Source organism: Pseudomonas sp. B21-017, from assembly GCF_024749245.1.
Taxonomy (GTDB): Bacteria; Pseudomonadota; Gammaproteobacteria; order Pseudomonadales; family Pseudomonadaceae; genus Aquipseudomonas.
On the sequence record NZ_CP087194.1, the window covers coordinates 5,125,897 to 5,181,821 of the forward strand.

55 protein-coding genes and 1 pseudogene (2 of these 56 only partly in view) are annotated in these 55,925 nt (G+C 60.1%); 27 read left to right on the forward strand and 29 right to left on the reverse strand.

Annotated features, from left to right (window positions below; genetic code table 11):
* The 11 genes from pcaD to LOY28_RS23210 all read right to left on the reverse strand — a co-directional run.
* Positions 1-282: the beginning of a 3-oxoadipate enol-lactonase gene (pcaD, locus tag LOY28_RS23160; protein WP_258612605.1), read on the reverse strand. The gene continues 525 nt to the left of window position 1, outside the view; 282 of the gene's 807 nt are visible here — the first part of the coding sequence; its start codon is at positions 280-282; its stop codon lies beyond the left edge, outside the window.
* 11 nt (positions 283-293) lie between these two features.
* Entirely contained in the window at positions 294-1,658 is a 1,365-nt protein-coding gene (locus tag LOY28_RS23165) for a 3-carboxy-cis,cis-muconate cycloisomerase (RefSeq protein WP_258612606.1), read from the reverse strand.
* Between the two features lie 46 nt (positions 1,659-1,704).
* Positions 1,705-3,000, reverse strand: coding sequence for an MFS family transporter (locus LOY28_RS23170; protein WP_018926872.1), 1,296 nt, complete (start codon positions 2,998-3,000; stop codon positions 1,705-1,707).
* A 239-nt stretch (positions 3,001-3,239) separates the two neighbouring features.
* Positions 3,240-3,806 carry a protocatechuate 3,4-dioxygenase subunit alpha gene (pcaG, locus tag LOY28_RS23175; protein WP_018926873.1) on the reverse strand — a complete coding sequence of 189 codons (567 nt, stop codon included), beginning with the start codon at positions 3,804-3,806 and terminating at the stop codon, positions 3,240-3,242.
* A 1-nt stretch (position 3,807) separates the two neighbouring features.
* Positions 3,808-4,512, reverse strand: coding sequence for a protocatechuate 3,4-dioxygenase subunit beta (gene pcaH / locus LOY28_RS23180; RefSeq protein ID WP_258612607.1), 705 nt, complete (start codon positions 4,510-4,512; stop codon positions 3,808-3,810).
* Positions 4,513-4,549: 37 nt separating this feature from the next.
* The gene (gene pcaF, locus LOY28_RS23185; RefSeq protein ID WP_258614501.1) at positions 4,550-5,755 is read right to left on the reverse strand and encodes a 3-oxoadipyl-CoA thiolase; all 1,206 of its coding nucleotides are present in this window, start codon (positions 5,753-5,755) and stop codon (positions 4,550-4,552) included.
* Positions 5,752-6,531, reverse strand: a complete 780-nt coding sequence (locus tag LOY28_RS23190; RefSeq protein WP_018926876.1) for a CoA-transferase subunit beta — start codon at positions 6,529-6,531, stop codon at positions 5,752-5,754. Before LOY28_RS23190 ends, pcaF begins: the two co-directional genes overlap by 4 nt.
* Positions 6,531-7,388, reverse strand: coding sequence for a CoA transferase subunit A (locus LOY28_RS23195; RefSeq protein WP_018926877.1), 858 nt, complete (start codon positions 7,386-7,388; stop codon positions 6,531-6,533). Before LOY28_RS23195 ends, LOY28_RS23190 begins: the two co-directional genes overlap by 1 nt.
* Positions 7,389-7,608: 220 nt before the next feature.
* A complete protein-coding gene (locus LOY28_RS23200; protein ID WP_018926878.1) occupies positions 7,609-8,955 on the reverse strand; it encodes an MFS transporter in 1,347 nt (448 codons plus the stop codon).
* Between the two features lie 288 nt (positions 8,956-9,243).
* Positions 9,244-10,086: a pca regulon transcriptional regulator PcaR gene (pcaR, locus tag LOY28_RS23205; protein ID WP_007935836.1), complete on the reverse strand. Its 843-nt coding sequence runs from the start codon at positions 10,084-10,086 to the stop codon at positions 9,244-9,246.
* Positions 10,087-10,347: 261 nt separating this feature from the next.
* Positions 10,348-10,533 carry a hypothetical protein gene (locus LOY28_RS23210; protein WP_138866217.1) on the reverse strand — a complete coding sequence of 62 codons (186 nt, stop codon included), beginning with the start codon at positions 10,531-10,533 and terminating at the stop codon, positions 10,348-10,350.
* A 210-nt stretch (positions 10,534-10,743) separates the two neighbouring features.
* On the opposite strand from LOY28_RS23210, the gene LOY28_RS23215 reads away from it, so the two are divergent.
* Positions 10,744-10,944, forward strand: coding sequence for a hypothetical protein (locus LOY28_RS23215; RefSeq protein WP_018926880.1), 201 nt, complete (start codon positions 10,744-10,746; stop codon positions 10,942-10,944).
* A 377-nt stretch (positions 10,945-11,321) separates the two neighbouring features.
* Positions 11,322-12,797 (forward strand): inorganic phosphate transporter, encoded by a 1,476-nt coding sequence (locus tag LOY28_RS23220; protein WP_018926881.1) that lies wholly within the window; start codon positions 11,322-11,324, stop codon positions 12,795-12,797.
* 192 nt (positions 12,798-12,989) lie between these two features.
* On the opposite strand, the gene ccoM is transcribed toward LOY28_RS23220, so the two are convergent.
* From ccoM to LOY28_RS23230, 3 genes are all read right to left on the reverse strand, one after another.
* Entirely contained in the window at positions 12,990-13,106 is a 117-nt protein-coding gene (gene ccoM / locus LOY28_RS29940; protein ID WP_018926882.1) for a cytochrome c oxidase subunit CcoM, read from the reverse strand.
* Positions 13,107-13,250: 144 nt separating this feature from the next.
* A complete protein-coding gene (locus tag LOY28_RS23225) occupies positions 13,251-13,412 on the reverse strand; it encodes a hypothetical protein (protein WP_007935839.1) in 162 nt (53 codons plus the stop codon).
* A 104-nt stretch (positions 13,413-13,516) separates the two neighbouring features.
* On the reverse strand, positions 13,517-13,858 hold the full coding sequence (locus LOY28_RS23230) for an aspartate-semialdehyde dehydrogenase (protein WP_258612608.1): 342 nt from the start codon (positions 13,856-13,858) through the stop codon (positions 13,517-13,519).
* Positions 13,859-14,087: 229 nt separating this feature from the next.
* On the opposite strand from LOY28_RS23230, the gene rapA reads away from it, so the two are divergent.
* Complete coding sequence (gene rapA, locus LOY28_RS23235; protein WP_018926884.1) at positions 14,088-16,934, forward strand: RNA polymerase-associated protein RapA; 2,847 nt, start codon at positions 14,088-14,090, stop codon at positions 16,932-16,934.
* A 112-nt stretch (positions 16,935-17,046) separates the two neighbouring features.
* On the opposite strand, the gene LOY28_RS23240 is transcribed toward rapA, so the two are convergent.
* Complete coding sequence (locus tag LOY28_RS23240; RefSeq protein ID WP_258614502.1) at positions 17,047-18,414, reverse strand: MFS transporter; 1,368 nt, start codon at positions 18,412-18,414, stop codon at positions 17,047-17,049.
* Positions 18,415-18,676: 262 nt separating this feature from the next.
* Here LOY28_RS23240 and LOY28_RS23245 point away from each other — a divergent pair, with 262 nt between their 5' ends.
* Together LOY28_RS23245 and LOY28_RS23250 are read left to right on the forward strand one after the other, a co-directional pair.
* Positions 18,677-19,042, forward strand: a complete 366-nt coding sequence (locus LOY28_RS23245) for a YkgJ family cysteine cluster protein (protein ID WP_018926887.1) — start codon at positions 18,677-18,679, stop codon at positions 19,040-19,042.
* Between the two features lie 148 nt (positions 19,043-19,190).
* Positions 19,191-21,467 (forward strand): bifunctional diguanylate cyclase/phosphodiesterase, encoded by a 2,277-nt coding sequence (locus LOY28_RS23250; RefSeq protein ID WP_258612609.1) that lies wholly within the window; start codon positions 19,191-19,193, stop codon positions 21,465-21,467.
* Here the strand turns inward: LOY28_RS23250 and LOY28_RS23255 are convergent.
* Complete coding sequence (locus LOY28_RS23255) at positions 21,358-22,254, reverse strand: NAD(P)-dependent oxidoreductase (protein ID WP_168206183.1); 897 nt, start codon at positions 22,252-22,254, stop codon at positions 21,358-21,360. The genes LOY28_RS23250 and LOY28_RS23255 overlap by 110 nt on opposite strands.
* Positions 22,255-22,451: 197 nt before the next feature.
* Here LOY28_RS23255 and LOY28_RS23260 point away from each other — a divergent pair, with 197 nt between their 5' ends.
* Positions 22,452-24,650, forward strand: a complete 2,199-nt coding sequence (locus LOY28_RS23260) for a hypothetical protein (protein WP_018926890.1) — start codon at positions 22,452-22,454, stop codon at positions 24,648-24,650.
* A 314-nt stretch (positions 24,651-24,964) separates the two neighbouring features.
* On the opposite strand, the gene LOY28_RS23265 is transcribed toward LOY28_RS23260, so the two are convergent.
* Entirely contained in the window at positions 24,965-25,270 is a 306-nt protein-coding gene (locus tag LOY28_RS23265) for a DUF2288 domain-containing protein (protein ID WP_026286481.1), read from the reverse strand.
* 350 nt (positions 25,271-25,620) lie between these two features.
* Between LOY28_RS23265 and LOY28_RS23270 the strand changes: the two genes are divergently transcribed.
* From LOY28_RS23270 to LOY28_RS23320, 11 genes are all read left to right on the forward strand, one after another.
* Complete coding sequence (locus tag LOY28_RS23270; protein ID WP_019580926.1) at positions 25,621-26,748, forward strand: branched-chain amino acid ABC transporter substrate-binding protein; 1,128 nt, start codon at positions 25,621-25,623, stop codon at positions 26,746-26,748.
* 227 nt (positions 26,749-26,975) lie between these two features.
* Positions 26,976-27,899: a high-affinity branched-chain amino acid ABC transporter permease LivH gene (livH, locus tag LOY28_RS23275; protein WP_018926893.1), complete on the forward strand. Its 924-nt coding sequence runs from the start codon at positions 26,976-26,978 to the stop codon at positions 27,897-27,899.
* The gene (locus tag LOY28_RS23280) at positions 27,896-29,152 is read left to right on the forward strand and encodes a high-affinity branched-chain amino acid ABC transporter permease LivM (protein WP_018926894.1); all 1,257 of its coding nucleotides are present in this window, start codon (positions 27,896-27,898) and stop codon (positions 29,150-29,152) included. Before livH ends, LOY28_RS23280 begins: the two co-directional genes overlap by 4 nt.
* Positions 29,149-29,916, forward strand: coding sequence for a high-affinity branched-chain amino acid ABC transporter ATP-binding protein LivG (gene livG, locus LOY28_RS23285; protein WP_018926895.1), 768 nt, complete (start codon positions 29,149-29,151; stop codon positions 29,914-29,916). Before LOY28_RS23280 ends, livG begins: the two co-directional genes overlap by 4 nt.
* Entirely contained in the window at positions 29,917-30,618 is a 702-nt protein-coding gene (locus tag LOY28_RS23290) for an ABC transporter ATP-binding protein (RefSeq protein ID WP_018926896.1), read from the forward strand. It abuts the gene before it with no gap.
* A 214-nt stretch (positions 30,619-30,832) separates the two neighbouring features.
* Entirely contained in the window at positions 30,833-31,237 is a 405-nt protein-coding gene (locus LOY28_RS23295; RefSeq protein WP_019647893.1) for an antitoxin Xre-like helix-turn-helix domain-containing protein, read from the forward strand.
* On the forward strand, positions 31,231-31,923 hold the full coding sequence (locus LOY28_RS23300) for an RES family NAD+ phosphorylase (protein WP_026345678.1): 693 nt from the start codon (positions 31,231-31,233) through the stop codon (positions 31,921-31,923). The genes LOY28_RS23295 and LOY28_RS23300 overlap by 7 nt, the downstream gene beginning before the upstream one ends.
* Before the next feature lie 216 nt (positions 31,924-32,139).
* Entirely contained in the window at positions 32,140-32,445 is a 306-nt protein-coding gene (locus LOY28_RS23305; RefSeq protein ID WP_018926899.1) for a DUF2282 domain-containing protein, read from the forward strand.
* Between the two features lie 26 nt (positions 32,446-32,471).
* The gene (locus tag LOY28_RS23310; protein ID WP_258612610.1) at positions 32,472-33,326 is read left to right on the forward strand and encodes a DUF692 domain-containing protein; all 855 of its coding nucleotides are present in this window, start codon (positions 32,472-32,474) and stop codon (positions 33,324-33,326) included.
* Positions 33,323-34,084, forward strand: coding sequence for a DUF2063 domain-containing protein (locus LOY28_RS23315; protein ID WP_258612611.1), 762 nt, complete (start codon positions 33,323-33,325; stop codon positions 34,082-34,084). The genes LOY28_RS23310 and LOY28_RS23315 overlap by 4 nt, the downstream gene beginning before the upstream one ends.
* Positions 34,081-34,560: a DoxX family protein gene (locus tag LOY28_RS23320; RefSeq protein ID WP_018926902.1), complete on the forward strand. Its 480-nt coding sequence runs from the start codon at positions 34,081-34,083 to the stop codon at positions 34,558-34,560. The genes LOY28_RS23315 and LOY28_RS23320 overlap by 4 nt, the downstream gene beginning before the upstream one ends.
* 41 nt (positions 34,561-34,601) lie before the next feature.
* Here LOY28_RS23320 and LOY28_RS23325 read toward each other — a convergent pair whose 3' ends face one another.
* Positions 34,602-35,516, reverse strand: a complete 915-nt coding sequence (locus LOY28_RS23325) for a LysR family transcriptional regulator (protein WP_258612612.1) — start codon at positions 35,514-35,516, stop codon at positions 34,602-34,604.
* Positions 35,517-35,622: 106 nt separating this feature from the next.
* Between LOY28_RS23325 and LOY28_RS23330 the strand changes: the two genes are divergently transcribed.
* The 3 genes from LOY28_RS23330 to LOY28_RS23340 all read left to right on the forward strand — a co-directional run bounded on the left by LOY28_RS23330 (position 35,623) and on the right by LOY28_RS23340 (position 38,690).
* Complete coding sequence (locus tag LOY28_RS23330; RefSeq protein WP_064619918.1) at positions 35,623-36,222, forward strand: short chain dehydrogenase; 600 nt, start codon at positions 35,623-35,625, stop codon at positions 36,220-36,222.
* A gap of 93 nt (positions 36,223-36,315) precedes the next feature.
* A complete protein-coding gene (locus LOY28_RS23335; RefSeq protein ID WP_018926905.1) occupies positions 36,316-36,981 on the forward strand; it encodes a COG3650 family protein in 666 nt (221 codons plus the stop codon).
* 95 nt (positions 36,982-37,076) lie between these two features.
* Complete coding sequence (locus LOY28_RS23340) at positions 37,077-38,690, forward strand: NAD(P)/FAD-dependent oxidoreductase (protein ID WP_018926906.1); 1,614 nt, start codon at positions 37,077-37,079, stop codon at positions 38,688-38,690.
* Between the two features lie 45 nt (positions 38,691-38,735).
* Here the strand turns inward: LOY28_RS23340 and LOY28_RS23345 are convergent, their stop codons facing one another.
* Positions 38,736-39,833: a PLP-dependent cysteine synthase family protein gene (locus tag LOY28_RS23345; protein ID WP_173861174.1), complete on the reverse strand. Its 1,098-nt coding sequence runs from the start codon at positions 39,831-39,833 to the stop codon at positions 38,736-38,738.
* A gap of 247 nt (positions 39,834-40,080) precedes the next feature.
* Here LOY28_RS23345 and nhaA point away from each other — a divergent pair, with 247 nt between their 5' ends.
* The 3 genes and pseudogenes from nhaA (at position 40,081) to LOY28_RS23360 (ending at position 42,876) form a co-directional block, all read left to right on the forward strand.
* Positions 40,081-41,268, forward strand: a complete 1,188-nt coding sequence (gene nhaA / locus LOY28_RS23350; protein ID WP_064619923.1) for a Na+/H+ antiporter NhaA — start codon at positions 40,081-40,083, stop codon at positions 41,266-41,268.
* Between the two features lie 121 nt (positions 41,269-41,389).
* Positions 41,390-42,614: pseudogene (locus LOY28_RS23355) on the forward strand (colicin E3/pyocin S6 family cytotoxin).
* Positions 42,615-42,621: 7 nt separating this feature from the next.
* Positions 42,622-42,876, forward strand: coding sequence for a cloacin immunity family protein (locus LOY28_RS23360; protein ID WP_258612613.1), 255 nt, complete (start codon positions 42,622-42,624; stop codon positions 42,874-42,876).
* 66 nt (positions 42,877-42,942) lie between these two features.
* Here LOY28_RS23360 and LOY28_RS23365 read toward each other — a convergent pair whose 3' ends face one another.
* The gene (locus LOY28_RS23365) at positions 42,943-43,407 is read right to left on the reverse strand and encodes a glycine zipper 2TM domain-containing protein (protein WP_018926911.1); all 465 of its coding nucleotides are present in this window, start codon (positions 43,405-43,407) and stop codon (positions 42,943-42,945) included.
* A 168-nt stretch (positions 43,408-43,575) separates the two neighbouring features.
* Here LOY28_RS23365 and LOY28_RS23370 point away from each other — a divergent pair, with 168 nt between their 5' ends.
* Positions 43,576-43,812: a hypothetical protein gene (locus tag LOY28_RS23370; RefSeq protein WP_258612614.1), complete on the forward strand. Its 237-nt coding sequence runs from the start codon at positions 43,576-43,578 to the stop codon at positions 43,810-43,812.
* A 5-nt stretch (positions 43,813-43,817) separates the two neighbouring features.
* Here the strand turns inward: LOY28_RS23370 and pdxH are convergent, their stop codons facing one another.
* The 5 genes from pdxH to dinG form a co-directional block, all read right to left on the reverse strand.
* A complete protein-coding gene (gene pdxH / locus LOY28_RS23375) occupies positions 43,818-44,465 on the reverse strand; it encodes a pyridoxamine 5'-phosphate oxidase (RefSeq protein ID WP_018926913.1) in 648 nt (215 codons plus the stop codon).
* 24 nt (positions 44,466-44,489) lie between these two features.
* Positions 44,490-45,482 carry an OmpA family protein gene (locus LOY28_RS23380; RefSeq protein ID WP_086944788.1) on the reverse strand — a complete coding sequence of 331 codons (993 nt, stop codon included), beginning with the start codon at positions 45,480-45,482 and terminating at the stop codon, positions 44,490-44,492.
* A gap of 113 nt (positions 45,483-45,595) precedes the next feature.
* Entirely contained in the window at positions 45,596-46,741 is a 1,146-nt protein-coding gene (locus tag LOY28_RS23385) for a serine hydrolase domain-containing protein (RefSeq protein ID WP_258612615.1), read from the reverse strand.
* 264 nt (positions 46,742-47,005) lie between these two features.
* Entirely contained in the window at positions 47,006-49,510 is a 2,505-nt protein-coding gene (locus tag LOY28_RS23390) for a beta-galactosidase (protein ID WP_258612616.1), read from the reverse strand.
* A gap of 96 nt (positions 49,511-49,606) precedes the next feature.
* Positions 49,607-51,751: an ATP-dependent DNA helicase DinG gene (gene dinG / locus LOY28_RS23395; protein ID WP_007935913.1), complete on the reverse strand. Its 2,145-nt coding sequence runs from the start codon at positions 51,749-51,751 to the stop codon at positions 49,607-49,609.
* A 99-nt stretch (positions 51,752-51,850) separates the two neighbouring features.
* On the opposite strand from dinG, the gene LOY28_RS23400 reads away from it, so the two are divergent.
* A complete protein-coding gene (locus LOY28_RS23400) occupies positions 51,851-52,315 on the forward strand; it encodes a CopD family protein (RefSeq protein ID WP_018926917.1) in 465 nt (154 codons plus the stop codon).
* Positions 52,316-52,478: 163 nt separating this feature from the next.
* On the opposite strand, the gene LOY28_RS23405 is transcribed toward LOY28_RS23400, so the two are convergent.
* The 4 genes from LOY28_RS23405 to LOY28_RS23420 form a co-directional block, all read right to left on the reverse strand.
* The gene (locus tag LOY28_RS23405) at positions 52,479-53,237 is read right to left on the reverse strand and encodes a collagen-like protein (RefSeq protein ID WP_064619944.1); all 759 of its coding nucleotides are present in this window, start codon (positions 53,235-53,237) and stop codon (positions 52,479-52,481) included.
* A complete protein-coding gene (locus LOY28_RS23410; RefSeq protein WP_018926919.1) occupies positions 53,230-53,508 on the reverse strand; it encodes a DUF1145 domain-containing protein in 279 nt (92 codons plus the stop codon). The genes LOY28_RS23405 and LOY28_RS23410 overlap by 8 nt, the downstream gene beginning before the upstream one ends.
* Positions 53,509-53,670: 162 nt before the next feature.
* Positions 53,671-54,384, reverse strand: coding sequence for an OmpA family protein (locus LOY28_RS23415; protein ID WP_028939242.1), 714 nt, complete (start codon positions 54,382-54,384; stop codon positions 53,671-53,673).
* 90 nt (positions 54,385-54,474) lie between these two features.
* Positions 54,475-55,170, reverse strand: a complete 696-nt coding sequence (locus LOY28_RS23420; protein ID WP_026286483.1) for an OmpA family protein — start codon at positions 55,168-55,170, stop codon at positions 54,475-54,477.
* Between the two features lie 179 nt (positions 55,171-55,349).
* Here LOY28_RS23420 and LOY28_RS23425 point away from each other — a divergent pair, with 179 nt between their 5' ends.
* Together LOY28_RS23425 and LOY28_RS23430 are read left to right on the forward strand one after the other, a co-directional pair.
* Entirely contained in the window at positions 55,350-55,847 is a 498-nt protein-coding gene (locus LOY28_RS23425) for a DUF6231 family protein (RefSeq protein WP_018926922.1), read from the forward strand.
* 4 nt (positions 55,848-55,851) lie between these two features.
* Positions 55,852-55,925 carry the 5' portion of a YchJ family protein gene (locus tag LOY28_RS23430; protein WP_018926923.1) on the forward strand. The gene runs 403 nt beyond the window's last position, so only the first 74 of its 477 coding nucleotides appear in the window; the start codon lies at positions 55,852-55,854; its stop codon lies beyond the right edge, outside the window.

Genomic DNA, 55,925 nt, shown 5'->3' on the forward strand with positions numbered 1-55,925 from the left:
CGCGCGCTCGATGTGCAAGGCATCCAGCAGCGCCAGCACGTCGCGGCCCAGTTGCTCGATGCTGTACGGCCCTGGCGTCACCAATGACTTGCCGTGACCACGGGTGTCAAAACGCAGCACCCGAAAATGCTCGGTGAACGCCGGGATCTGCGCGTCCCACATGTGCAGGTCGGTGCCCAGTGAGTTGGACAGCACCAGTACCGGCGCATCCACCGGTCCATCGAGTTGCGGCCCTTGAATTTGGTAGTGCAGTTCGCCATCGGCGAGTTGTACGAATGCCACAGCAGTCTCCTTCAGGCAGTCAACGCAAAATGTTCAGCCACCGCTCGCTCGACCCAGGTATGGGCCTGACCGAGGTAATGGGCGGGGTCCAGCAGATGATCGAGTTCAGCGTCCGACAACTCGGCGGTCACTTGCGGCTCATCGCCGAGTACCGCGCGCAGATGACGTTGCTCGGCCACAGCACGCTTGCAGCATTGCTCCAGCAGATGATGCGCGGTGTCGCGACCGACCCGTTGCGCCAGGACGATGCTCACGGCTTCGGCGAGCACCAGGCCCTGGGTCAGGTCGAGGTTGCGGGTCATGCGCATCGCGTCCACTTCCAGTCCGTCGGCCACCAACAGTGCTTGTTGCAGGCTGCCCGACACCAAGCAGCAGATCTCCGGCAGGGTTTCCCATTCGGCATGCCACAGGCCCAGGCTGCGCTCGTGTTCCTGGGGCATCGTGCTAAACAAGGTCGAGAGCAAACCCGGCACCCGCGTCGCCGCACCGATCAGCACCGCCGCGCCCACCGGGTTGCGTTTGTGCGGCATGGTCGAGGAACCGCCCTTGCCCGGCGCCGACGGTTCGAACACTTCCCCGGCTTCGGTCTGCATCAACAGGCTAACGTCGCGACCGAGTTTGCCGAGGCTGCCGGCGATCAAGCCAAGCACCGCGCCGAACTCCACCAGACGATCACGCTGGGTGTGCCAGGGTTGTTCCGGCAAGGTCAGTTGCAGTTCCGCGGCCAAGACTTCGGCAATCGGCATCGCCTGATCGCCAAGGGCTGCGAGGGTGCCGGAGGCGCCACCGAATTGCAGCACCAGCAGGCGCGGCTTGAGTTCCAGCAGACGCTGGCGGCTGCGGGTTACCGCGCCCAGCCAACCGGCGATCTTCATGCCAAGGGTGACCGGTGTCGCGTGTTGCAACCAGGTGCGCCCGGCCAGCGGCGTGGCGACGTATCGCTTGGCCTGGGTCGCAAGGGTTTCCCCCAGCTGCGCCAGATCAGCTTCGATCAGTTGCAGCGCACGGCGCAATTGCAACACCAGGCCCGTGTCCATCACGTCCTGGCTGGTCGCGCCCAGATGCACGTAGCGCTCGGCTTCGGCATCGCTTTTGGCGATCTGCTTGCCCAGGGCCTTGACCAAAGGGATCGCCGAATTGCCCGCCGTGGCAATCGCCTCGCCGAGGGCGGCGAAGTCATAATGCTCAGCCCGGCAGGCCCCTTCGATAGACACGACAGCCGCTTGCGGAATCAGGCCAACCCGCGCTTCGGCCCGGGCCAATGCGGCTTCGAAATCCAGCATGGCCTGAACCCGGCCCTGATCGCAGAACACCTCACGCATGTCGCGTGCGGTGAAGTAGGCATCGAACAATTGATTGCCCGGTCGCTGATTCATAAACAGTCCTTACAGGCGAGGGCCTGTGAGGCCCCCCGCGGAAAGATCAAAGGTCGTTTTCCAAATACTTCGGCTGTTTCGGCAGTCGCAGGCTGAACAGGAACGCCACCGCCATCATCACCGTCACGTACCAGTAGAACGAGTTTTCCATGCCCCCGGCTTTAAGGCTCAGCGCTACATATTCCGCCGAACCGCCGAAGATCGCATTGGCCACCGCATACGCCAGGCCGACGCCCAAGGCGCGCACCTCGGGCGGGAACATTTCGGCTTTCACCAGACCGCTGATCGAGGTGTAGAAACTGACGATCGCCAGCGCCACGGTAATCAGCACAAACGCCAGGAACGGACTGCTGACACTTTTCAGGCTCAACAGGATCGGTACGGTGAACAACGTCCCGAGGGCGCCGAACCAGAGCATCGAATTGCGCCGGCCAATCTTGTCGGCGAGCATGCCGAACAGCGGCTGCATGCACATATAAAGGAACAGTGCACCGGTCATGATGTAGCTGGCGGTCTTGGCGTGCATGCCAGCGGTGTTCACCAAGTACTTCTGCATGTACGTGGTGAAGGTGTAGAAAATCAGCGAACCGCCGGCGGTGTAACCCAGCACAGTGATGAAGGCTGCCTTGTGATCGCGGAACAGCGCACCAATGCTGCCGGCATCCTTGCTTTCGCGCATTTCCTTACTGCTGGTTTCCTTGAGCGCACGACGCAGGAACAATGAAATCAACGCAGCCACTGCACCGACCACGAACGGAATCCGCCAGCCGTAGGCACGCAACTCATCCTCATTGAGGAACTGCTGCAGGATCACCACCAGCGACACCGCCAGCAACTGTCCGCCAATCAGCGTCACGTACTGGAACGACGCGAAGAACCCGCGCTGGCCCTTGAGGGCGACTTCGCTCATGTAAGTCGCGGTGGTGCCGTATTCGCCGCCCACCGACAAGCCCTGCAGCAAGCGCGCGAACAGCAACAGTATCGGCGCCCAGACACCGATACTGTTGTAGGTCGGCAGGCAAGCGATGAGCAGCGAGCCGAAGCACATCATCAGAATCGAGATCAGCATCGAATTCTTGCGCCCGTGCTTGTCCGCCAGCCGGCCGAAAATCCAGCCGCCGATGGGGCGCATCAGAAACCCGGCGGCAAACACGCCCGCGGTATTGACCAACTGCACCGTGGGGTTATCGGACGGGAAAAAGGCCGGAGCAAAGTAGATCGCACAGAAGGCGTAGACGTAGAAGTCGAACCACTCGACCAGATTGCCGGACGAGGCGCCGACAATCGCAAAGATTCTTTTGCTGCGTTCTTCACCGGTGTAGACAGCTGTGGAGGTTGTCATTGTTTTTTCACTCTGTGGGGACCGTGAGAGTCTAGACATATTTCGCAATAGTCCCGTTCCGCAGATGCATGACCTGAGAGCAATGCAATCTCTGTGGCGAGGAAGCTTGCTCCCGCTCGGCTGCGAAGCAGTCGTAAAACCGGTTGGCGCGGTTTGCCTGATACATCATGTCAGCCGGGTTTGGGCTTGCTTCGCAAACCAGCGGGAGCAAGCTCCCTCGCCACAAGAGCAACGATCACTCAATAATCGAAGAATACGGTCTCCGCATCCGTCCCCTGCAGAATCACATTCCACTGATAAACACCCGCAGCATCCTGCTTCGCCAACAAGGTGCCACGACGTTCGGCTGGCACGCATTCGAGCAGTGGGTCCGCCACGTTGGCTGGCTCACCATCGAAGTAAATCCGCGTCAGCAAGTGCTTCACCAACCCGCGAGCAAACACCAGCACCACCAGGTGCGGCGCCTGGGTCGTGCCCTTCAGGCCTTCCACAGTGCCCGGCTTGATCGTGGTAAAACGAAAGCGCCCTTGCGCATCCACCGGCACCCGACCAAACCCTTCGAAGTTCGGGTCCAGAGGTTTGTCCTGATCGTCTTCGGGGTGGTCGTACTTGCCAGCGGCGTTGGCTTGCCAGACTTCGAGCATGGCGTCGTTGACGAAGTCGCCATTGCCGTCGACGACTTGCCCGGTGATCGCCACACGCTCGCCGAGGGTCTGTTCAACGGTCAAGTCTTCACGGTTCAGCCAGGTCAGGCCGATGTGGTAGTACGGTCCGACGGTGTGGGACGTGGTCGCGTTCAGCGTCATCTTATTTCTCCATCGGCGTGGCGTCGCGGCCGCGCAAAACGATGTCCCAACGATAAGCGAGGGCATAGGAAGGGATGGTTTTTTCCAGATCGAAACTGGCGATCAGACGCTCTTTGGCGCTGGTATCGGGCACGCAGTTGTAGATCGGGTCGTAGGCCAGCAACGGGTCACCCGGGAAATACATCTGGGTCACCAGGCGCGTCAGAATGCTCGGTCCGAACAGGGAGAAATGGACGTGCGCCGGACGCCAGGCATTGTGGTGGTTACCCCACGGGTAGGCGCCAGGCTTGATGGTCTGGAACTGGTACCAGCCATCGGCGTCAGTCACGGTGCGGCCGGTACCGGTGAAGTTCGGGTCCATCGGTGCGTCGTGCAGATCGCGGGCATGGTTGTAACGACCGGCGGCGTTGGCCTGCCAGATCTCCACCAGAATGCCCGGCACCGGCAGACCGTCTTCATCCAGCACACGGCCGTGGATGATGATCCGTTCACCCAATGGCTCGCCCGAGTGCTGGGCGGTCAGGTCGTTGTCCTGCTCCTGAATACGCTCGGCGCCGATGGTCGGGCCGGTGATTTCCGACAGCGAATGAGGCAAAAACACCAACGGCTTGGACGGCGAGCGAAGGTTGGTGGATTGATAAGGAGGGTGCAGGTATTCCGGCTGAGTGCCCGCCTGCGGGCGACGGTAACCTGGTTTGTCAGTCATTGCGCGTTCCTCAAACCTTATTAGTCGCTTCTGTGCGTCAGACCCGTTCGATCGCCAGGGCCAGGCCCTGACCGACACCGACACACATGGTCGCCAAGCCTTTCTTGCCGCCCGTCTTTTCCAGTTGATGCAGTGCAGTCAGTACCAGACGCGCACCGCTCATGCCCAGCGGATGGCCCAAGGCAATGGCGCCACCGTTCGGGTTGACCTGGGCCGCGTCATCCGCCAATCCGAGTTCACGCAGCACCGCCAGACCCTGGCTGGCGAAGGCTTCGTTGAGTTCGATCACGTCGAAATCGTTGACCGCCAAGCCCAGGCGCTCAGTCAATTTACGCACCGCCGGCACCGGGCCGATACCCATCACCCGTGGTGCGACGCCGGCGCTGGCCATGCCGAGCACTTTGGCGCGGGCGGTCAGGCCGTGTTTTTTCACGGCTTCGGCCGAAGCCAGGATCAGCGCTGCAGCACCGTCGTTCACACCGGAGGCATTGCCGGCGGTGATGGTTTTGTCGGGGCCGTTGACCGGTTTGAGTTTGGCCAGGGTTTCGAGTGTAGTGTCGGCACGAGGATGTTCGTCCTGGCTGACCACTGTTTCACCCTTCTTGTGGGCAATGCGCACTTCAACGATTTCTTCGGCGAAAAATCCTGCGGCTTGCGCGACGGCTGTCCGTTGCTGACTGCGCAGTGCGAAAGCGTCCTGATCCTCGCGGGAAACCTGGTAATCGTCGGCCACGTTATCGGCGGTTTGCGGCATTGCATCGACGCCGTACTGGGCTTTCATCAGCGGGTTAATGAATCGCCAGCCGATGGTGGTGTCTTCCAGCTTCATGTTGCGCGAAAACGCCGCGTCCGCCTTGCCCATCACGAATGGCGCGCGGGACATCGATTCGACGCCACCGGCAATCGCCAGCTCCATCTCACCGCTGGCGATGGCCCGAAACGCAGTGCCGATAGCGTCCATGCCCGAAGCGCAGAGGCGATTGAGGGTGACGCCAGGAATGGTTTCCGGCAGCCCCGCCAGCAGCAACGCCATGCGAGCCACGTTGCGGTTGTCTTCGCCGGCCTGGTTGGCGCAACCGAGGAACACCTCGTCCACCGCGTTCCAGTCCACCGACGGGTTGCGCGCCATCAGCGCCTTGATCGGCACGGCGGCCAGGTCATCGGCGCGAACCGCCGACAGGCCACCGCCGAAACGGCCGATGGGGGTACGAATCGCGTCACAGATATAAACGTCGCGCATCAGGCTTCTCCGGGTGCTTGGCCGTGGGCCGCCGCAGTGCGGGCTTCCAGATCACGCAGCGCGGTCAACTCGACTTCGGTTGGCTCGGCAGTGTTTTCAACGGCGTCGGCAAAACGAATCGGCCAACCGGTGGCCGCGATCACTTGCTCGCGGGTCACCCCTGGGTGCAGCGCGGTGACCACGAATTCATGGGTGCCGGCTTCGGGCTCCATGATGCACAGGTCGGTAATAATGCCGACAGGACCGGCGCCTGGCAGGCCGAGACGTTTGCGCGAATCACCGCCCTCGCCATGACCAACCGAGGTAATGAAGTCGAGCTTGTCGACAAAGGAGCGCGCCGACTGCTTGAGGATGATCAACACGCTCTTGGCGGAACCGGCGATCTCCGGCGCGCCACCTGCACCCGGCAGGCGAACTTTTGGCTGATGGTAGTCGCCGACTACCGTGGTGTTGATGTTGCCGAAGCGATCGACTTGCGCGGCGCCGAGGAAGCCGACGTCAATGCGCCCGCCCTGCAGCCAGTAGCGAAAAATCTCGCCGGTCGGGACGACGGTGTCGGCGGTTTCCGCCAGCTCGCCGTCACCGATCGACAATGGCAGTACGCTTGGCTTGGCACCGATCGGACCCGATTCGTAGATCAGGACTACATCGGGCGAGGACGTCAGTCGCGCCAGGTTGGCGGCTTTCGACGGCAGGCCGATACCAACGAAGCACACCGAACCGTTTTTCAGGCGGCGGGCGGCGGCGACGGTCATCATTTCATTGGTGGTGTAAGTCATTACTTGGCCTCCGAAGCAGCGGCCAGCTTGGCCTGGAACTCGCTGAAGTCAGCGCAGCCGTGGATGTACTCGTTGATCCACGCGGTGAAGGTTTCACGGTCGCGGGCAATCGGGTCCCAGGCCTGGTAGAAGCGGTTGTCACGCTCGGTGTAACCGTGGGCGTAGGACGGATGCGCGCCGCCCGGTACGTGGCAGACCGCGCTCAGAGCCCAGGTCGGCAGCACGCAAGCGTTCATCGGTGCATTGAGGTCATCGACGATTTCTTCGACGGTGACGATGCAACGCTTGGCCGCCAGCGCCGCTTCTTTTTGCACCCCGAGAATGCCCCAGAGCAGCACGTTGCCTTGGCGGTCGGCTTTCTGCGCGTGAATCACGGTGATGTCCGGGCGCACCGACGGCACCGCCGCCAGCACTTCGCCGGTGAACGGGCACGTGACGGTCTTGATCAGCGGGTTGACCTTCGGCAGGTCGGAACCGGCGTAGGCTCGCAGCACCGCGAACGGTAAGCCCGAAGCGCCCGCGACGTAGGCATTGGCCAGGTCGGCGTGGCTGTGCTCTTCGATTTCCAGCGCATGCGGCCACTGCCGCTCGACTGCGTCGCGCAGACGGTGCAGCGAACCGACGCCAGGGTTGCCGCCCCAGGAGAAAATCAGTTTGCGAGCACAACCGGCACCGATCAACTGGTCGTAGATCAGGTCAGGCGTCATCCGCACCAGGGTCAGGTCTTTCTTGCCCTGGCGAATGATTTCGTGACCGGCCGCCGTAGGAATCAGGTGAGTGAAGCCTTCGAGCGCGACGGTATCGCCGTCGTTGACGAACTGCTTCACCGCGTCATGCAGCGAAAGGATTTCAGCCATGGGGCAGGCTCCCGTTTTGTTATGAACCGACAGTGTGGGAAAAAGGCGCCGATGCGCAGCGCCGGAATGACTGAAGATTAAGCCCCTGGAACAACCCAAACAATCCGATAATCGACTGAGTGTTCGTTTATCGAACAGATTGTTACCTCACTACCGATCCCAAAAAAGCATTTCAGATCGTTCCCACGCTCGGCGTGGGAACGATCACTCTCAAGCCGGATCAGGTCGCATCCGCATGGCTGACCATGCCCTTGATCACCACCGCCGTGGTCGCCAACGCGGCCGGAATCACCAGAGCCGTCAACACCTGCTCGAAGTTCCAGCCCAGGCCCAGCAACGTCGCGCCCATCCACGCCCCGAGGATCGCGCCGAAGCGGCCAATCCCAAGCATCCACGACACACCGGTCGCCCGCCCTTGCGTCGGGTAAAAACGCGCCGCCAGCGACGGCATTGCCGATTGCGCGCCGTTGACACACATCCCGGCCACCAGCACCAGGGTCGCCAGCACGGCGATGTTGCCCAGGCTCTGCCCTACCGCGTAGGCAAACACCCCGGCCAATAGGTAGAAAGTGCCGATGACCTTGTGCGGATTGAACCGGTCCATCGCCCAACCCACGCCCACTGCGCTCAACACCCCACCCAGCTGGAACAGCGCACCAATGAATGCGGCCTGCTCCATGCTCGCGCCGCTGTCACGCATCAGCGTCGGCAACCAACTGGTCAGCAGATAAACAATCACCAGCCCCATGAAGTACGTCAGCCACAGCAACAATGTGCCGGTGCTGTAAGTGCCGGAGAAGATCACCGCGAACACATTGCGTGCCTTCACGGTTTTCTGTTCCGGCACGCTGAAGCTCGAAGCCTGGGCCACCAGCGCTGGGTCGATCGGTGCCAGGGCTTTGCGCACTTTGTCGGTACCGCGATTGCGCACCACCAGATAGCGCGCCGATTCAGGCAACCACAACAGCAAAACGACGGTGAGTATCAGCGGCAGAATCCCGCCGATCATCAACAGGCTGTGCCAGCCGAAGGCCGGGATCAGTTTGGCCGAGATGAAACCGCCCCCGGCCATGCCGAGGTTGAAGCCGCAGAACATGCTGGTCACCAGCAGGGACTTCTTGCGTTCCGGGGTGTATTCGGACAGCAGCGTGGTCGCGTTCGGCATGCCGGCGCCCAGGCCCAGGCCGGTGAGGAAACGCAGCACCAGCAGTTGATCGACATTGGTACTGTAAGCCGATGCCAGGCTGAACGCACCGAACAACAACACCGCGCCTACCAGTACGACTTTTCGCCCGAAGCGGTCAGCCAACGGCCCGGAACCCAAGGCGCCAAAGACCATGCCGATCAGTGCCGCACTCATCACCGGGCCGAGGCTGGCGCGATCGATGCCCCAGTCCTGGGACAATGCCGGCGCGATAAACCCCATGGCCGCGGTGTCGAGGCCATCGAGGAAGACAATCAGGAAACACAGGATCACCACCCGCCATTGGTAGCGCGAAATGGGTTGAGCGTTGATGAAGGACTGCACGTCGAGGCAGTTCCCTACAGCAGACTGAGGCTGGTTCATTATTTTTATTCCACGCAAAGAACGCAGTCGAACAAGTGCCAGCCGAGGCTGACGCTGTCACAAGAAAAGAAGGTCGGGATCAGGCGATCCGGTTTCGGCAGCTAAGCCGGTGGGAACAGCGACAGTGGGGAAACGTGCACATGACGATGCCTCTTCTCATTATTATTGGGTCGTCGTCCGGTAACCGGCCGAGGGCCAGCAGCGCCGGATGACGCTGCCGCGACATTAATGATCCGAGAGAAACAGCGTCAATTCGATAAACGCGACTCTGTGCGTTTATCGAACAGCTTAGGCGAACAGCTGCGCACTCAAGTCGCGGCTGGCACTCAACAGACCTGGCAGGAAACGTTGCTCCAGCTCGCTGCGGCTGACCCGGCCGGCATGGGTGCTGACGTTCAGCGCCGCCACTACCTGGCCAGAAGCGTCATACACCGGCACGGCAATCGAGCGCAGGCCTTGCTCCAGTTCCTGATCGACGATGCACCAGCCTTGTCGCCGTACTTCTTGAAGGCATTCGAGCAAGGCTTCGGGGGTATGCAGGGTGCGACTGGTCTTGGCTTGCAAGTCTGCATGGTCGAGGTATTCGCGCAGCGACGTGTCGTCCAGCGCGGCGAGCAGAATCCGGCCCATGGAGGTGCAATAGGCCGGCAAGCGCCCACCCACCGAGAGGTCGACGGAAATCAGCCGCTGGGTAGTCGCCGAGCGCGCAATGTACAAAATGTCATCGCCCTCCAGCGTGGCCATGTTGCAGGCCTCGTGCAGTTGCTCGCTCATGCGGTCCAGGTACGGCTGGGCAGACACCGCCAGTGGAGTCGACGACAGATAGGCATGGCCCAGGGTCAAGACTTTGGGCAGCAGCGAATAGGTGCGCCCGTCGGTGGTGGCGTAGCCGAGCTTGATCAGCGTATGCAGGCAACGTCGCACAGCGGCGCGGGGAATTTCCGTGCGGTGGCTGATCTGTGCAATGGTCAGGTGCCGCTTGCGCTCCTGGAACGCTTGCACCACCGCCAGGCCACGGGCCAGGGAAGTCATGAAATCCGGGTCACCGGTCAGGGCCTGGATTCGCTTGGCGGGCGAGGCGACGATCGGCGGCGCCACTGAAGCGAAGGAATTGCGCATTTGATCGTTCATATCAGGTTCCCCACACGGATCAGCGACTATTACAAGCGGCCCCGGTCTGACACACAAGCCAGCGGCTGCCAGGATTGGGCGATTATCGAACCACAGACCGATAATCGCAATCGTGCTGCGTGCATTCAGCCATCCTGCTTTCACTCACCCACAATACGGTTGTTATTTTCGGTCACTGGTTTAAAGGAGAACGATGTAATAATTTGTCCGGCTTAATGGCGCCAGAAAGTCACCACTGCAACTGGCATCAGTCCACCGTAGTTACCGGCAAGTTGCGAGCAACAAAACAATCACACATGAGGAACTACTTTTAACTGCCAAGAGATAGTGTTCTTCGAATCGACCGCTATAATGCATTTCAGAGGCGACCGGTTTTTTTGTACCGATTCCGCCCGCCGGCAGCGCGATATCCATCGCCGCTGTCCGCAGCAAGCGCTTGACGCTCATTTAATATGTTCCGCCAACGCGCTCGCTGAAACAGGAGACTGATGCTGCGTCAGCTGTTTTTCTCTGGTGCCGTGGCCGCCTGCAACATTGAAGTATTGATTGTGCCGTGGGAACGATGTCGTATCAGGCATTGCCCTTTCGACGAGCATGGTCAATAGATCGATGCAGCGCGTTTCACCAGAATTAATCTCAACTCAATTAGGTAGCACTGTGACGAAAGACGAACTGCGCGCGGAACTTGAGCGCCAGGAACAACGTTACAAGGAAGTTTACGGCGGGGAAATCACCACCTACGCCGCTCAGCCCGAACCCGAACGCAAACCCTGGCGTAAACGCGCCACCGTTCAGGATCAGGCCTTCACCCAGGAATTGCAGAAGATGGAAAAGGAACTCAAAGCCGAAGAGCCATGACCGCCTCGACTTGAATCCTTTCAAGAGCCTGCGTCTGCACCCGTTAAAAGCGGGTTGTATCGATGGTGCTTTTCGCGCCCGCTACAAGCGGGCAGCGGCTTCCTCATCCATTCGATGAGGCAAACGGCTCTTGCCTGACCTTCTTCTCAGATATTTCACACAAGCGTTCAAGCCTCTCGTCCCAACGAGAGAAACCCTTGTGGCAGCTGCCTTTCCAAGCGAATTCAATGACTTGTAGGCCCCTGAAAAACCCTGGGATTCAGGGGATTGCCACCCACTAATTCATTGAAGAATGTAACCGATGAGCAGCAAGTGCATCGATTATCAGTCTTTTCTGGCATAATCGCGCCCCCTTACGAACGGGTCAGAAAACCTTCATGATCGATTTATTCAGCGGACTGGATGCTTGGGTGCTTGTGAGCCTCTTGCTCGCCCTGGCCTTTGTCCTCGCCTTCGAGTTCATCAACGGCTTTCATGACACCGCAAACGCGGTGGCCACTGTTATCTACACCAAAGCCATGCCGCCTCATCTGGCGGTGTTCTTTTCCGGTGTGTTCAACTTCCTCGGCGTGCTGCTGGGCGGTGTGGGAGTGGCGTATGCCATCGTCCATCTGCTGCCGGTAGAACTGTTGATCAATGTGAACACCGGTCACGGGCTGGCCATGGTGTTCTCGTTACTCGCCGCGGCCATCACCTGGAACCTGGGCACCTGGTACTTCGGTATCCCGGCCTCCAGTTCCCATACGCTAATCGGTTCGATCCTCGGTGTCGGCCTGGCCAATGCCCTGATCAACGACATTCCGTTGGCCGACGGCGTGAACTGGCAGAAAGCGATCGACATCGGCGCGTCACTGGTGTTCTCGCCGATGGCCGGCTTCCTCGTTGCCGCCCTGGTGCTGATCGGCCTTAAATGGTGGCGTCCGCTGTCCAAGATGCACAAGACACCGGAACAGCGCCGCAAGATCGACGACAAGAAACACCCGCCGTTCTGGAACCGTCTGGTACTGGTGATTTCGGCCATGGCGGTCAGCTTCGTGCACGGCTCGAACGATGGCCAGAAAGGTATCGGCCTGATCATGCTGGTGCTGATCGGTATCGTCCCGGCGCAGTTCGTACTCGACCTGGGCAGCACCACCTACCAGATCGAACGGACGCGCGATGCGACCCTGCACCTGAGCCAGTTCTACAAGCGCAATGCCGATACGCTGGGTGAATTCCTGGCCCTGGGCAAAAGCGTGGAAGGTGATCTGCCGGAGAAATTCCGTTGCAACCCGCAACAGACCGAACCGACCATCGCCGCCCTGCTCGACACCCTCAAGGGTGTAGCTGACTACCACTCGCTGCCGGCGGAAAGCCGCATCGAAGTGCGTCGTTACCTGCTCTGCCTGGACGACACGGCGAAGAAAGTCAGCAAGCTGCCTGGCCTAGCTGCCCGTGAAAAGGCTGACCTGGACAAACTGCGCAAGGACCTGACCACCACCACTGAATACGCCCCGTTCTGGGTGATTCTGGCGGTCGCACTGGCCCTCGGCCTGGGTACCATGGTCGGCTGGAAGCGCGTGGTACTGACCATCGGCGAGAAAATCGGCAAGCAAGGCATGACCTATGCCCAAGGCATGTCGGCGCAGATCACCACCGCGAGCATGATCGGCCTGGCCAACATCTTCAGCCTGCCCGTCTCCACTACCCACGTCCTGTCCTCAGGCGTGGCCGGCACCATGGTCGCGAACAAAAGCGGCCTGCAAGGCGGTACTGTCAGAACCATCCTGCTGGCCTGGGTCCTGACCCTGCCAGCCACCGTAGCCCTGTCGGCCGGCCTGTTCTGGCTGGCCTCCAAGGCACTGGGTAGCTGATACACCGCTACTGAAAAAGGCGCGTTCCGTGAGGTTCGCGCCTTTTTTATTGCCCGCATTTCGGTATTAGATCGTTCCCACGCTCTGCGTGGGAATGCAGCCCGGGACGCTCCGCGTCCCTTTCGATCGCACAAAAAAAAGGGCGACCGAAGTCGCCCAAAATGCCTTGCGTGCTCATTGCTCCAGAAAGAACTACGGTTTTCTCCGCTTATGCGAATCCTTCCAGATAAAAAATCCAAACCCTGCAAAAAACAGAACCATGAGGCCGACTGTCAGCACTCCGGCGATCACCACGTTATCGAAAAACATGACTGGCCTCCTGGACTTGCCCTGTTGCGATGGGGCTAAGTTAACCAATCGGGCAGGAGAGAAAATTGACCGGGATCAATGCCGCCCGAGACTGGGCGTAAAGGAAGGGAAATAACTGACCTGCATCAACGGATGCAGGGTGTTTCAACGCTTTTTCGGTTTGTTCTTCGGCTTTTTCTTCGCTTTACCCAACGGCATGGCCTGCTCAAATGCCTGGCGCACTTCGTTCAGGCGCTTTTCATTTAGGTCATGAACCCGTTTGGCACGTTCAGAATTGAGGTCGATCAGCTTGTCATCTTGGCTCATGGCGTTCAGTGCATCGCTTGGAAATGAATTCAGCTGCCGGCTAAAGGCGACAGGATTGCGCCAATAATGCGGTCTGGCGCGGGCGCTGACCAGTCTCCGACACTTCAGATCTCGATATCGACCCACAACCCCTGACGTGGCTGATTCTCCATCAACGGCACCACCGGCACGGTATTGTCGGCATTGAGCTCATTACCGGGGATCGCCAAATGCTCTTCAGGATCCTCATCGGCCTCGCGACGGCGCCGCTCCCGTTCCTGTTGCCGACGCTGCTCCTCGCGCAGCTGCAGGCCCGCCTCTTCCGGGTCGCGGTTTTGCAGGTCGATGGTGCTTTCATTGGAGCTTTCCTGCACCGACACCACGGGGGGAATATCCGGGCGCTGGCGGATCGGATCCTGCTGTGAAGTGATCGGCACGGCGCTCAAGGGGAGCATCGGTGGCAGCATATTTTTGGTCTCCTGTCAGCAGGCTGTCGGCTGCGGGGATGGCGACTTGAGCCATCGGTCGAAAACTTGTGACCCAACGCACAGACAGGAGCTGCCGAAGGCTGCGATCTTTTCAGGACATGAAGATCAAAAGATCGCAACCTTCGGTAGCTCCTATTGAGTAATCCTTTGGCCCTGAAGGCTCATTCCGTTAAGATAGCCCGCTTTTTCAAGGTGGGAGTCAGGCAGCATGGCGCAGCAGTATCAACCGGGGCAACGCTGGATCAGTGACAGCGAAGCCGAGCTGGGTTTAGGCACCGTTCTGGCACAGGACGGCCGCTTGTTGACCGTGCTCTACCCGGCCACTGGCGACACTCGCCAGTATGCGCTACGGAATGCGCCCCTCACCCGCGTGCGGTTTTCGCCGGGTGACTCGATTACTCACTTCGAGGGCTGGAAACTGACCGTACAGGAAGTCGACGACATTGACGGCCTGCTGGTCTACCACGGCCTCAATGGGCAGAACGAAGTGGTCACCCTGCCGGAAACCCAACTGTCGAACTTCATTCAGTTCCGACTGGCGAGCGACCGTCTGTTCGCCGGCCAGATCGACCCGCTGGCCTGGTTCTCCCTGCGTTATCACACCCTGGAACACACCAGCCGCCAGTTGCAATCGTCGCTCTGGGGCCTGGGCGGTGTGCGCGCGCAACCGATCGCGCACCAGTTGCACATCGCCCGTGAAGTCGCCGACCGTATCGCGCCGCGCGTTCTGCTGGCCGACGAAGTGGGCCTGGGCAAGACCATCGAAGCCGGTCTGGTGATCCATCGCCAACTGCTCTCGGGCCGCGCCAACCGCGTGCTGATCCTGGTGCCGGAAAACCTCCAGCACCAGTGGCTGGTGGAGATGCGCCGCCGCTTCAACCTGCAAGTTGCACTGTTCGATGAAGAACGCTTCATCGAAAGCGATGCCACCAACCCGTTCGAAGACACCCAGCTTGCCCTGGTGGCGCTCGAATGGCTGGTGGAAGACGAGAAAGCCCAGGACGCGTTGTTCGCCGCCGGCTGGGATTTGATGGTGGTCGACGAAGCGCACCACCTGGTGTGGCACGAAGACCAGGTCAGCCCTGAGTACTCCCTGGTGGAGCAGCTTGCTGAAACGATCCCGGGCGTATTGCTGCTGACCGCAACCCCGGAACAACTGGGCCAGGACAGCCACTTCGCCCGTCTGCGCCTGCTCGACCCGAATCGTTTCCATGACCTGCATGCCTTCCGCGCCGAGAGCGAAAACTATCGCCCGGTGGCCGAAGCCGTTCAGGAGTTGCTGGACAAAGGGCGCCTGTCGCCTGAAGCGCACAAGACCATTCACGGCTTCCTCGGTAACGAAGGCGAAGCCCTGCTGAGCGCAGTCAACGATGGCGATACCGAAGCCTGCGCCCGTCTGGTCCGCGAACTGCTGGACCGCCATGGCACTGGCCGCGTGCTGTTCCGTAATACCCGCGCCGCCGTGCAGGGTTTCCCGGAGCGCAAACTGCACCCGTACCCGCTGCCGTGCCCGGCCGAATACCTCGAACTGCCGTTGGGCGATCACATCGAGCTGTACCCGGAAGTCAGCTTCCAGTCCCAGCCGGACGCCAACGAAGAAGAGCGCTGGTGGAAATTCGACCCGCGCGTCGAATGGCTGATCGACACCCTGAAAATGCTCAAGCGCACCAAAGTGCTGGTGATCTGTGCCCACGCCGAAACCGCCATGGACCTGGAAGACGCCCTGCGCGTGCGTTCCGGCATTCCGGCCACGGTGTTCCACGAAGGCATGAACATCCTTGAGCGTGACCGCGCCGCCGCCTACTTCGCGGACGAAGAATTCGGCGCCCAGGTGCTGATCTGCTCGGAAATCGGCAGTGAAGGCCGTAACTTCCAGTTCTCGCACCATCTGGTGCTGTTCGACCTGCCGTCGCACCCGGACCTGCTGGAGCAACGCATCGGTCGTCTCGACCGGATCGGCCAGAAGCACGTCATCGAACTGCACGTGCCATACCTGGAAACCAGCCCGCAAGAGCGGCTGTTCCAGTGGTACCACGAAGCGCTGAACGCATTCCTCAACACCTGCCCGACCGGCAACGCCTTGCAGCATCAGTTCGGCCCGCGCCTGCTGCCGCTGCTGGAAGAGACCGACGATGGCGAGTGGAAAGCACTGATCGACGAGGCCCGCGCCGAGCGTGAGCGTCTGGAAGACGAACTGCACACCGGTCGCGACCGCTTGCTGGAACTCAACTCCGGCGGCGCGGGTGAAGGCGATGCGCTGGTCGAAGCGATTCTCGAACAGGACGATCAGTTCGCCCTGCCGATCTACATGGAAACCCTGTTCGACGCCTTCGGCATCGACAGCGAAGACCATTCGGAAAACGCGCTGATCCTCAAGCCCAGCGAAAAAATGCTCGACGCCAGCTTCCCGCTGGGCGACGACGAAGGCGTGACCATCACCTACGACCGCAACCAGGCGCTGTCTCGTGAAGACATGCAGTTCATTACCTGGGAGCACCCGATGGTTCAGGGCGGCATGGACCTGGTCCTGTCCGGCTCGATGGGCAACACCGCCGTGGCGCTGATCAAGAACAAGGCGCTGAAACCGGGCACCGTGTTGCTGGAACTGCTCTATGTCAGCGAAGTGGTTGCCCCGCGTTCGCTGCAACTGGGCCGTTACCTGCCGCCGGCCGCCCTGCGCTGCCTGCTCGATGCCAATGGCAATGACCTGTCGGCCCGGGTGTCGTTCGAAACCCTGAACGATCAACTGGAAAGCGTGCCCCGCGCCAGCGCCAACAAGTTCATCCAGGCCCAGCGCGACCAGCTGACGCCACGGATCAACGCCGGCGAAGAGAAGATCACCCCGCGTCACGCCGAGCGCGTGGCCGAGGCACAACGTCGCCTCGCGGCCGATACCGACGAAGAACTGGCGCGCCTGACCGCCTTGCAAGCGGTCAACCCGACCGTGCGCGACAGCGAACTGGTTGCCCTGCGCAAGCAGCGCGAGCAAGGCCTGGCCATGCTCGACAAAGCGGCATTGCGACTGGAAGCGATTCGGGTGTTGGTGGCGGGCTAAACCGCCCTGCTCCATCGCCAAAAGTGAAAAGGCCCGCAGCGATGCGGGCCTTTTTGTTTGCCTTGTCCCGCCCGCCGATCATTCCCACGCAGAGCGTGGGAACGATCAATCCTCAGGCCGTGACCGCAGCACCCTTTGGCTCAACCACCGCCACCAACCCTTCTTTCATCCGCTTGGCATCCCGCACAAAACACCGCGATGCCAAAAACAGAAACACCATGGTGAAAAACAGCGCCACCGGGATCAGGTACATCGCGTCATGCAGGCCGACAGCCTTGAATGCCTCGGTCATCTGCTCGGCACCCGCCGAGAGCATCGCGGTATGGGCGAAGTGATCGGACAGACCGCCCACCACCACCGGCCCCAAACCACCGCCCAACAGATACAACCCGGCAAAGAACAACGCCATCGCCGTCGCCCGCAGGCGTGGTTCGACCACGTCCTGAATCGCCGTGTACACGCAGGTGTAGAAGTTGTAGGCGAATAACCACCCCAGGCTGAATACCGCGACAAATACCCCGATCTCGATCCGCCCGGCATGCAGCGCCCAAGCCGTGCACAACGTCGAAATGATCAGGCTGAACGCGGCGAACAGCAGTCGCCCGTTGGCCACCCGCTGGTGAATCTTGTCGGCAATCCATCCGCCTAATGTCAGGCCGAACAACCCGGTCACTCCGACGATCACCCCGGTCGCCACCGCCGCGTCCTGTAACGGCATCAGAAAATAACGCTGCAGCATCGGCACCAGAAACGAGTTGCAGGCATAGGTGGCGAAGTTGAAACAAAGCCCCGCCATCACCAGCCACAGAAAAGTCGGCACCGCCAGCACTCGACGGATCGGCCGGTCCACACGCTCCTGTGAAACCTGCACGCTTTCCGCCGCGCCACGTTTCGGCTCTTTGATGAAGAACATGAAGACCGCCAGGATCAACCCCGGCACCGCCGCGATAAAGAACGGCGCACGCCAGCTGTCGAACGCCTTCACCATCGCACCAATGGTGAAGAACGCCAGCAGCAGGCCCAGCGGCAAGCCGAGCATGAAAATGCCCATGGCCCTCGCCCGACGATGCGCCGGGAACAAGTCGCCGATCAGCGAGTTGGCAGCCGGCGCGTAACTGGCTTCGCCGATGCCGATGCCCATCCGCACGATCAGGAAACTCCAGAAACTGCCCACCAACCCGTTGACCGCGGTCAGCCCGCTCCATGCCGCCAGGCCCCAGCCCATCAGTTTTCTGCGCGAGCCAGTATCGGCCAATCGCCCCAGAGGCAGGCCGGCAATAGCGTAGACGATGGTGAATGCAGTCCCGATGATCCCCAGCTGAAAGTCGCTGAGGTGCCATTCCATGCGGATCGGCTCGATGATGATCGCCGGAATGGTGCGATCGAAGAAGTTGAACAGGTTGGCCAGGAACAACAGGAACAGAATGCGCCAGGCATTCGCCGCTTGGGTCGAGTTCTGCATGGGTCCGTCTCTTTTTATTGTTGTTGGGGCCGTCACTGTCCCCGGAACCTCCAATCTAGTCAGGCCCGTCAGGGCTGTCTGTCATTATTCGCAAGGCTGATATCAGCCCATGGCGCCACACATAACCTGTGGGATCAGTGCTGTCAGGAAGCCAGGATTTTCACCATCAGTCGCAGGCTGGAAAAATACCTCTGCGCCCCCCTTCCCAACGGCATGGCGAAGCCTAGAATAGCGGCCTTGTCTGCCCACCCCGTTCCCATTCCTCCTTTGATCATTGCCCATGTCCGAAGCCAGTCCGTGTCTGAATTGCGGTGCCTGCTGTTCTCATTTCCGCGTGTCTTTTTTCTGGGGTGAATGCACCTCGGCCGGGGGCACGGTGCCTGACGAACTGGTCACGTCCATCAGCCCCAGCCGGGTGGCCATGCTGGGCACAGACTGCAAACCTGTTCGCTGTGTCGGTCTGGTGGGTGAAGTGGGCAGCACCGTGCAGTGCTCGATTTACGATCAGCGCTCCAGCACTTGTCGGGAGTTCGACGCCTCTTGGGCCAATGGCGAGGCGAACGTGGATTGCGATGCGGCACGGGCCGCATTCGGGCTGCCCGCCCTGCAACCTGAATTCGAAACGCCTTTTGAGCAGATCGCCTAAGGCTTGGCAGCGACCGCAATCAAGCCATTCGAAAAATATTTGACATCATTGCGCTATCATCCCTTGCGCTCCGTGTAAGCCCTCTATACTGCCAGCATTCGCCAGCGCGCATGACGCAGGCCAAGATGACTCACAGACGGGACATGCTATGGAGTGGCTTGGTTTGCATTTCATGACCGGGCTGCCGGACAGCGGGCAGGTCATACTCAATTGCACCCATAACCCGTTTCTGGTGTTGCTGGCCTATCTGGTCGCCTGCACGGCCGGTTTCGCCACGCTGGACATGACCGAGCGGGTGGGTCATGTGGAAAAGTCCGCCTCTCAACGACTCTGGCGCTGGGTCGGCGCCGGGTGTCTGGCGGGCGGTATCTGGTCCATGCACTTCATCAGCATGCTGGCGTTCCAGGTGCCGATCGAAATCCATTACCACCTGCCCACCACCCTGATCTCGCTGTTGTTCGCCCTGACCGCCTCGTGGCTGGCCATGTACACCCTGAGCCATCCCCAACTGAATTTCTGGCAATACCTGCGGGCCGCGGTGTGGATCGGCCTGGGTATCGCGACCATGCACTACGTGGGCATGGCCGCACTGCGATCGAATGCGCAGGTCTATTACCAACCCGCCCTGTTCGTGCTCTCCGTGGTGATCGCCATCGGTGCCAGCCTGGCTGCCCTGTTGATTTCCAGTCACTTGCGCGATGACACCGGTGCGTATCATCTACTGCTCAAATACACCGCCAGCCTGGTGCTCGGGGCCGGCATTGTCAGCATGCATTTCACCGGCATGGCATCGCTCAACCTGGTGCTGCCCGACGACAGCCTTCAACCGCTGCCCGGTGACAACAATCACCTGCAACTGGGGCTGACAGTGGCAGTGATGGCGCTGTTGATCATCGGCAGCAGCATCAGTGCCGCACTGGCGGACAAGAAGCTGCAACATAAGGAGTCCGACCTGCAGCGGGTCAACGCCCTGCTCGGTCAACTGGATCAGGCACGCATGTCGCTGCAACAGGTGGCGCATTACGACCCCTTGACCAACCTGCTCAACCGCCGGGGCTTCAACCAGCTCTTCGCCGAAAAACTCATCGAAAAAACCAACGAGGGCGGCATGCTCGCGGTGATATTCCTCGACATCGACCACTTCAAGCGGATCAACGACAGCCTTGGCCATGACGCCGGCGACGAATTGCTCAAAGTCCTCGCCAGCCATATCAAGGCTTCGGTGCGCAGCCACGAAGACGTGGTGGCGCGTTTCGGAGGCGACGAATTCTGCCTCCTCATCAACCTGTACGACCGTGAAGAAGCGCGGCATATGGCCCAGCGCATCATGCTGAAAATGAAGGACCCCATCGAGTTGTCCGGACGGCGCATGGTCATGACCACCAGCATCGGCATCAGCCTGTTTCCGGAAGACGGCAAAACCTGCGAAGAACTGCTGAAGAACGCCGACCTGGCGCTGTATCAGTCCAAGGGCAGCGGTCGTAACGGGTTGCACTTTTTCAGTTCCAACCTGAAAGCCCGCGCCACCCTGGAGTTGCAACTCGAAGAAGAACTGCGTCACGCCCTGCGCGAAGACTCCGGGTTGATGCTGTATTACCAGCCGATCTATGACCTGAGAATCGGCCGAGTCACCAAACTGGAAGCGCTGGTCCGCTGGCAACACCCGGTTCACGGATTGCTGACGCCGGACCGGTTCATCGCCATCGCCGAGGCCAACGGCCTGATCGCCGAACTGGACAATTGGGTATTGCGCAAAGCCTGCGCAGACCTGGGCGAACTGTCCCGCCACGATTGCGAAGACCTCAAGATCGCAGTGAATTGCTCGCCCCTGAACCTGGCGCGAGAAGAACTGGCCGATGAAATCGAACACGCCCTGCGCATCTACGGGGTGACGCCCCAGCGACTGGAGCTGGAGGTGACCGAGAATGCGCTGATGGGCAATATTTCCAATACCCTGGTGTTGCTGCGGCAGATTCGCGCCCTTGGCGTTTCGTTGTCGATCGACGACTTCGGCACCGGCTATTCATCCCTGGCCTACCTCAGGCGCCTGCCATTAAACACGCTGAAGATCGACCGCTCGTTCATTCAGGACATCCCCAAGGCGACCCAGGACATGGAAATCGTCCAGGCCATTATCGTCATGGCCCACACCCTGCATTTGCAGGTCGTCACCGAAGGCGTCGAGACCCTCGAGCAATACGACTTTCTCCAACGCCACGGCTGCGATTTCGTCCAGGGCTACCTGCTTAGCCATCCGGTGCCGCTGGCTGAGTTGCGGCCGGTACTGGCCGAAATCAACCAGCACACGCATGCCGTCAATCCGTTGAGTCTGGCTCACGGTACAACTGCACTAACGTCGAAGGATCCTTTTCCAGGAACCCCTGCCCCCCATGGAGGCGCATCAGTTGTGCGGCCAATCCGCTGATCGGCGTGGCCGAACCCTGTTCGCGGGAAAACTTCACGGCGGTATCGAGATCCTTCAGCAACGTACGTACGTGCCATTTCACGGGCTCGAAACGGCTTTCGGCCATTTGCGGCGCGAGAATCTGCAACGGTTTTGAATCGGCGAAACCACCGGCCAGCGCCTCGGCAATGAGGCTGGCATCGACCCCGGAGCGCTCGGCCAGGCTCACCACTTCAGCAATGACCAAGGCATTGCAGGCGACGATCATCTGATTGCAGGCCTTGGTCACCTGCCCCGCGCCGACCGCGCCCATGTGGGTCACGCGCTGGCCAAGGGTCAGCAACACCGGCCGCACGCGCGCCAGGTCTGCCGCCTCGCCACCAACCATGATCGCCAGGCTGCCGGCCTCGGCGCCGACCACCCCGCCGGACACTGGCGCATCGAGCCAACCCATCCCGGTTTTATTGGCCAGTGCTGTGGCCATTTCCCGCGTTGCGGTGGGCTCCAGGCTGGAAAAATCCACCAGCAACTGGCCGCTTTTCGCCCCCTCGGCAACGCCAGCCGCGCCAAACACCACCTCACGAACCACCGCGGTATCGGCCAGGCACAACATCACCACGTCGGCGTGCTGACACAGCTCGGCCGGTGTCGCCACTTGCCGCGCACCAGCCTCGACCAGCGCTGCACACTTGGCCGGGTTGCGGTTCCACACCGTCAGCGGGTAACCGGCCGCCAACAGGCGTCGGCACATCGGCAAACCCATCAGGCCGATTCCGGCGAACCCCAGCGCAGGCAACGTTGCCATCATTTAGCCTCCCCTTGATTAAAGATCATCGAATATTGGCCGATTCATCATGGTTAAGGAAAGGATTCCCCCGAGCGATGTTCAGGCCAAGGCCCTGACGCTTGGGCTACATTCGCGCTAAAAAAAGACGCGAGATCCCATTCCGTGATGACTCGATGACACTTGTCGCCGAGCCGACCAGTCCAGGTATATGGCGCACAATGACTTCTAAAAACAATCCGGCCACCGCGGTATCCGACCTGACCCTGAGCCCCGCGGCGAACAGCCCCTCATCGTCGAAGCCATTGCCCCCGTCGCGTCCGCTGTCGACTCAGCAATACCTGTACTTCACCGAAACCAATACCGACCGCATCCTCGACAACCTCGACGGCCTGCGCGACCTGGTGTTCCCGCGCCCGCCCCATCTGGAAGGCGACAACGAACAGCACAACGACCAGGAATTCCCCTCGGTGTGCCTGATCGGCCTGGGCCGCTGCGGTTCGAACATCGCGCTGGACGTGGCGGAGCTGGTGTACAACGCCCGCAAGTTCTACCTCAACGAATTCAACAACGAAGACCGTCCGTCGCCGGATAAACGCTACGCCGAAAAGGGCTACAGCCCGGCGCAGTGGATTCGCAACAACCTGCGCCTGGGGCCGAACAAGGCCACCAAACCGGTATTCCTGGTGGAACCGCTGGTGATGCTCGGCGACCTGGACAAGGACATCGCCGGTCGCATCCGTTTCTCGCGCAAGGGCGAAAAAAGCGGCTTTTTGCGCGACTACAGCAAAATGAAAATCATGGACTTGTCGGAAGTCCACGCCGGTGGCGCCGGTAACGCGCCGATCCTCGGCCAGTACCTGGCCAAGATCATCCTGAACAAGGACACCCAGCGCTTCTCCAGCCCCGACTGGAAGATGATTCACTCGTACCTGATCGACAGCTGCGGGATCAAGGCCAACCAGTCGCGCCTGTACTTCTCGATCTTCAGTGCCGGCGGCGGTACCGGTTCGGGCATGGCCTCGGAATTCGGCCTGGCCCAGCAGCACTCGTACATGAACAAGACGTTCGACACCAAGCCGATGGACGAACACGACGGCAAGAGCGGCCATTCCTTCGTCTTCGAGCCGATCTTCACCAGCGGCATCTGCGTACTGCCGAACATTTCCGATCACCGCAGTGAAATGTCCGAAGCGCTGCACATCAACGCCGGTCGCCTGCTGTGCAAATACCTGTCGGAAGAGTGGGACTTCTCCTACAACTTCGCCAACGAAGACAGCAGCGAAGCCAGCGTCATGGGCCGTATCCGTCCATGGAACGCGATGATGCTGATCTCCAACGACATCATGCGTTATGCCGAAGAAAGCGATGACGGCAACATCCAGAACATCGACGTCAACGCGATGGAAAAGCACGCCAACCAGTACATCTCACAGCAGATCTTCAACATTCTGACGGCGCAGGCGGTCACCACCGACTACGACCAGAACTATTTCCGTCGCGCCGGTATCGACATCGGCGAAACCATTCGCCTGGACGCCAACGACCTGTTCATGAGCCTGGCCGGCCCGGTGGCAATTGCCTACGCCGAGTCCGTGGTGCCGGAAACCCCGCCGCCGAGCAGCGACAAATTCAAGGTGTTCGACAAAGAGCCGCAGCGCTTGAACATCGACGATCTGTTCTTCCGTTCCATCGACCTGCCGCACTTCAATAAAGTCACTCAGGCGATTGAAGGCATCAGCCTGTTGCCAATCGAGTCCAAGCGCTACCGCGCCTCGCTCGAGCAGTACAAGAATTCGGGCTATGACGCGGCCGCCTTGCACGACCTGCACTTCTTCAAGAACTGCTCGTCGGTGGTGTCGATCGTGTCCCTGCCTAAAGACTACAAACTGTCCTACATGGACCTGAACCGGTTGAAGACTCACCTCAACAGCCTGTTCCCCAACACCACGCTCAAGCGTTATGCACTGGTGATCGGCGCCTCGGCCAACCTGTCGCTGACCACCCTGATCGCCAAGAGCCCGTGCCTGTCGGACGACTTCCTGACGCTGATCGTGGCGTTCATCAAGCGTTGCTTCGCAAAAAATCCGTATCGCTTCGACGAAACGCTGGATAACTCGATCCTGGACTTCATCATCCATGAAGACTTCGACGAAGACCGGATCGACGACCTGCTCAACGAATTCGAAAACCCGGCGAAGATCCTCGACACCAACTGGTACGCGATCAAACCGATGTACGAGAAGAAGTACCGCGAGCTGATCAACGACAAGGACAAGTTCGTCTCGATCAATGACATTCGTTTGTCGCGCGATTGCGTGAAGAAGGCGATCAAGTACCTGCGCGAGATCTACCGTCACCGGATTGGCAAGACCAAGGTTATTTCGCTGAATAACCATACGGGCAAGACGGCTTATTGAGGTCGAGCCTTTAACGATCGCAGCCTTGTGATGATCGTTTCCACGCTCCGCGTGGGAACGCCTCAATGGACGCTCCGCGTCCGCTTTTGGGGCGCAGAGCGTCCCGGGCTGCATTCCCACGCAGAGCGTGGGAACGATCACAACACCCAGAAACAATTGAGCAGCCCATCGGCTGCTCAATAAACTGTTCCCGTTACGTTTACGTCACCGTTATACCGGCCTTTCTGTGGCCTTTCTCCACGGCAACGTGCCATCACGCTACTCGGCTACACACTTTTGCCCGACAAAACAAAGCACCAAATCGGTGCAAGCATTCAAGCCTTCGCCCTTTCCTGGATCATAATCCACGGCGAAACAACCACGGCCCACAGCTCCGGATCACGCTCAAAAAGATCCAGCGCCCGCGTTTCAGACAGCTTGGCGACCTTGTCGGCGGCCAGCCAGGCAGCGACTTTCTCGCCTTCATCGGTCGCCACCGCCTCCGCCGCAGCAATCAAATCCAGGCCTGGGTCGACCCACAATAGGGCACCCTTGGCGAAGAACGGCTCCAACTCTTTCCAGGTAATAGATGCGGTTTCACCAAGCAGCTTGGCATAGAGGGTGCTAGGTTCTTGAGTCATGGGTTCCTGTCCGCAAAAGAAATCGATGTGAATGATAACGTCGGTGTTGCGCCAGAAAAACCCGGATGCAATTGCGTTACCGATTGAAAAAACCGGGAAAGCCAGGGAATGCTGCTGCTTCAAGTATTAGCCAGCTAACATCCTGCCGCGATTCTGTCTTTTTCTTTCAACAAAGCGACACCCTCAGGTTTTGCCCCCTGGCGCCAGCTTCCCAGGCTAACAATCGGCGCTCTACACTGTACCGGTACAGTTGCCGGGGGCATTTTCCGGAGGATATCGACGATATCTGACCCGGTTCTGCTGCTACGGCGCCAGGACTATAAAAACTACAACAGTAAGAGTGGAGCACTATGACTAAGGCTACTAAGCAGATTTCAAAACTGTTTGCCGCTATGGTTCTGGCCGGGGTTGCCAGCCATTCGTTCGCCGCCGACACCATCAAGATCGGCATCGCCGGCCCTAAAACCGGCCCGGTCACTCAATACGGCGACATGCAGTTCATCGGCGCCAAGATGGCCATCGAGCAGATCAACGCGAAGGGCGGCGTCGACGGCAAGATGCTCGAAGCCAAGGAATACGACGACGCGTGCGACCCTAAACAAGCCGTGGCCGTCGCCAACAAAGTGGTCAACGATGGTGTGAAATTCGTGGTCGGCCACCTGTGCTCCAGCTCCACCCAGCCAGCTTCGGACATCTACGAAGACGAAGGCGTGATCATGATCACCCCGGCCGCCACCAACCCGGACATCACCACCCGTGGTTACAAGCTGGTGTTCCGCACCATCGGCCTGGACAGCGCCCAGGGCCCTGCCGCCGGTAACTACATTGCCGATCACGTAAAACCGAAAATCGTTGCCGTGCTGCACGACAAACAGCAATACGGTGAAGGCATCGCCACCGCCGTGAAACAGACCCTTGAGAAGAAAGGCGTCAAGGTTGCCGTGTTCGAAGGCCTCAACGCCGGTGACAAGGACTTCTCCTCGATCATCCAGAAGCTCAAGCAAGCCAACGTCGACTTCGTCTACTACGGCGGCTACCACCCGGAGCTGGGCCTGATCCTGCGTCAGTCCCAGGAAAAAGGCCTGAAAGCCAAGTTCATGGGGCCTGAAGGCGTCGGCAACGACTCCATCTCGCAAATTGCCCAGAATGCTTCCGAAGGCCTGTTGGTCACCCTGCCGAAATCCTTCGACCAGGACCCAGCCAACAAAGCCCTGGTACAAGCCTTTGCCGACAAGAAGCAGGACCCAAGCGGTCCGTTCGTGTTCCCGGCCTACTCGGCTGTCGAAGTGATTGCCGAAGGTATCAAGGCTGCCAAGAGCGAAGACACCGCCAAGGTGGCTGAAGCCATTCACAAAGGCACCTTCAAGACCCCGACCGGTGATCTGTCGTTCGACAGCAAGGGCGACCTGAAAGACTTCAAATTCGTGGTCTATGAGTGGCACTTCGGCAAACCAAAAACCGAAGTTTCCCCTCAGTAAGCTAGCTCCATGATTAATAAAGCCCACTGCGCAAGCAGTGGGCTTTGTTTTACGAGATTAATGAGTCAGTGTCCCGCGATCCGGGAGTTGGCTTACCTGAAAATCTTAAAACCGTCACCAGCGGTTCGCTGGCAAACGCTCGTGCGAAGGTGGCCACAGACCACACAGCCCGGGCCGGAACATGACTCCACCAGTGAAATGCGTATCAGGTTTTTAGGAGCGCTGTAATGCCTGAGATCTATCACTTCTTCCAACAGCTGGTTAATGGGATGACCATTGGCAGCACCTATGCCCTTATAGCCATTGGCTACACAATGGTTTACGGCATTATTGGAATGATTAACTTCGCCCATGGCGAGGTCTACATGATCGGTTCCTACGTGGCCTTCATCGTCCTTGCCGGACTGGCCATGCTGGGTATCCATTCTCTGCCGTTGTTGATGACCGCCGCTTTCCTGGCGACCATCGTAGTGACCAGTGCCTACGGCTACAGTATCGAACGGATCGCCTACCGCCCTCTGCGGGGCAGTAACCGTCTGATCCCGCTGATCTCCGCCATCGGCATGTCGATCTTCCTGCAGAACTCCGTACTGCTCTCGCAGGACTCCAAGGACAAATCGATCCCTAACCTGATTCCGGGCAGCTTCAGCTTCGGTCCAGGCGGCGCACAGGAAGTGCTGATCTCCTACATGCAGATCCTGGTGTTCGTGGTGACCCTGGTGGTGATGCTCTGTCTCACCCAGTTCATCTCGCGTTCACGTCTGGGACGCGCCTGTCGGGCCTGTGCCGAAGACATCAAGATGGCCAACCTGCTGGGAATCAACACCAACAACATCATCGCCCTGACCTTCGTCATCGGTGCCGCCCTGGCGGCCGTGGCGGCAGTACTGTTGAGCATGCAGTACGGCGTGATCAACCCTAACGCCGGATTCCTGGTAGGCCTCAAAGCCTTTACCGCGGCGGTGCTGGGTGGCATCGGCAGCATTCCGGGCGCCATGCTCGGTGGTCTGGTGCTGGGGGTAGCCGAAGCATTCGGCGCCGATATATTCGGTGACCAGTACAAGGACGTGGTGGCTTTCGGCCTTCTGGTCCTGGTGCTGTTATTCCGGCCAACCGGCCTGCTGGGTCGTCCGGAGGTTGAGAAAGTATGACTAGGAATCTTAAACAGGCGCTGTTCAGCGCCCTGCTGGTATGGGCCGTGGCCTATCCGGTACTCGGCCTGAAACTGTCCATCGCCGGGATCAACCTCGAAGTGGAAGGCGCCAGCACCTCCACGCTGATCATCATCGCCACCTGCTCGGTGTTGATGTTCCTGCGTGTGCTGTTCGACCGCGAATACTCGGCGGCCATGAGCTCCGTGCCCAAGGGCAAACTGATCCCGGCCAGCGCGAGCCACTTCCTGACCCTGCCGACCACCCAGCGCTGGATCATCATGGCGTTGATCGTCGTGGCACTGGTCTGGCCGTTCTTCGGTTCACGCGGTGCGGTGGACATCGCCACGCTGATCCTGATCTACGTGCTGCTCGGCCTGGGTCTGAACATCGTGGTCGGTCTGGCCGGCCTGCTCGACCTCGGTTACGTCGGCTTCTACGCCGTGGGTGCCTACAGCTATGCGCTGCTGTCGCACTACTACGGGCTGAGCTTCTGGATCTGCCTGCCGATCGCCGGCCTGATGGCGGCCACATTCGGCTTCCTGCTCGGTTTCCCGGTGCTGCGCCTGCGCGGTGACTATCTGGCGATCGTGACCCTGGGCTTCGGTGAGATCATCCGTCTGTTCCTGCGTAACCTGACGGGCCTCACCGGCGGACCGAACGGCATCAGCAACATTCCCAAACCGTCGCTGTTCGGCCTGACCTTCGAAAGAACGGCCGCCGAAGGCATGCAGACCTTCCACGAGTTCTTCGGCCTGACATACAACCCGGTCAGCAAGGTGGTTTTCCTCTACCTGGTGGCGCTGTTGCTGGCACTGTTCGCGCTGTTCGTGATCAACCGCCTGCTGCGCATGCCGATCGGCCGTGCCTGGGAAGCCTTGCGCGAAGACGAAATCGCCTGCCGTGCCCTGGGCCTGAACCCGACCGTGATCAAGCTGTCGGCCTTCACCCTGGGTGCCTGCTTCGCTGGTTTCGCCGGTAGCTTCTTCGCCGCGCGCCAAGGGCTGGTCACGCCGGAGTCGTTCACCTTCATCGAGTCGGCCACCATCCTCGCCATCGTGGTGTTGGGCGGCATGGGCTCGCAGTTGGGCGTGGTTCTCGCGGCTGTCGTGATGATCCTGTTGCCCGAACTGATGCGTGACTTCAGCGAATACCGCATGTTGATGTTCGGCGCCTTGATGGTGCTGATGATGATCTGGCGTCCTCAAGGTCTGCTGCCCATGCAACGTCCTCACATGGAGCTGCGTAAATGAGCAGAGAGATCCTGAAAGTAGATGGCCTGAGCATGCGCTTCGGCGGCCTGTTGGCGGTCAACGGCGTAGCCTTGAGCGTCAAAGAGAAACAAGTGGTCTCGATGATCGGTCCCAACGGCGCCGGCAAGACCACTGTATTCAACTGCCTGACCGGGTTCTACAAACCCACCGCCGGCACTATCCAGCTCAACGGTGAAGCGATCGAAGGCCTGCCCGGCCACAAGATCGCCGGCAAAGGCGTGGTGCGGACTTTCCAGAACGTGCGGCTGTTCAAGGACATGACCGCCGTGGAAAACCTGCTGATTGCTCAGCACCGGCACCTGAACACCAACTTCCTGGCAGGCCTGTTCAAGACCCCGGCGTTTCGCCGCAGCGAACGCGAGGCGATGGAATACGCCGAGTTCTGGCTGGAAAAGGTCAACCTCAAGGAGTTCGCCAACCGCCCGGCCGGCACCCTGGCTTATGGTCAGCAGCGCCGCCTGGAAATCGCCCGCTGCATGATGACCCGTCCAAGCATCCTCATGCTCGACGAACCGGCCGCCGGCCTCAACCCGCGGGAAACCGACGACCTCAAGGCGCTGATCGGCACCCTGCGTGAAGAGCATAATGTGACGGTGCTGTTGATCGAACACGACATGAAACTGGTCATGAGCATTTCCGACCATATCTTCGTGATCAACCAGGGCACACCGTTGGCCAACGGCACGCCGGAGCAGATCCGCGACAATCCTGAAGTGATCAAAGCCTACCTGGGGGAAGCGTAAATGCTGCAGTTCGAAAACGTTTCCACCTTCTACGGCAAGATCCAGGCGCTGCACAGCGTCAACGTCGAAGTCCGCCAGGGCGAGATCGTGACCCTGATCGGCGCCAACGGTGCCGGCAAGTCGACCCTGCTGATGACCCTCTGCGGTTCGCCGCAAGCCCACAGCGGCAGCATCCGCTACATGGGCGAAGAGCTCGTCGGCCAGGACTCGTCGCAGATCATGCGTAAAAGCATCGCCGTGGTTCCGGAAGGCCGTCGGGTGTTTGCCCGCCTGACCGTGGAAGAAAACCTCGCCATGGGCGGGTTCTTCACCGACAAGGGCGATTATCAGGAACAGATGGACAAGGTTCTGGGACTTTTCCCACGCCTGAAAGAACGCTTTGCCCAACGCGGCGGCACCATGTCCGGCGGCGAACAGCAAATGCTCGCCATCGGCCGCGCGCTGATGAGCAAGCCCAAGCTGCTGCTGCTTGACGAGCCATCGCTGGGCCTGGCACCGATCATCATCCAGCAGATCTTCGACATCATCGAACAACTGCGTAAGGACGGTGTGACGGTGTTCCTGGTGGAGCAGAACGCCAACCAGGCCCTGAAAATCGCCGACCGTGCCTACGTGCTGGAAAACGGCCGGGTGGTGATGAGCGGGACCGGTGAAGCGCTGTTGACCGACCCGAAAGTACGCGAAGCGTACCTCGGCGGTTAAGCCTTTGCGGTAAACAAAAAACGGCCTTCGGGCCGTTTTTTTGTGCCTGGCACAAACCTCACCGAAGGCCGCTCCTACGGGGCTGTGTATCTTTAGCACAACCTGAATGATAAAGAAGAAGCCCTGTCGGAGGAGCCCCGCCTCATAAACGTCATTGATCTATAGAGTCATCTTGCATATATTTGTATCTACAGACAAACAACAAGTGATCAACATGACAGCAACCTCCCAGGCACAAGGATTCACCAAAGACCAGTGCGTGACTGGTTTGCGAGCAGCTGTAGGCATACTCGAAAAGTGGCAGGCATCGGGCGATCAGGCCTGTCGTATCCTGCGCATTTCCCGCAGTACGTACTCACGGGCAAAGCAACGCGATCCCGATTGGTCCGTAAACCTGGATTCAGACCAGATGCAGCGCATCAGTTTTATTCTCAACATCCATGCCGCTCTGCGTCTTGTCTTTGATAACCCTGAGAACGTCTATGGTTTTCCGACGATGGCGAACGAAAACGAGTTCTTCAACGGGCGTACCCCGCTCGAAATCATGTCCCAGGGGGATATGATTTCCTTGTACGAGACGTTTCGGCGGATCGACGTGCTGCGAGGCGCACAATGGTAATGGTGAGCCAGTTGCCAGTATTGGCCGGTGAGCAGTTGCAGGCCTACCGATTGATCAATTCAAAGTTTCCGCCCATTGCGTTGTTTGACGACGTGGCGGACGCGAACGAATTTGATGTTCTGTATCAGATACAGGCCCTCACAAATCCGAGGCTGCAAAATGAGGTAGGTCGGCTTGAGCTGATACCGCGTGCGGAAATTCCCTTTGGCATCCCTGGATGCTCTTATGCGACAGCCCCTTTCACCCACGTCAACCCAACTGGCTCGCGTTTCAGCGATGGCAGTTTCGGCGTGTTGTACTTGGCTGCCTCGATGGAAACTGCTCTGGCTGAGGTACAGCATCACCAAAATCAGTATTGGTCGAATGTCCAGAGTCTCAATTACGAGAGGTTTGTTTTCCGGGGGTTATCCTGCACTTTCGTTGACGAAGCAATGAGGGATGCCGTATCCATTCCGATGCACGATCCTATCTACGATCCCGTCGACTACACGCACTCACATCGCTTGGGTAAGGCAGTCAAGGATGCAGGGGGCCTTGGCCTGCGATACAACTCCGTGCGTATGCATGGCAACTACTGCTGGGCGCTGATGACTCCCAGACCAGTCTCATCAGTCATTCAAACAGCCCACTACGAGATGATCTGGAACGGTCAGATCACTAGCGTTAATAAAATCAGCATTGCATGACTGTCTTATCGGCGCGATAGCACGAATCCGTTGTCAGTCAGCATCAATGCTAAATGTCATGACGCTATCGCGCGCCCTCCCACAGGGGATTGATGGTGTTTTGAGGATTTTTGAAAAAAATCTGCAGTCAGCTGTAACACCCCGCCCTGTCGTTTCTCTAGAGCGGTAAGCAAGCACAAACGCTTGCCATACCAAGCTCAATTTCGGAGAAACATCATGACTGCTACCACCCGCACCCTGTCCGCCACCGCCCTGGTTCTGGCACTTGGTTCTGCCCTGAGCATCGCCGCGGTCTCCACGGCCCATGCCGCTGACGCCAACATGGAAAAATGCTTCGGCGTGGCCATGAAAGGTCATAACGATTGCGCCGCTGGTGCTGGTACCACTTGCGCTGGCACCGCCAAAACCGACTACCAGGCCAACGCCTGGAAGCTCGTCCCCAAGGGCACCTGCGCCACCACAATGAGCAAGACCTCGCCAACCGGTTTCGGCCAGATGGAAGCCTACAAAGCCAAGTCGTAATCAGTCCCCCAGCCAGAGTGTCGACCATGAACCATTCATTCTCCGGGCTCCCGCCCCGCTCCGGGCTGGGGCTCAAGACCGAGCACTTTCGTGAAGTGCTCGGTGCACAACCGGACATCGGTTTCTTCGAAGTCCACGCCGAAAACTACATGGTGGCCGGCGGCCCGTTTCATCATTTTCTGGGATTGATCCGTGAGCAGTATCCGCTGTCGCTGCACGGTGTTGGCCTGTCCATCGGTGCCGAAGGTCCGCTGGATGGTCAGCACCTGCAAAGGCTGGCCGCGCTGATCGAGCGCTATCAACCCCACTCCTTTTCCGAACACCTGGCCTGGTCCAGCCATGGCCCGGTGTTTCTCAATGACCTGCTGCCCCTGGCCTACGATGCGCCGACGCTGAACCGTGTCTGCGAGCACATCGATCAGGTACAGAACACCCTCAAACGCCCGATGCTGCTGGAAAACCCGGCGACATACCTGGCGTTCCAGAACTCGACAATCGATGAAGCCGACTTCATCGGTGAAGTCATTCACCGCACCGGCTGCGGCCTGCTGCTGGACGTCAACAACGTTTACGTTTCCTGCACCAATCACCAAAAAGATCCGCTGGCCTACATCGACGCCCTGCCGCTGCACGCGGTGGGAGAGATTCATCTGGCGGGGTTTGCCGAAGACACCGACAGCCTTGGTGACCGACTACTGATCGACGATCACGGTGCGCCCGTCGATAACGCGGTGTGGGCGCTGTACTCGCAGGTGCTGGAGCGGGTCGGCCCGATCGCCACGTTGATCGAACGCGACAACCGGTTACCGGCCTTCAGTGTGTTGCACGCCGAAGCCCGTCATGCCGATGAGTTGCTGCACCGCGCAGGGAGCCGGCCATGAGCACTCAAGCCGCTTTTTCCGCCGCCCTGCTCGATCCGCAACGGCCCTGCCCCGAGGGCGTGTTCAGTGCCAACGGTGCCGATCCGGCCAGCCGTTTCGCGGTGTATCGCAACAATGTGCAGAGCTCGCTGATCAACGCCTTGGCCGACAGCTATCCGGTGGTTATGCAGTTGGTCGGTGATGAATTTTTCCGGGCGATGGCAGGGTTGTATGTGCAAAGTTGCCCACCGCAAAGCCCGCTCATCAACGACTACGGCAAGGACTTCGCCGAGTTCATCGACAATTTTGAACCGGCAGCCAGCGTGCCTTATCTGGCCGATGTGGCGCGGCTGGAGCGCTTGCGCGTTCAGGCCTATCACGCCGCTGATGCGCAGCCTTTGGGCCATGAGCAAATCGCCGCCGTGCTGTCGGACCCACAGGCATTGAGCGAGCTGACGCTTGGGCTTCATCCCTCGCTCAATCTGCTGACTTCAGCCTTCGCCGTGGTCGCAATCTGGGCGGCGCATCAACAGGACGCGACGCTGGCCGGGATCGACCTCGGCCACGGGCAAAACGCGCTGGTGCTGCGTAACGAACTGGAGGTTGAGGTCTTCGCCATCGACCACGGCGCCAGAATCTTCATTCAGAGCCTGCAACTCGGCCAGCCCCTGAGCCAAGCGCTGGAAAACGCGCCGGCCTTCGATCTCAGCCAAACCCTGGCGCTGCTGATCAGCCACAACGCCATCACTCATTTACACCACAACCAGGTATCGCCATGAACACAAACCCCATTACCCGCGCCATCACGCTGCTGGAAAAAATCCCCCACAGCCTGATCGCCTTTATCGCGCGTTTTTCCATTGCCGCGGTGTTCTGGAAGTCCGGGCAAACCAAGGTGGAAGGCTTGGCCATCGACTTGATCGACGGCACCTTTGAACTCGGTGTGCCAAGGCTGGCGGACTCGACCATTCCGTTATTCCAGAGCGAATATCACCTGCCGTTGCTCTCCCCGGAACTGGCGGCGCACCTGGCGGCCTTCGCCGAGCATTTCTTTCCGATACTGATCCTGATCGGCTTCGCCACGCGCTTTTCGGCCCTGGCGCTGCTGGGCATGACCCTGACCATTCAACTGTTCGTGTACCCCGATGCGTATCCGACCCACGGCACCTGGGCGGCGGTGTTGCTGTACTTGATGGCGACTGGACCTGGCAAGTTGTCGATCGATCACCTGCTTGCCCGGCGTTACGCCCGCTGATACCAACCTCAGAACTCCCATAAAGGTTGTGTGGTGAGACGTTATCGTTGAAGCCGATCCAACGCCTCACCACTGCGCTTGAACCAACCGATCAAATAGTCTGCCAGCACTTGGGTACGCTTCGGCAAACCGCCCTGATACGGATGCACCAGATACATCGGCATGCTGCGGGTCTGATAATCACGCAGGAGCCAGCGTAAACGTCCATCAGCCAATTCCTCTTGCAACAGATAGGACGGCAAACGCGCAATGCCGGCACTGGTCAGTGCAGCTTTCTTCAAGAGGTTGTAATGGTTGCTGGCGAACGGCCCTGACACTCGCACCCGCGTTAACTCGTGCTGTTGGTGATAGAGCCATTCTTCGCGACCGCTGTAATGGCTGTTGAGAAGACAACGGTGTTCGGCCAAGGCCTGTGGCGTCAGCGGCTCACCGAATCGCTCAAGATACGCGGGGCTGGCACAGGTCATTTCGTGCCAGGCCAGCAACGGTCGGGCCACCAGACGTTCGTCGTTGGCCACTTCCGAGCGGATCGCCAGGTCGAAACCGTCCCGGGACAAGTCGCGGTAGTGGTTGTTGAGTTCCAGCTCGATCTGCACCTCGGGGTACTGCCGGGAAAATTCCAGCAGTGCGCCATCAAAGAACGTTTCCCCCAATGAAACCGGCACCGTCATCCGCACCGGGCCGGCCATGTCGTCTTTCAGCCGTGCCAATGCCTGACGCGCACGCTCCACCTGCACCACCAGCGCCTGGGCTTGCGGCAACAACGCCGCACCCGCCGCCGTCAGGCTCAAGCGACGTGTGGTGCGTTGCAGCAACACCACGCCAAAGCGCGTTTCCAGCAGGCTGATGCGCTTGGAGAGTTGCCCCTTGCTGCACCCCAGTTGCTGGGCGGCCAGGGTGAAACTGCCCGCCTCGATCAATACCGCGAACGCCGCCAGATCGTCCATTTCACTCATGGATTGTTTCCATTTGAAAACCAAAGGTTGCCCATTAGCACGCTTATTTATAAAAAAAACCACACTAGACTTAACTTTAAATCCAACCCACTTGAGGAACTGCACGATGAAAATTCTGTTGATTGGCGCCTCCGGCACCGTCGGTTCGGCCATTGACCATGAACTGTCCCAGCGCCACAAAATCGTCCGTATCGGCCGTAAAAGCGGTGATTTCCAGGTCGACATCAGTGACAGCGCCTCGATCCGCAAACTGTTCGAACAGACCGGCAACTTCGATGCACTGATCTGCGCCGCCGGCAGTGTCAACTTCGTGCCGCTGGCCACCATGACCGCACAAGACTTCGAACTCGGCTTGCGGGACAAGCTGATGGGCCAGGTCAACCTGCTGCTGATCGGCCGGGAATTCGCCAATGACGGTGCGTCTTTCACCTTCACCACCGGCATCCTCAGCCACGATCCGATTCGTACCGGCAGCTCCGCGGCCCTGGTCAACGGTGCCCTAGACGCCTTCGTCCGTGCGGCGGCGATCGAACTGCCACGCGGTCTGCGCATCAACTCGGTCAGCCCGAACGTGCTGGTCGAAGCCATGGGCAGCTATGCGCCGTACTTCCGTGGTTTCAAACCGGTTCCCGCGGCCGACGTGGCGCTGGCCTACGCCAAAAGCGTGGAAGGCCTGCAGACCGGCCAGACCTACCGCGTCGGCTAAACCAGACTCGCACACAGGAAAGCGAGAACATCGCAGGGTTGTGATGAACGGTCAGGCTGAGTAACGTGGCGACACTTGTCTGGAGACTCAAAGATGCGTGTTGCCCGTTCCCTGGTACTTGTTGCCCTGCTTCCGTTGTTCGCCGCTTGCCAACTGCTCGATGGCCCACGGCAAAGTGCTTCCCATGTGGGCCAGACCCGCATGCAGGGCCAATTGACGGCGGCCGACGGCAAGCTGCTGTTCCAGCCGTGTAATGAGCAACGCAGTTTCGTAGTCAATGACATCGGTGGCACCAGCATCCTGCAAGAGGCCGCGACCCTGGCCGATGATCAGGGCAAGCTGTTCGCCGATGTGCGCGGCCGGATCGTTGCCAGTGGTGCTGACAGCCAACTCGACCTTACGCAGCTGTACCGCGTCGAACGCTCGGGCACGGCGTGCGACGATCCCAATTTCAAGCAGCTGATCCTGCGCGCCGCCGGCCATGGCCCGGAGTGGAACGTCAAGGTCAGTGGCAAGGGCATGATCGTCGACCGCGCTGGTCAGCCGCCCCTGGCCCTGCCGTACGTTGAAGAACAACTGGGCGATGGCCGCTTCAACCTCAGTACCGAAGCCAATAATCAGCGCATCGAGCTCTGGGTCGCGCCGCGACGTTGCGTCGACAGCAGCACCGGCAGCGTGCAGCACATGAGCGCCGAGTTGCGTATCGACGGCCAGGTGCAACGCGGCTGCGGGTATTTTGGCGGATCGCGTAACGACTGATCGTTTTAGCCTCACGGGAATCATCCTTTGAGGCTTATAATCGCGGGCTTCAAACGCCTTGGCGCAGTTGTGCGCCCCGCGAACCGGATCCCGCCATGTTACGAATCACCGAACTCAAGTTGCCGATCGACCATCCCGAAGAAGACCTGCGCCCTGCCATCGTGCAGCGCCTGGGCATCGCCAGTGATGACCTGCTCGACTTCACCTTGTTCAAGCGCAGCTACGATGCGCGCAAAAAGTCCTCCGAACTGTGTTTCATCTACACCATCGACCTCAACGTTCGCGATGAGGCGGCGGTGCTGCGCACGTTCGCCGATGACCGTAACGTCAACGTGGCGCCGGATGTCAGCTACAAAGTGGTCGGCCAGGCGCCGGCCGACCTGAGCCAGCGTCCGATCGTGGTCGGCTTCGGCCCGTGCGGGATCTTCGCCGGCCTGGTGCTCGCGCAGATGGGCTTCAAGCCGATCATCCTCGAACGCGGTACCGAAGTGCGCCAGCGCACCAAAGACACCTGGGGCCTGTGGCGTAAAAGTGTGCTCAACCCCGAATCCAACGTGCAGTTCGGTGAAGGTGGCGCGGGGACATTCTCCGACGGCAAGCTCTACAGCCAGATCAAGGACCCGAAATTCCTCGGTCGCAAGGTTCTGCATGAGTTCGTCAAGGCCGGTGCGCCGGAAGAAATCCTCTACGTCAGCAAGCCGCACATCGGGACGTTCCGTCTGACCGGTGTGGTGGAAAACATGCGTGAGCAGATTCGCGCCCTGGGCGGCGAAGTGCGCTTCCAGCAGCGGGTTACCGATGTGCTGATCGACGACGGCCAACTGGTGGGCGTCGAACTCCATGGCGGCGAACAGATCCATTCGAAGCACGTGATTCTGGCCCTCGGCCACAGCGCCCGGGACACCTTCCGCATGCTGCACGGCCGTGGTGTGTACATGGAAGCCAAGCCGTTCTCGGTGGGGTTCCGCATCGAACACCCGCAGTCGCTGATCGACCGCGCGCGCCTTGGCAAATACGCCGGCCACCCGAAACTCGGCGCTGCCGACTACAAACTGGTGCACCACGCCAAGAACGGTCGATCGGTCTACAGCTTCTGCATGTGCCCGGGCGGCACCGTAGTGGCGGCGACCTCCGAGCCGAACCGCGTGGTCACCAACGGCATGAGCCAATACTCGCGTAACGAGCGCAACGCCAACTCCGGGATCGTCGTTGGCATCACCCCGGAAGTCGATTATCCGGGCGGCCCACTGGCCGGCATCGAGTTGCAGGAACGCCTGGAATCCCACGCCTTTGTGCTGGGCGGCAGCAACTACGAAGCACCGGCGCAACTGGTCGGCGACTTCATTGCCGGCAAGCCGTCCACCGAATTGGGCAGCGTCGAGCCGTCCTACAAACCGGGCGTTGCCTTGGGTGATTTGGCCCTGGCCCTGCCGGCGTTCGCCATCGAAGCGATTCGCGAAGCTTTGCCAGCGTTTGAGAAGCAGATTCGTGGCTACTCGCTGCACGACGCCGTGTTGACCGGGATCGAGACTCGCACCTCTTCGCCGCTGCGCATTACCCGTAACGAGTCGATGCAGAGCCTGAACGTGAAGGGTTTGTTCCCGGCGGGTGAAGGCGCGGGTTATGCGGGCGGGATTCTGTCGGCGGGTGTCGACGGGATTCGGATTGCTGAAGCGGTTGCCCGGGATATCCTTGGCCTAGAAGCCTGACCCAGATGATCGTTCCCACGCAGAGCGTGGGAACGATCAAATATCTCAGATATTGGCGCGCAACACGCTGGCCGGCAGCGGCTCTCCGCGCTCAACGCTGGCCGCCACGGCATCCATCAGACCACTCAACTCATACCCCTGGGCCTTCAGCCAGGCCTGATCGTAATAGGTGTCGGCATAGCGCTCGCCGCCATCGCACAGAATCGCCACGATCGACCCCGACTCCCCCGCCGTCGCCATCTGCTGGGCCGCCATCAAGGCGCCGATCAGGTTGGTCCCGCTCGAACCGCCCACCCGTCGCCCCAAACGTTGTGCCAGATAATGCATGGCTGCCAGTGATAAGGCATCCGGCACCTTGACCATCGCGTCGATGACTTTGGGCAGGAACGACGCCTCGACACGCGGCCGGCCAATGCCTTCAATCCGTGACCCGTGATCGAGGCGCAGGCTGGCGTCGCCGGTCTTGTAGTAATCGAAAAACACCGAACGCTCGGCATCGGCGCACAGCACACGGGTGCAATGCTGGCGATAGCGCACGTAACGGCCCAGCGTCGCGGTGGTGCCGCCGGTGCCAGGGCTGGAAATCAGCCAGCTCGGTTCCGGGTGCTGCTCGAAGCGCATCTGATGGAAGATCGATTCGGCAATGTTGTTGTTCGCTCGCCAGTCGGTGGCGCGTTCGGCGTAGGTGAACTGGTCGATGAAATGCCCGTCGTGTTCGTGAGCCAGGCGTTCGGACTCAGCGTAAATCTGCGTCGGATCGTCCACCAGATGGCTCTTGCCACCGTAGAACGCGATTTGCGCGATCTTTTCCTTGGACGTGCTCGCGGGCATCACCGCAATGAACGGCAAACCCAGCAGCCGGGCGAAGTACGCCTCGGAAATCGCCGTCGAACCGCTGGACGCTTCAATCACCGGCGCACCGGGCTTGAGCCAGCCGTTACACAGCGCATAGAGGAACAACGAGCGCGCCAGCCGATGTTTCAGGCTGCCGGTGGGATGACTCGATTCATCCTTGAAGTACAACTCGATGCCCGGCAACCCCGGCAGCGGCAAGGGGATCAGGTGGGTGTCGGCGCTGCGCTGGAAATCGGCTTCGATGATCCGGATGGCTTCGCGGGCCCACTGTCGGTTGTCGCTCATGATGGTTTTCTCGTTGAATCAGGCAAGAGTCGGCCTTGTCGCAAGGCTCAGTCCACAAGCTTAGGAAAAAACCTACATCACGCACAGATACAGCTGGGGTTCAATACGTCCGGCAACTGCTAGGCTCAGGCCTTTGCTGACCGGACACGTTGTAACGGCATATAACAAAAAAGAATATAACTTTTGTTTTAACAACCAACGGTACGGGTTAGGGTGTGCCACCTTTTGAATTCATCGATGGAGAGCGACCTTGCCTCTGCGTAGCACGTTCACGCGTTTCTTTCAGTTGGAAGCTGCCAGCGGTCTGCTATTGATCGCCGCAGCTGTCCTGGCCCTGATCATCAACAATTCATCGCTGTCGTGGCTCTATAACGGCCTGCTGGACACCCCCGTGGTGGCTCAGATCGGCGCGCTGAAAATCGCCAAGCCATTGCTGCTGTGGATCAACGACGGCCTGATGGCCCTGTTCTTTCTGTTGATCGGCCTGGAAGTGAAGCGCGAAGTCCTCGACGGCCAACTGTCGAAACCGTCGCAGATCGTCCTGCCCGGCGCGGCCGCAATTGGCGGCATGGTGGTGCCGGCGCTGATCTACTGGTTCCTCAACCGCGATAACCCGTCCGCCCTGAGCGGCTGGGCCATCCCGACGGCTACCGACATTGCCTTCGCCCTTGGCGTGCTGGCCCTGCTGGGTAAACGCGTGCCAGTGTCGCTGAAACTGTTCCTGATGACCCTGGCGATCATCGATGACCTTGGCGCAATCATCATCATTGCGATCTTCTATTCCGGCGCTCTGTCGACCCTGTCCCTGGCGCTGGCCGCAGCCTGCATCGCGGCCTTGATCGGAATGAACCGACTTGGTGTGGTGAAACTCGGGCCGTACATGATCATCGGGCTGATCCTTTGGGTCTGCGTACTCAAGAGCGGCGTGCATGCGACGCTGGCGGGTGTGACCCTGGCCTTCTGCATTCCACTGCGCACGAAAAACGCCGAGCCTTCGCCGCTGCTGACCCTGGAGCATGCCCTGCATCCGTGGGTGGCCTACGGCATCCTGCCGCTGTTTGCCTTCGCCAACGCTGGCTTGTCCCTGAGCGGCGTGACCGTCGAAAGCTTCACCCATCATGTACCGATGGGCATCGCCGTCGGCCTGCTGTTGGGCAAGACCGTCGGTGTTTTCGGCCTGACCTGGCTGGCGGTAAAAATCGGCATCGCCGCCCTGCCCCAAGGCGCCAACTGGGGCCAGATTTTGGGGGTGGCGATCCTTTGCGGCATCGGCTTCACCATGAGCCTGTTCGTCGGTTCCCTGGCCTTCGTGCCGGGCGCCAGTGAATATGCCGGGATGGACCGCATGGGTATTCTGACCGGCTCGATCCTGGCGGCATTGATCGGTTATGCGGTGACGGCGGCGGCGAGCCGCAAGAGTGCTGCGCTGCCTTCCTGAACGATAGAGAACACTCTTAGCAACATTGAGGATTCGTCCTACAGTCACGATTAGCCACGTTCGTTAACGTCGCGCAGCCCCCTCTTTGGGGGTTGCCGATGGACGAGCGAAAGGACAATCAGTGGCTGGCCACAAGGACATCCCCCGGGTACAAAACCCACCGTCAGGTGACGGGCATCACGTCACTCACCGATTCATGACGGCCACCGAATTGGCCGAGCGTGATGCCAGACAAAACGCCTACGACGCCATGCTCGCAAGGCAGCAGGCCTTCGAAGACAGCGTTCTGGTCCCGACGAAAAAAGACGACGTTGTCCGCGCGGGATGCGTGTTCGCCAAGTCCTGCAAACTGCCCGATGCAATCATCGACTACACGAATCCCTCCGGCGTTGTTCCGACCGACAGCCTGAAAGACTACGGCGAACTGGTTCTGCTCGGCGCTCGCGAGGCCGATGAAAAGCGGTGTCGTGCCGCTGAAGAAAATCAGTGGTACGGCCATTCCGGTGGGTTTCGGCAGCTTCGCCCTGAGTGGCCCAGCGTTCGCCGCATTACCCGCCGTCGCAGTCAGCACCGCTGCGGCCACCCTGGCAGGTCTGGTGGCCCTGGTCATGCCGTCGAGCCTTGGCGACAGCTCGCTCTACACCGAAGATCAATTGCGATCACTCAAACAGGCCCGCACTCGCGTTCGCCTCAGAGTCGAGCAACAGGCTGACGGCAGTCTCAAGGGATACGGTTTTTACACTGGCAAAAACCGTGACTGGGAGATGGTCGACGTCGTGCAATTCAGCTTGCGCGGCAGTCAGCAGGTGGCTGATCTCGGGGACGGCATTGAGCTGATCTGGATGCCGGCCGAGAACGGTTCAAGCACCCTCGGCATCCCCGCTTTGGAAGCTGCGCCACAAGCGCCGCACATCTGGGTTTACCCGCCGACGAAGGCGGCTGACAGCATCATCGTGAATCCGGTTTATCCGCCGGAGTACAAGGATTTCATTCTTGTGTTTCCGGCGGATTCGGGGGTGTTGCCGGTTTATATTGTGGTGAGTGTTACAGGAAGACGGGGTCCTAACCCCGATCACGACTATCACTCGGCACCTGAAACAGAGGAAATCACTGGTTTCTCGGGTTTGAAAGAAGCAAAAAAGAAAACCCCAAAACAAGGGGGCGGTGGACTTCGAGAACGTTGGACTGATGCCAAAGGTCGAATAATTTATGAATGGGACTCTTTGCATGGGGAGCTGGAAGCTTATCGCGCAAGCGATGGAAGCCACCTAGGCTCGTTCGACCACCTAACAGGCGAGCAAATAGACACACCTAAAAAAAACCGCAGCATTAAAAAGTATTTGTGAGGGCAAGATGGGACTGAAGGTCAGATTGGACTGGTATGACAAAGAAACGGAAATAGGAGCCGGAAAAGAATACTCCGCTGACCTCGGTGATGACGGATCAATAATCGATGCATTAGGTCTGATGGCGGAAAGCGAAATCTACGACGGCGGATTTGATGTTTTACCGGCTTGGATACCTGAACTCCAGCCTCTGTTCGCACATAAAATCAATAGTGCCGCTTATGATTACCAGGTTGCATTCCGATATCGGCAAGTATGGTAATTTCCAAAAAATACAAAACCCCGACCAGTCACCTGATCGGGGTTTTCTTTCATCCTACATTCCCGCTTAGTGCGAAACGCGGCTTGTCCCACCCACAGTGGAAATCCGCACACGCTCCCCCACACGGAACACTTCGTTTGGCTGAACTTCCTGCACGTAGGCGCGCATGCTGCCATCGTCTTCGCGCACGGTGATTTCGACGCCTTGAGTGCGGGTCAGGCCTTCTTCGGCAGCCGACCCCACCAGGCCACCCGCTACAGCGCCGATGACCGCTGCAACGATGCTGCCGCGACCACCGCCGACGGCGCTACCGCCGACGCCACCCACGACTGCGCCCGCAGCGCTGCCGATCGGGGTCTTGGTGCCTTCGATTTTCACCGGACGCAGGGATTCGATGGTGCCCATGCGAATCGTCTGCACGCGACGCGCTTCGTCACGGGAGTAGGAGTCACCGGTCAGGCTCGATTGGCAACCGGAGAGCAACATCGCCATCGTGGAAAAGGAAGCAACCAGCAAAACAGACTTACGCATAGCATCAAACTCCATAGGACAGGTATCCATTAAAACCCGCAGCTTGACGCCTGTCACGGCATCGCCCGGATAAAATTGGTTTCATTCAGGCCTGGTACAGGCACTTTGCGAACTCACCATACAGTAGCGTCACATTACGAAATCTGCGCCGCTGACCCAAGGAATATCATGGATTACTTCATCATTGTCGTCACGACCATCGCCGGTTTGTACTTCCATTGGTGGTTGTACGTGCGGATAAAACGCTGGGGGGACCGCGATCTGGCGTTGTCACTGGCGGGTAAAGACGAACAAAAAAGAGCCTTCATGCTCCAGCAACTGGCGAACGCTCAAGCGCAGAAGATCAAGCGTCGGGACCTGCCACAGTGGCTTGAGGCCGCTGCGGCAGGGTATCCCGATCAGTAGACCGTTTACGGGGCCAGGCGCTCACGCACCCAGTCAGCACCCTGCAAACGGTAGTTGAGGCGATCGTGCAGACGGCTCGGACGGCCCTGCCAGAATTCGATGCGCTCGGGTAGCAAGCGATACCCCCCCCAATGCTCGGGGCAGTGCGGCTGGCTATCGCTGAAACGCTGCTCCGTGTCCTTGAGCAGCGCCTCCAGTTCGCCGCGATCGGCGATCACCCGGCTCTGGGGCGACGCCCAGGCACCGAGACGACTGCCCAGAGGGCGAACCTGGTAGTAGGCGTCGGACTCTTCAGGCGTGACCTTCACCACCCGCCCTTCGATGCGCACCTGGCGCTCCAGGGCCGGCCAGAAGAACGTCATGGCTGCAAATGGATTGGCTGCCAATTGCTGCCCCTTGTCGCTCTCGTAGTTGGTGAAGAAGGTGAAGCCCTGCTCGTCCAGGCCCTTGAGCAGCAGAATGCGGCAATGCGGCCGACCGTCCTGATCGACGGTGGCCAACGTCATGGCATTCGCCTCCACCGGTACCTGCTCGGTTTTCACCGCATCGGCAAACCACTGATGGAACAGTGCGAACGGCTCGGCCGGGGCTTGCGCCTCGGTCAAGCCATCTCGGGTGTAATCGCGACGCATATCTGCCAAGGGCCGGGTCATGGCGCATTCCTTTTGGTTAATGAATCACTGCTTTGTGGCATCGGTGGCGGTGGCGCTCTTCGAATCGACAGCGGTTTTAGCCGGTGCGGTCTTTTTCGCGGGTGCCTTTTTGGCTGGAGCCTTGGCGGCCGCTTTCTTGGCCGGTGCCTTTTTCTTCGACGAGGCAGCGGTTTTTTTCGCAGCCGGTTCCGGGGTCACAGGCTTGGCCACTGGCTTGACGTCTTGCGCGACGACTTTGGTTACCGGTGCCGGAGCCGGCATATTGTACTTGCTCAGCAGCGCGGCCATGGTGTCTTGCGGCGTCAACAACAGCTCGACGCGACGGTTCAAGGCGCGACCTTCAGCACTGTCGTTGGCGGCGCGCGGTGCGTCACCGCCCATGCCGCGCAACATCAGGCGATCACGCTGCAGACCGCTGAGACGGAAGATCGCTGCCACCGCCTGGGCGCGTTCCTGGCTCAGTTTCACGTTGGCCGGTGCGGCACCCGACGTATCACTGTGGCCGAGTACCAGCACGGCAGTCTTTGGATCGGCTTCGAGGATTTTCGCGACACGGGTGAACGGAGCGAGGGTCACCGGCAGCAGCATGGCCGGGCGGTCCGGGTTGAACGAGCCTTCCACCGGAGCCGTGACGACCAGCACATTTTCACGGCGCTCGAGTTGCAGGTTGCTGCCCTTGACCGCCTCGCGCAGGCGCGGCTCATAGTCGTCAAGCCAGGCTTGGGTGATTTTCGGATCGGGCATCGGCACGGCTGCTTTGGCAGTGCTGGTGCTCTGCTCCTTACCGCCGAACGGCCACCACCATTTGCCTCCGGCATCGGCTTCAGCCTTGGCGACGGGTACTGCGGCAGCAGGTTTCAGGGGTGCCGGGGACGGGGCGGGTTCTTTAGTCGCGACCTTGTCGGATGAACCGAACGGCCACCAACTGCTGCCACCTGCGGCATCATTTTGTGGGGTTTGTGCACAACCGGTGATAGCGAAGCACAGGGCCAGGGCGAGGGTTTTATTGGACGACATTGGGTATCCACAAAATGAGGTAATGAAAAGTCAGCCGGGGCGCCCCCGGCTAAACAGACGCTTTGAAACCACAAAGGCTTTCGGGTTCCAGCCCTGGCCCCCTTAAGCGTGATTTACAGACAAGTGGCCAGTACTCGCACAAGCTTTTGCGCTCGTGGATCCATCAAGACGTACGGCCCCAGCGTATTTGTCACAAAACCGAAGGCCACATCATGTTCCGGATCAGCAAAACCGATGGAGCCGCCAGCACCCGGGTGACCGAACGCCCGTGGGCCGAGGCCGTAGGTGGCGTTGGGTACGTCCGGTTGATCGAGCATGCAACCCAGACCGAAGCGGGTCTGGGTCAATAAAGTCTTGTCTTCGCCAACGCTGTGTTCGCGGGTCAGCTCGTCGAGCATTTCGCTTTCCAGCAGGCTGCCATCGAGCAGTCCGGCGTAGAAACCGGCCAGGCTGCGGGCGTTGCCGTGGCCATTGGCGGCCGGCTGCTGCATGCGCCGCCATTCCGGTTTGTTGGTGCTGGTCATGATCGACGGCGGGTTGGTGAAGGCCCGAGTGGTCATGGCCGTCGGTTCGCGCATGGTCACCTGCAGCAAGCGCTGGGCCGCGACATCGCCGACGTTGCCCTTGCTGCGGGCGATGTGCGCCACGCGATGGAACTCTGAATCGGCCAGGCCGACGTGGAAATCCAGCCCCAAGGGCTTGGCAACCCGCGCCACGATGGACTCGCCCGGCCCACGACCGTCGGCGCGCCGCAGCAATTCACCGATCAGCCAGCCATAGGTGATTGCCGCATAACCGTGACCTTGGCCCGGCGTCCACCAGGGTGCTTCGGCGGCCAAAGCATTGACCATGGTCTGCCAGTCGTAAAGTGCCTCAGGAGGCAGCAACTCGCGCAAGGCCGGCAGACCCGCCTGATGGCAGAGCAAGTGGCGCAGCGTCACGGATTCTTTACCGGCGGCGGCAAATTCGGGCCAGTAGCGGGCGACCGGGGCATCGAGTTGCAGCTTGCCTTCAGCCACCAATTGCAGCGCCGTCACGGCGGTGAAGGTTTTGGTGCAGGAGAACAGGTTGGCGATGGTATCGCTGTGCCAAGCCTCATGGCCGTCCTTGTCGGCGGTACCGGCCCAAAGGTCGAGGACGGTTTCACCACCGATCCGGATGCACAACGCCGCGCCGCGTTCCTGAGGATCGTCGAACAGCGCTGCAAACGCTTCACGCACCGCTTCGAACTTAAGCTCGTAATGACCCTGAATCTGCACCCGCAACTCTCCCGGATAAACGCTCTACAAAGTGGCCCGCATTGTTCCAGCCCTTGAGGGATTTGGGAACAGGATCGGGTCGGATGGTCGCCCGGTTATGGAAATGCCACAGACATCAACGATGCGATCCCTGTGGCGAGGGGGCTTGCCCCCGTTGGGTCGCGAAGCGGCCCCCATGCTTACAGATGCACCGCGAATACAGGTTTTTGCGACCGCTTTGCAGTCGAACGGGGGCAAGCCCCCTCGCCACAGGTGTATCAGGAATCAATGGCCATTGCCCGAATGCCCACCCGCATGCCCTGCGCCCTTGCCCGGGCCTTTGCCTGCCTCGCCCTTCCTGCCACCCTCGACATCGTGACTGGCTTTATCCGCCTCAGCGCTGGCCTTCTCCGCCTCTTTGCCAAGCTGATCGATGATCTGCACATTGCTTTTACGCACACTGTCGACAAAGCCTTGGAACGGCAAATCAGTAATGCCCACCAGACCGAAGTGCCCGTTCTCGCCATCCAGCAGACGACCGGTCACCGGCTGGTCGAGGAACTGGAACCAGTGCACCCCGACAATCGACGGTTCGCTCATTGCCTGTTTGAGGAAGTGAGCGTAAGCCGTGCCGCGGTCTTCCTCCTTCGCCAATTGCGTCACGCCACCCCAGAACGGGCCCCGATCTGCCGAGCCGAAGTTGAATTCGGTGATCAGCACCGGTTTGTCCAGACTGCGCAGTTTGGCGAAGTCGTAACCGTCCTGGGGTTGCAGGGTGTACATGTTGAAGCTCAACACGTCGCAGTATTGTGCACAGGACTCGACTGCCTCCGGTGAACTGACGGCAAAGCGACCACCCAGCAACAACTGGTTCGGCGCGTGCCATTTGAGCGAATCGGAAACGGTCTTGAAGTAGGTGTCGGCGAAGACCTTCTGGAAGTATTTGAAGTCGGCTTCGATTTCCGGGTGTTCGGCGCTCGGCTCCGGCGGCACGAAGCCTGGGTCTTCCATCAACTCCCAGGCAGGCAAATCAATGCCCCAGGCTTTCGACAACCCCGCCTGGTTGCGGTACTTGTCGCGCAGTTGCTTGAGGAAGGCGCGTTTGGCCGGCACGTCGGTGGTCATTTTCAAGGTGCCGTAGGCCAGCGCATAGCGGGCCTTCGGGTCATCGCCGGGACCGGCCCAGGCCAGTTCGTTGTCGGCGAAGTAACCGATCAGCCACGGATCGTCGCGATGGTCGCGGGCGGCGATGGCCACGGCGCGTTCGGTGGCCATGGCGAAACGCGGATCGAACGGGTCAGGCATGCCGCCCCACCAATCGGTGCCAGTGCTGATGCTGGCGTAATCGCCGACGATCGATAGCGGCAAGGTGTACGGCACACGGTCAGCGTTACCCAACACCGGTGCGCTCCAGTTGCCGAGGGTGTTGAACCCCCAGGCTTGCAGGCGATCGAGGGTATGACTGGCCCAGCGTTGTTCGTCGACAGTTACTTTGCAGGGTTCGGCGGCCGCCTTTTCGACCGTCGCTTCAACAGCCCCGGTCTTGGCCGCCTCGGCAACACCGGCTCCAGACTCGGTAGGCGCAGGCGCGGCTGATTGCTCGGCGGCCTTTTCAGCCGTCGCCTCTAACGCCTCGGCCTTGGCTGCTTCGGCAACACCAGCCTTAATGTCTCCGCCCGGTGCGCAAGGTTTGCCGTAGAGCCGCTGCAGGTTGGCGCCATAAAAATCGTACCAACGACCGGCGTTGTAGGCTCGGCCCTGATCAACACCGTTGCCGCCACGGTTATCGCCTTCGCCATAGTGACTGGCCAAGGGTTCGTCGGGTTTAGGCAGGGACTCGAACATCCACTCGCGCCCGGCGACGTAGGTCTGGTTGACGCTCGGGGTCACGGTGTTGACGCCGAGGGAATAGAACGGATGCCCTTCCGGAGTCACCAGGTACCAGCGGCCATCACGCTTTTCGGTGCGGAAAAAGCCGCTGGCCTTGAACTCTGGGCCTTTGTTCAAGCCGCCGAACTTGTCCAGAGGCGCCTTCTCGCGCTCCGCCAGCCAGGTTTTCAGTTGTTGCTGCTCTTTGCCAGCGGCGGATTTCAGTTGTTCGTCGCTGCTGATCTTCTCCGGCCATTTGGCCCGGGTCGATTGACCGTAAGCGTCCACCAGGCCGCCATAAGCGGCTTTGGTCACGGCCTCGCCGTCCTGCACGCCGAAGCGCTCAAGCAGAATGCTTTGGGCGACTTTCGGCTGATCCATCGACAAGGTCACCGACACCACCTGGCTACGGTCCAGCTCACCGGTACTGCTGGCCAGCAATACACGCTGCCCTTCGAAATTGATCGGCATCGGCGGGCCGGCTTTCATGCCCTGGCTCAGCGGTGAACTCGGCTGCAGCGGTACCAGTAAGGTCTGCGCCGGGCCGGCCGGCAGATCGACACGGCTGACCAGAGTCTTGCCGTCGTTACTCTGGATTTTCACGTACAAGGTCACGGCCCAGTTCATCGCGCTCTGGATCCGCAGGCTCATGACGCCCGACTGCGACCAGTCCCAGGCACCGGTCTGCGGTGTCAGGCGCAAGGTCGGCTGGGCAGCCGGGTTGAAGGTCACGCGACGCAACACTTCACCTTCGGCCGTTTGCTCCGCATTGGATTGCGGCAGGCTGGCGTCCTGGGTCGCCACCTGAACCACGTCGGCGGGACGCACAAAGTTGAACAGCGTCTGCTGGCCGGCGGGGGCCGCCAGCAAAGGGGCTGCGAACATCAAGGCAAAAACGGCGGGCAACGAACGGCGAATCATAAGAACGTGGTTCTCCCTAACGACCATCAATGGGCCAGTGGAAAGGCAGTGGCAGTGAGGTAGACAACGCGGTGGGCAAATTTGCCCACCGGCGCATCAGGAAATTTCACGACGAAATGGCGGCAACGCATTGAGAATAGCTTTGCCGTAGCGCTGTGTGACCAAACGACGGTCAAGCAAGGTGATGGTGCCGCGGTCTTCTTCGGTTCGCAGCAGGCGACCGCAGGCCTGGACCAGTTTCAACGAGGCGTCCGGCACGGAGATTTCCATGAACGGATTGCCGCCACGGGCTTCGATCCACTCAGCCAGCGCGGCTTCGACCGGATCGTCGGGCACCGAGAACGGGATCTTGGCGATCACCACGTGCTCGCAGTAGGCACCGGGCAAATCCACGCCTTCGGCAAAGCTCGCCAGGCCGAACAGCACGCTGGAATCCCCGCCATCGACCCGCGCCTTGTGCTTGTTCAGGGTTTCCTGCTTCGACAGGTTGCCTTGAATGAACACTTGCTTGCGCCAGTCGCGATCCAGCCCGTCGAACACGTCCTGCATCTGTTTGCGCGAGGAGAACAGCACCAGGGTGCCACGGGAGCCCTCGACCAGTTCCGGCAAGTCGCGAATGATCGCCGCCGTATGGGCCGGTGCATCGCGCGGGTCGGCTTTCAGGTCCGGCACCCGTAATACGCCGGCATCGGCATGATGGAACGGGCTCGGGACCACGGCGGTCACGGCGGTTTTCGGCAGGCCGGCGCGCATGCGGAAACGGTCGAAGGTGCCGAGAGCGGTCAGGGTCGCCGAGGTCACCAGCGCCCCGTAAGCCACGTTCCACAAGTTGCGCCGGAGCATTTCCGCCGCGAGGATCGGGCTGGCATTGACCTCGATGTCGAACAACGAACCGCTTTCGGCCAGCGTCAGCCAACGGGCCATGGGCGGGTTATCTTCCGGGTCTTCGACGGTGAAGGCGGTCCACAACTCCCAGTTTCCCGAAGAGCGCGACAGCAGGCTACCGAACAGCGGATACCACTCTTCGGCCTGGTTGCTGGCGATGCCAATGTTAACCTCGCCGTCCATGCCTTCCTTGAGCAGTTCGGTAAGCCGGGTGAACAGGTCGGTCAGTCGGGCAAAGCCCTTCTTCAACTCGATGCCCATCTCACGCATATGTTCGGGAATCACCCCGCCGACGAAACGGTGACGCGGCCGCTCGCGACCTTCGACGTCTTCGCCGGGCTTGAAGTCGGCGACTTGCTCACAGGCACTGAACATGAACTGCTGCTGGGTCTTGATCTCCCGGGCCAGTTCCGGCACCTGTTCGATCAACTTGCCCAGATCCCCCGGCAGCGGGTGTTGGGCGAGCAATTTGGTGAGGTTCTTGGCGGTGGTCTCCAGCCAGTCGGCGGTGGAGCGCAAGCGTGTGTAATGGGCGAAGTGGCCGATGGCCTTGTCCGGCAGGTGATGACCTTCGTCGAACACGTAGATTGTGTCGCGCGGGTCCGGCAGAACCGCGCCGCCGCCCAGGGCCAGGTCGGCCAGGACCATGTCGTGGTTGGTGACGATCACGTCGACCTTGCCCATGCCTTCGCGGGCCTTGTAGAAGGCGCACTGGCCGAAGTTGGGGCAATGGCGGTTGGTGCACTGGCTGTGATCGGTGGTCAGGCGCGCCCAGTCGGCGTCTTCGAGCGCGGTGGACCAACTGTCGCGGTCGCCGTCCCACTTATTGCCGGCAAGTTTCTCGATCATGCTGGTGAACAGCTTCTGACTGGCCTCATCGACCTCGATCTTGAAGCCTTCTTCTTCGAACAGCTGTGCGGTAGCGGTTTGCGCGTGACCTTCCTGGAGCAACATGTCGAGCTTGGACAGGCACATGTAGCGCCCCCGCCCCTTGGCCAGGGCGAAGCTGAAATTCAACCCGCTATTGCGCATCAGGTCGGGCAAATCCTTGTAGACGATCTGTTCTTGCAGGGCCACGGTGGCCGTGGCGATCACCAGACGCTTGCCAGCGGCCTTGGCGGCGGGGATCGCCGCCAGGCTGTAGGCCACGGTTTTGCCGGTACCGGTGCCGGCTTCCACCGCGACAATCGCGGGGTCGCCACTGCGCCGGCCTTCGTCGTCGGTGTCGATGTCACCGAGGACTTTGGCGATTTCGGCGATCATCAGGCGTTGGCCGTAGCGCGGCTTGAGGCTCTTGGCTTCGAGAAAACGCGAGTAGGCGCCCTGGATCGTGGTTTTGAGTTCAGTGCTGATCATTGATTGTCGGGCGCAAAAAACGCTGGATAAATTTTCAGTGGTTCGGATCGGCCGCTATCATACCCCGCTAATTAATCCCGCGCAGAACGGAGTACCCCAATGACACCTTTTGGCATCGTTTATACCCTGCATGTCCTGGCCGCCCTGGTCTGGGTCGGCGGCATGTTTTTCGCCTGGATGGTCCTTCGCCCTGCGGCGATGAAGGCGCTGGAAGGCCCTGCCCGGTTGAAGCTGTGGGTGGAAGTGTTTCAAGGTTTTTTCCGCTGGGTCTGGGTCGCGGTGGTGCTTTTGCCGATCAGCGGTGTGGGCATGATTCATTTGCAGTTCGCCGGGTTTGAAGCGGCACCGCGGTATGTGCAGGCGATGATGGGATTGTATGTGGTGATGACCGCGTTGTTTATCCGGATTCAGGCGTTGCTGCTGCCGGAACTGCGCACGGCGGTGGCGGCTGAGGATTGGCCGACGGGCGCGGCGACGCTGGGCAAGATTCGCCGGTTGGTGGGGATTAACCTGATGGTCGGGTTGGTGCTGGTGGCGATTGCTGCGGCTCGGCCGATGTTCTGAGCAATGCATAGTCTCTGTGGCGAGGGAGCTTGCTCCCGCTCGGCTGCGTAGCAGTCGTAATCGATCACTGCGCACGTTCTGAAAGAACAGGGTCGCCGGCTTTGGGGCCGCTTCGCGACCCAGCGGGAGCAAGCTCCCTCGCCACAGGGGTTCTCGGTCGTTCTTACAACCGCTGAATGCTCACCGAGCCTGCCGCCCCGGCAGGCCCAGGCTGGCCATCGGCACCGGGGCGACCGCTCTTGCCGCCATCGGCTTTATAGACAATACAGCCCTTGGCCTTGCCGCCCGCCCCCGGTTTGCCACCCGGTCCGGCCGCGCCACCGACTCCTCCCGCCACCTCGACCTTGATCTGCTCCGCCGGATAGTCACGCGGCACTTCCAGTCGAACCAGCGCCCCCGGCGCACCGGGTTGGCCGTCGCTGCCGTCACTGCCATCGAAGCCGCGACCGGCCTGGCCCCAGGTGCAACCCGGTGCTTGGCCGTTGGCCCCGTCAAGACCGACAAAACCCGGGGCGCCCGCGCCACCGCGAGCGTCTACCGACAATTGCGGCGCCTTCAGCGCTTTGATCTGCAAATTCAGATTGCGCCCGGAGCGGGCAGCCTTGAGATAAGTCCCGGGGGCGCCCCGCGCGGTGATCTGGCTGCCTTCGGCCAACTCGGCCCGGCTGACCTTCAACGCCAGAGCCTGTTCGCTCGGCACAATGGCGATCCGCGCTTCGCGTCCCAGGTGCAGCTCGCCGACCGTCACTTCGGTCACGTTCGAGGGAATCAGCAAGGTGCCGTAATCGGCGACTTCCAGTCGTTCCAGTTGCAGGGAGCTGGCGGTGTTGGGCAAGCGCATCAGCGAGTTTGTTTCAACACTCACCACCTGAGCGCAGGCCAATGGGCTGATGAGTGCGGCGAGCAGACAGAGTTTACGCATGGGAAGCCTTCGCAGTGGCCGGGGCCGGAATGGTTTGCAGGTGGAAAACGCCGAAAAAGACAATCTTCAGGCGATCACGCCAGGGGTGGGCTCGACCTTTGAGGCTGCGATTGCAGAACACCAGCTCCAGAAGATGAGCCAGCGCCAACAGGCTGCCAGCCAGATCGACCAACAGGTGCAGTGGACGAACAAACGGTATGAGCAGATTGACCAGCACCACCAACCAGAACAGCAGGGTCAACAACTTCCCCAGCCCCCAAAACACCTTCATACGCTCCCCCGTCGAGAATTATTATTTGCACGCACCATAACGGCTTACACGCGGGATAAGCCAGAGGGCAACGGAAAATTCTTCCGAAAGGCATCGAATGGCCGCCGGGTCAACCTTGACGGCCATCCGACGGCTCTATCACGGGCCTCTTGATCACGGAGCCTAGCGATTGATGTGCAACTCCACACGACGGTTTTTTGCCCGCCCTTCTTCCGTATCATTGTCAGCCACCGGCTGGGTTTCACCCCGTCCTTCGCTGGTGAGTTTGTTCGGCGCCAGCCCCCGGCTCAACAGGTAGGCCGCCACGCTGCTGGCACGACGTTCCGACAGCTTCTGGTTATAGGCGTCCGAACCCTGACTGTCGGTATGGCCGACGACCTTGACGCTCACCACATCGGCACTCTGCAATTTGGGCATCAACGAATCCAGCTCGCTGCGTGCCTCGGGCGTCAGGTCGGATTTGTTGTACGCGAACAACACATTACTGCTCAGAGTGATGACTTCGGATACCGGAGGTTCAGCAGGTTTTACGCTGGCCGGATATTGCGGTAGCGGGCAACCGTGATGATCGACAGGTGTATTGGCAGGCGTATCGGGGCAACGATCGCGTCGATCGAAAACACCATCACCGTCCTCGTCGCCATCCTGGGCGTAACAGACCAAGCCACCGGTCAAGATACCGAGCGCCGCTCCACCTGCCGCCCAACCGCCACTTTCGATCGCGCCCAGACCGCCGCCAACCAGTCCGCCAATGACACTGCAGATCGGCCAGGTACGTTGATTCAAGGGGGCGGTGCCATCGCTGTGAGTCGCGCAGCCGGTCAGAAGACTACCAAGCAGTAGAACCGGCAAGACGGTCCTTGTGAGAACGCTCATTGTGAATGCTCCTGTGTCACCGGCCCATACCGGTCACACAGGAGTAAAGACCCGCATCCGCGACTGCACAAGCCGCGGAATACAAGGGGGTTAGCGGTCGATTTTGATTTCCGTACGCCGGTTCAGCGCACGGCCTTCAGCGGTTTTGTTATCGGCCACCGGCTGGCTTTCACCGGCACCGGTCACAGACACGAAACTGCTGCGTGGCACGCCTTGGGAAATCAGGTACTCCACCACCGAATGGGCGCGTTTGTCCGACAGTTTCTGGTTGTATTTATCGCTGCCGACGCTGTCGGTATGGCCGGTCACGGTCAACCGGGCGCTGGCGGGCTCCTGTTTCAGGCGCGTAGCAACGGTGTTGAGTACCTCTTTATCGGAAGGAGTGAGCTTGGACGAGTCGAACTGGAAGTGAACATCACGGATAACGATGACTTCTTCCTTGACCACCGCCTTCTCTTCGACCACCGGCGCAGGCGCGGGTGGAGGACAGCCGTCGGCATCGACTCGCACGCCTCTCGGTGTGTGAGGGCACTTGTCGCGGCTGTCCGGCACACCATCGCCGTCTTCGTCGCCATCGCCATGCACCCAGCAATAAGCCGCTGCCGTGCCGCCGACCAGCAGCGCGCCATACCCCGCCCATGAAGAGCTCTCTGTCGCACCGAGCCCTGCACCGACGACACCACCGACCGCCGCACAGGTCGGCCAGTCGGTTTTCTGCAAACCTGCGCAACCAGTTAACACACTGGTTAGCAGAACCAAAGGTAATGCTGTCCGAACTATGCTCATCTAGTTTTCTCCTGAGGGATCGGCTAATAACCGATTTCAAGGAGTAAAGACCGGACTTTTAATCTCCGCCAGCAATAGGCCATTGCTGTTTTGCCTTATGTTCACGGAAGATCGGCGCTTTTTGCTTAAACACGCTCGACAAGACACGTTAATCTTGGCGTTCTGATTGAGGATCTTCGATGACTGCAAGTATTTCTTCGCGCACGCCCCAGCAGGCGTTGGCCGCATTGCTTGATCGTTACGCCCCGACGCGTCTGTTGCTGATTGGCGCCAGTGAGTTCCCCGCGCTCGAGGCATTCAAACTCGCGCACCCGGACAGCATCGTGGCTTTTGCCGCACCCGGAGCATTGCCGGCCGAACTGGCGGCGCAGCGGTTTGATCTGGCGCTGGTGGTCGATTGCCTCGAACACTTACCCAAGCGCGACGGCCTGAATCTGCTCGGCGGGATACGCAACCTCAATGCCAGTCGCATTGCGGTGTTGGCCGACTTGCCCGCCAGCGGTTGGCAGGAGACGGATTTTTTCTCCCTGGCCCTGCAAGCCAGCGAACGCTTCCAGCGCGACGATCAAGTGTTGACGTTGTTTACCTACGATCTGCTTGACTACAAACAGGTACCCGACTGGCTCAACTCACGCTTCTGGGCCAATCCGGAAAACTTCGGGAAATACTGGTGGTAACGCAATGAGTACATCCATTTGCCCTTGCGGCAGCGGCACGCTGCTCGATGCCTGCTGCGGTCATTACCATGCCGGCCA

Bases quoted from the DNA above. Each gene is read 5' to 3' on its own strand.
- LOY28_RS23165 (WP_258612606.1), bottom strand. From the start codon at position 1,658: ATGAATCAGCGACCGGGCAATCAATTGTTCGATGCCTACTTCACCGCA.
- LOY28_RS23170 (WP_018926872.1), bottom strand. From the start codon at position 3,000: ATGACAACCTCCACAGCTGTCTACACCGGTGAAGAACGCAGCAAAAGA.
- pcaG (WP_018926873.1), bottom strand. From the start codon at position 3,806: ATGACGCTGAACGCGACCACGTCCCACACCGTCGGACCGTACTACCAC.
- pcaH (WP_258612607.1), bottom strand. From the start codon at position 4,512: ATGACTGACAAACCAGGTTACCGTCGCCCGCAGGCGGGCACTCAGCCG.
- LOY28_RS23190 (WP_018926876.1), bottom strand. From the start codon at position 6,531: ATGACTTACACCACCAATGAAATGATGACCGTCGCCGCCGCCCGCCGC.
- LOY28_RS23195 (WP_018926877.1), bottom strand. From the start codon at position 7,388: ATGGCTGAAATCCTTTCGCTGCATGACGCGGTGAAGCAGTTCGTCAAC.
- LOY28_RS23200 (WP_018926878.1), bottom strand. From the start codon at position 8,955: ATGAACCAGCCTCAGTCTGCTGTAGGGAACTGCCTCGACGTGCAGTCC.
- pcaR (WP_007935836.1), bottom strand. From the start codon at position 10,086: ATGAACGATCAAATGCGCAATTCCTTCGCTTCAGTGGCGCCGCCGATC.
- LOY28_RS23210 (WP_138866217.1), bottom strand. From the start codon at position 10,533: ATGAGCGTCAAGCGCTTGCTGCGGACAGCGGCGATGGATATCGCGCTG.
- LOY28_RS23220 (WP_018926881.1), top strand. From the start codon at position 11,322: ATGATCGATTTATTCAGCGGACTGGATGCTTGGGTGCTTGTGAGCCTC.
- ccoM (WP_018926882.1), bottom strand. From the start codon at position 13,106: ATGTTTTTCGATAACGTGGTGATCGCCGGAGTGCTGACAGTCGGCCTC.
- LOY28_RS23225 (WP_007935839.1), bottom strand. From the start codon at position 13,412: ATGAGCCAAGATGACAAGCTGATCGACCTCAATTCTGAACGTGCCAAA.
- LOY28_RS23230 (WP_258612608.1), bottom strand. From the start codon at position 13,858: ATGCTGCCACCGATGCTCCCCTTGAGCGCCGTGCCGATCACTTCACAG.
- rapA (WP_018926884.1), top strand. From the start codon at position 14,088: ATGGCGCAGCAGTATCAACCGGGGCAACGCTGGATCAGTGACAGCGAA.
- LOY28_RS23245 (WP_018926887.1), top strand. From the start codon at position 18,677: ATGTCCGAAGCCAGTCCGTGTCTGAATTGCGGTGCCTGCTGTTCTCAT.
- LOY28_RS23250 (WP_258612609.1), top strand. From the start codon at position 19,191: ATGGAGTGGCTTGGTTTGCATTTCATGACCGGGCTGCCGGACAGCGGG.
- LOY28_RS23255 (WP_168206183.1), bottom strand. From the start codon at position 22,254: ATGATGGCAACGTTGCCTGCGCTGGGGTTCGCCGGAATCGGCCTGATG.
- LOY28_RS23260 (WP_018926890.1), top strand. From the start codon at position 22,452: ATGACTTCTAAAAACAATCCGGCCACCGCGGTATCCGACCTGACCCTG.
- LOY28_RS23265 (WP_026286481.1), bottom strand. From the start codon at position 25,270: ATGACTCAAGAACCTAGCACCCTCTATGCCAAGCTGCTTGGTGAAACC.
- LOY28_RS23270 (WP_019580926.1), top strand. From the start codon at position 25,621: ATGACTAAGGCTACTAAGCAGATTTCAAAACTGTTTGCCGCTATGGTT.
- livH (WP_018926893.1), top strand. From the start codon at position 26,976: ATGCCTGAGATCTATCACTTCTTCCAACAGCTGGTTAATGGGATGACC.
- LOY28_RS23280 (WP_018926894.1), top strand. From the start codon at position 27,896: ATGACTAGGAATCTTAAACAGGCGCTGTTCAGCGCCCTGCTGGTATGG.
- livG (WP_018926895.1), top strand. From the start codon at position 29,149: ATGAGCAGAGAGATCCTGAAAGTAGATGGCCTGAGCATGCGCTTCGGC.
- LOY28_RS23290 (WP_018926896.1), top strand. From the start codon at position 29,917: ATGCTGCAGTTCGAAAACGTTTCCACCTTCTACGGCAAGATCCAGGCG.
- LOY28_RS23295 (WP_019647893.1), top strand. From the start codon at position 30,833: ATGACAGCAACCTCCCAGGCACAAGGATTCACCAAAGACCAGTGCGTG.
- LOY28_RS23300 (WP_026345678.1), top strand. From the start codon at position 31,231: ATGGTAATGGTGAGCCAGTTGCCAGTATTGGCCGGTGAGCAGTTGCAG.
- LOY28_RS23305 (WP_018926899.1), top strand. From the start codon at position 32,140: ATGACTGCTACCACCCGCACCCTGTCCGCCACCGCCCTGGTTCTGGCA.
- LOY28_RS23310 (WP_258612610.1), top strand. From the start codon at position 32,472: ATGAACCATTCATTCTCCGGGCTCCCGCCCCGCTCCGGGCTGGGGCTC.
- LOY28_RS23315 (WP_258612611.1), top strand. From the start codon at position 33,323: ATGAGCACTCAAGCCGCTTTTTCCGCCGCCCTGCTCGATCCGCAACGG.
- LOY28_RS23320 (WP_018926902.1), top strand. From the start codon at position 34,081: ATGAACACAAACCCCATTACCCGCGCCATCACGCTGCTGGAAAAAATC.
- LOY28_RS23325 (WP_258612612.1), bottom strand. From the start codon at position 35,516: ATGAGTGAAATGGACGATCTGGCGGCGTTCGCGGTATTGATCGAGGCG.
- LOY28_RS23330 (WP_064619918.1), top strand. From the start codon at position 35,623: ATGAAAATTCTGTTGATTGGCGCCTCCGGCACCGTCGGTTCGGCCATT.
- LOY28_RS23335 (WP_018926905.1), top strand. From the start codon at position 36,316: ATGCGTGTTGCCCGTTCCCTGGTACTTGTTGCCCTGCTTCCGTTGTTC.
- LOY28_RS23340 (WP_018926906.1), top strand. From the start codon at position 37,077: ATGTTACGAATCACCGAACTCAAGTTGCCGATCGACCATCCCGAAGAA.
- LOY28_RS23360 (WP_258612613.1), top strand. From the start codon at position 42,622: ATGGGACTGAAGGTCAGATTGGACTGGTATGACAAAGAAACGGAAATA.
- LOY28_RS23365 (WP_018926911.1), bottom strand. From the start codon at position 43,407: ATGCGTAAGTCTGTTTTGCTGGTTGCTTCCTTTTCCACGATGGCGATG.
- LOY28_RS23370 (WP_258612614.1), top strand. From the start codon at position 43,576: ATGGATTACTTCATCATTGTCGTCACGACCATCGCCGGTTTGTACTTC.
- pdxH (WP_018926913.1), bottom strand. From the start codon at position 44,465: ATGACCCGGCCCTTGGCAGATATGCGTCGCGATTACACCCGAGATGGC.
- LOY28_RS23380 (WP_086944788.1), bottom strand. From the start codon at position 45,482: ATGTCGTCCAATAAAACCCTCGCCCTGGCCCTGTGCTTCGCTATCACC.
- LOY28_RS23390 (WP_258612616.1), bottom strand. From the start codon at position 49,510: ATGATTCGCCGTTCGTTGCCCGCCGTTTTTGCCTTGATGTTCGCAGCC.
- dinG (WP_007935913.1), bottom strand. From the start codon at position 51,751: ATGATCAGCACTGAACTCAAAACCACGATCCAGGGCGCCTACTCGCGT.
- LOY28_RS23400 (WP_018926917.1), top strand. From the start codon at position 51,851: ATGACACCTTTTGGCATCGTTTATACCCTGCATGTCCTGGCCGCCCTG.
- LOY28_RS23405 (WP_064619944.1), bottom strand. From the start codon at position 53,237: ATGCGTAAACTCTGTCTGCTCGCCGCACTCATCAGCCCATTGGCCTGC.
- LOY28_RS23410 (WP_018926919.1), bottom strand. From the start codon at position 53,508: ATGAAGGTGTTTTGGGGGCTGGGGAAGTTGTTGACCCTGCTGTTCTGG.
- LOY28_RS23415 (WP_028939242.1), bottom strand. From the start codon at position 54,384: ATGAGCGTTCTCACAAGGACCGTCTTGCCGGTTCTACTGCTTGGTAGT.
- LOY28_RS23420 (WP_026286483.1), bottom strand. From the start codon at position 55,170: ATGAGCATAGTTCGGACAGCATTACCTTTGGTTCTGCTAACCAGTGTG.
- LOY28_RS23425 (WP_018926922.1), top strand. From the start codon at position 55,350: ATGACTGCAAGTATTTCTTCGCGCACGCCCCAGCAGGCGTTGGCCGCA.